This is a genomic window from Collinsella sp. AF11-11 (assembly GCF_003465485.1).
Taxonomy (GTDB): Bacteria; Actinomycetota; Coriobacteriia; order Coriobacteriales; family Coriobacteriaceae; genus Collinsella.
In genome coordinates, this window is the sequence record NZ_QSAS01000004.1 from 57672 (window position 1) to 115342 (window position 57671).

Sequence of the window (57671 nt, forward strand, 5' to 3'; positions counted from 1 at the left end):
AACTTGAATGCCTGACCAAGCATCAAATAATTCATAAGAATCCATACCGGCGTATTGTCGTGATTATTCTCATAATGCCGAATGTAGTCCCTTTTATAATCGCTTTTCCATTTTTGAGACCTACACAGCACCTTCTCGAAATCACCAATAAGCATGTCGATCTTTTTTCGATAACCAGCATCGGCACGGTAGGATCTTCTATCCAGGTATGCCTCCGGGCTATCTTTATGGGCCATTGCGAAACGATAAGAACAGACGGTTTTAAGCACTGCTTCCGCCTTGTTAAAGTATTCAAACATGAGCAGACGCAATGAACGGTCAAATTCGAATAAACGATATATATCAGAAAACTTCGTACCTTTTACGAATAGCTCGTGGCAAGAATCTCCGCGCTGGTCAAGAAACAAATCCTTGTAGCCGTTAACAACCGGATAGTATCCCTCGCGTTCCAACACTAAACGAGTATTGTTATCGCATTCGAGTCCACGGCTTTCAAGAATAGCAATCTGCTCATCAATAGATTTAAATGGTTTATCCATTAGGACCCCTTAAACGCGAAAACCGCCTTTCGGCGGTTCCCACGGACCAAGCCGGACGTACCGTCGCAAGGCCTCATCACAACGATTACTTTAAGGGAGAACTCGGGGTCCGTCAATCCAATACCACGAATCCCCCAAATCAACCCTTTGAAGAGACCAAACAACCAATTCAGGTAAAATAGCCCCAAGCTCGTATTTCGCCACAATGAAGAAGTCATTTAGCGACAACGGACGCGATATAACGGGCCGTTGTCGGCATGGAGCCGACCCCTTATCCCCTCGGTGGGAAGGGGTCGTGGCCATGGGAATCCCTTGCGCGGATTCTGCCGTCACGACGATGGATGATCAACTCCGACTCTTGATTGGAGCAGATGCGTCGACCGAGCTTTATTGCCTCGCTCTGCGTTGTCGTAACGAAAGAAGCGCGACATGCCCCTTCGCCCTTAACCTGCCAATTGCCATCCGAACGCTTCGTAATGTGCTGATTTCTACCTTTCATAATCACCTCGCCTTCAACTCTGAACTTGCCGATGTGTCTACAGCATGAGATATGTGACAGAAGCCCTCGTGCCGTTTTTTCAAAAGTGTAAGCACTGGCGCGGACAAAAAACGAAGCGCACACAGCAGGACCGTTGACCCACCATGATCTACCCGGCGAGCAGGGTGATTCATTGGAAGCGTCTTTAGCGTACGGGACGGGTATCTACGCCAGCTGGCTCTTGCCGTTTTCCGCATGTTCACGGTGCGAGAGAGCGACATCGTTGACAGCACATAACATTCCCCGCACGGTAACGTCTTTTACGGTGCCTCAAATCTAAGCTCAACCGCCGAGGCATTCCAGGGCATCCCGCGTAACCCTATTAACAAAACGCCTAAATACACATCATTACACTCATGAAAAAAGGGCAACACTCTCTTGTCGAAAGCGTCACCCTTAAAGCTCCCGTAGAGCTTTTGTATCACAGGACAATATCCTACACCATCTCAATGAGATGAAAGGACACATCTAGGCCTGTCGGGTAAAAGCGTGGGCAGGCCACGAATGAACGAGACGACAGCAGGACTAACGGTCACCGCAATCAAAAGAGCCCAAATAATGCAGCGCACCCTTCACTCGCGGAGCATTAGGGTCTTCACCCAAGAAATTGACGCTGTAAGAAGGAGATCCAACGTAAACGTGAGTCTTACCGGCCTCGCAACAGAACAAAATATCGCCAGCGCTGTTCTGTGTCAAAGTGTTGCAATTCGAGTAATAATCAAGCTCGTCTGACGGGGCTTCTCCTACAACAATCAACCGAGGCTCCAACTTATCCAGCCATGTCTTAGGGACGCGACCGGACTTCCGTCCATGATGCGGCGCAAAAAGAATGTCCACAGGCGAAAGCGCAATGTCATCTTCGATCGCCTCCATGTAGTCATTCTCCATGTCACCAAGCCAAAGCGCACGGATCCCTTCATCAAGAGAGTAGACAATCGCAGGACTAATATTATTGGGTTTATCAGAGCTTTCGGCATCCCGCAAAGCATCCCGAAAGGTCTCATTATTCACATCGGGCCAGAGGACGCTAATCCCAGCAGAACCGCGCTCACCATCAGAAACGTTCATCCATTTGCGCTTACACCCCTTGTATATTTTGTAAGCGCACGACGACTCCTTCAGATCTTTATACTTTTTGAAACTCTCAGTCTCCGTGGACTTGGAGACATTATTGTCAACGTAATAGAAATTCTTAATAAGCCCGAGCTCATCAAGATACTCAATACCCTGAATATGATCTTGGTCCGGATGCGTACTGATAAAACGAACGACGCCCTTTTTCCCTGCAAGGTTTTTGACCTCATCAAGGATTTCCGACTTACGCTCATCGGTAATATTACAGTCAATCATGCTGAAGTTATCAGTATTGTGATTGATATAAAACATGTCGCCGTTATCAACGGATAGAGACTTAATCTCGCTCATGGTTATCACACTCCTCAAGATTGAAGTTGATTCGTTTTTCTACATACCGTTCCTGCTTGATCCAGGAGGCAACAAATAAGGCGATAAAAGAGCACAGCGCCGCTGGAAGCCGATGAGATTCCGGCAACAATGATGCAAGCAGAATAATTACGAGCAGGACACCGGCCCCCGCCAGGCTGCGATACATATTTGAAATCATTAAGAGCTGCTCGACCTTTGGATCGCGTTTCTGAGCATATGCAAAGGCAGAATAGTCCCGCTTTCCGGTCGGTTGTAGTTTGCGGACCAAAGGTTCAATGCAAAGAGAGCCAATCCGCGACGCAATAAGACCGAGAACATAACTCATCACAAATAGTGCCAGCCAGTTAGAGCAGTCGATACAACTGCCCAACGGCATCTGACTGACGGAATATGTTACGAGTGCACCCGGTAAGAGCACATTGAACAGATCGTAAGCAGAGATTTTTCCAAGCAAATCATCTAGATAGTTATTGGCCAATAATTACGCACCTCCAAGAATCCAAAAGCCATCCTTCGCATTTTTTACAAACTAACCAACCCCGCCACGCAAGTGTCAGGTTCTTGAAGAAGAGCTATTTGGAAATGATTTGAACAAACGGGGGCGCATACTGCTGTTGACCAATAAGCGCACACGCCCCTAAAAAAATTTAATGGACCATCAATATGGCCTCGATTTTGACAACTATTCCATCCGACTCCTTCCGAACAATTAGGTTGTAATGGGGAAACGACGCTTCTCGTTGTTTCAATTGTAGCCCTTCGCCAGTTCCATATCCTGTTTTCTTTTTTGATGATGAGCACAAGATGTTGTGTTTTAACAGGTAAACGCAGCTAAAATAATGCGGAACTTATTCACGCGAAATTACGAGTCAGCTCATCCCCTTGTAGACAGCGCCCTTGACCTGCATGAAAACATAATTAGACTCAATCGCTTTCGCCCGGTACAAAGTCATCCACATCGAATACCTGTTCGAAATTAACAAAAGATTTTGCTTGACCAACATGTTGAGACGCCCGCTTATTGCCCGGTCGTAAGCCGCAATAAACTAGGCAGCAGCCTCGCTGACTTTTCCTGAAAGGCCTCAGTGGCGAGTCTCGAAGAAGCGGAAGACGGCCTCATGTTGAAGCTCCCGCATCGCGTATAGTCAACCCAGTACAGGTCAGAGCGCCGCCGGGGACCAAAGCGGGACCGCTCCCCCTCCCCAACATCCCCCAGAAAGTTCGCTGATGTTGACTGGGGTTCCCGTAAAATAATCCCCAACTAAATATGTGCGGAGTGCTGGCCTGGAGCTGCCTTCGGACCCTATTGGCTGCTCACCGAGAGGCTCCGCTATGAAACGACCCCTTTACTACCTGCTCTGCGCGATCGCGTGCACGTCCATGGTCGGCGCGACGATGCCTATGGCAGCCATCGCGGAGGCCATACAGCCTCGGGCAACAGCCGAGCAGCAGGCGCAAGCCGACGCCACGAGCAGCGACACAGGCAAGGCCGAATACGTCACCAACACAAGCGCGACAGCAGATACCGCAGAAGACAGCACCGCAACATCCACCGGCACCAGCGCAGCCAACACGGAAAGCGCCGACGCCACAGACACCGCCACGCCCGGCACCGCCGCCGCAACCGACACGGCCACCACAACCCCCGCCCCATCCCTCCGCACCCAAGCCACCCCCACGCCCGCCGCAATCTCCGCCACGTCGCAAACCACCTACGCCCACTCCGCCACCGCAACCCAAAACGGCGTCACCTTCACCGTCTCCTGGAACGACGCCCCCGCGGGCACCGCGACGACCTTCCACGTAACCCAGGCCAACGGCTCGTCCCAGGCCAAGGCGCGCATGGACGTGCCCACCTATTGGGACGGCGGCAGCCAGGAAAGCGTCTGCGACCCGTCGCGCCCGGCATGGGCCAGCTACTACAGCCTGGGCACCGCGGGCCACGACTTTACCTTTGACTTCACGGCGTCGGGCACGTACCGCATCTACTTCTACTTTATGGACAACGACAGAAACGACCCCCAAAACGACAAGGGGATCTACTACCTGCGCACCACGGCGGAGGTGACCGTAAACGACGCCGCCCGCCCGAGCGTCACGAAGATCGTCAACGACGCCGTGGACCTGTGCAGGCAACAGACAAACGGCTCGGAATACGACATGGCGCTGTGGCTCCACGACTGGACGCTCGACCAGCTGGAGTACGACCACAGCCTCAACTGGTGCTCGGCCGAAAGCGGCCTCACGCGCCACCAGGGCACCTGCGAGAGCTACCAGTGCATCTACTCCAAGCTCCTTGACGCCGCGGGCATCGCCAACGGCCGCATCACCGGCAACGGCCACACCTGAAACGCCGTAAAGATCGACGGCAAATGGTGCCAGATGGACCTAACCTGGGACGACACCAGCGACAACTGGTACGGGGACCTGGACCAGCGCCATCTGTACTTTGGCCTGACCGACGAGCTCATGGCAATCGCCCACTCCGACCACACGGCAAACTACCAAAAGGGCGACTACGCCTACCGCTCAACCGACCTATCCAACAATTACTTTGTGCGAAACGGCAAGGCCGATGAATAGGCCGAGAAGTATGCCGACCGCATTCAGCAGCAACTGGATACCAGGGAAGAAAGATTTTCCATTGATGCCGATAATCAGTCTTTCCCGCCGAGCATCTCGGGAATTCAGAATGGGATTGTTGCGTATGCGATGAATCAAATAGACCGGAAGACCGCTGGAAACAAAGACTATCTATCTGCCGAGTCGAAGGTCGAGATGACGTCGAGCAGCAGCTGAACCGCGGCAGGGGCTCGACACCTGCTCGGTGGATGCCGTCCCCCATGCGGTGAAGGTGAGGGGGATCCAGCCCGAGGGGATGTAGGAATGCGATAGGAAAGTCATAGATGCGGGCGTGCTGGCTAAAATGGGTCGGCCGGGATTGGTCAATCTCGGCCGACTATATTTGGCTAAATTATTCCATCGCTAACACAGAAAGCTCGCTGATGTTTACTGGTGTTTCCGAAAACCCCAACAAAATATGCGCGGCATGCTAGCCCGGTGCTTCTTTTGGACCCTATCGCCTGCTCCCAGAGAGGCTCCGCTACGCCCCCCATCGCCCACCATGTGCAATCGCGCGCATGTCCATGGCAAGCGCACCAATACCCATGGCGGTCATCGCAGAAGCCATGCGGCCTCAAGCAACAGCCGCGCAACAGGCACAAACTAAGACAGCAATAAGCGATACTGACAAGGCCGAAGGGACCACAAGCTCAAACACCACCGACTCAAGTGATTCCGCAGTAGATGTCAAAAGAGACAACAACGCCGCCCCCGTCAGCGCGACCAGCGCAACCGACAGCACCATCCCCCATTAGCTTCCTCATCGAGCAGCGCGCTGGGCGCCTCCTCGATGGTCTTCCTCGGAGGAGTCTTCATTTCCTTGCACAGCAGTTCCTCGTCGACCGTTACGATGTTCGCAAATTCGGCACGTATCCCATTCGTCTGTGATTCGCTGCTTAGCCGCCAGAGACCACATGACAGAGCGCGGACCGTGCTCCGTCATGTGGTTGTCAATTTCCAAAAAACTTGACGTTACCAGTGATGCGGTTTCAAACCGGTTAAAAAGGGGTATCGACCCAAGCCGATACCCCTAATGCAAGCACGCTTTAATCCAATTAAGCCATTATCAATACTGCTTTATCGGATCAGCGTACATCGTGAATTGAAAGCCAATCCAGCAACCTATCGAAGCTCTCTGTAAACTAGATCCCGTTTTTCGTGAAATAGCATATTCGCGGGTACATCTTTAGAAACAACGCTATTCGCAGCGATGACCGCATTATCGCCAATGGCTACACCTTTAAGCACCACGACATTCGCGCCAAGCCAGACGTTGTCGCCAATATGCACGGGCGCTGTCGTAGTCGGCTGGTCCCGATACATGATCCCATCCTGCGACATACCGTGGTCGAAGTCATACACATGGACGTTTGGACCAAATAGGCAGCCTCTACCAATCTCAATTCGTTCATGAGCAATCAGGACGCAACCGTAATTGAAAGACGTTCGTTCACCGACGCTAATAACGCCTTTATCCGATACGCGACAATAAAACGGTCGCCTGAAAGCCTTCGTCATGGTTATCTGGCCAGGGAATCTCCCTGCAAGAAACGCCAACTTACCCCGGACATAAATCCAGGTCGCCACATGCTCAACAAAGTCCATTAAATTCAAGAGAAACGCCCCTAGTAACTATTTCCTTTTAATAAGCTGTTTCACAAGAGTCTTGAGAGATTTCACGAAGCCGTAGGCGCCAACAAACCGAGCAGTGCCCTCGAACCCCTTATGCTCATAAGCCTTCCAGAAACCATCAACGTTACCCTGCGGAGAGGACGACCTCTCCAGCATCGGATTACCGGGCAGCACCTCTTCAAGAGATATATCTGTTACGCCGGGCTCAAATACACCAGATGCGACAATACGCTCGGCTAGCTCACTATTAACCATAACAACAGAAAGTCCCTTATGATCATTAAAACCTTTGCGAACTCGATCGACGCCAAGAAAATCAGCAAGAGTAAAGTCGGAAACCCTGTTGACGTCGGTATAGGCGCAGTTATAACAGCTGGAATTTAAAGCGTTATTGCTATAGAACACATCTCGCCAAGTATTAGATTCAATCGTGTCATAGAGAGCAGTGCCGTCGTCCAAGAGAGCCTTCTCGACATGGACTCCCCAACCTCTGTCCTTGGGGCGATGAAAATATTTGATGACCTTCTTTCCGGACTTTTTTTCCAAAAAGGAAATGTATTCGCGGAACATACGATTACTAGGTGTGCCATGGCAGATTAAATCGCAGGTAACCAACTGTCCGGAATAGTTTTTCTTAGATAGAAAACTCCTAAGACCCGCAATTTGGCATGGGGTTCCGCTGTAGAGCACGTCAAGACCTTGTTTCAAGTCGTTATATGCTTCGACATATGAAGAGCCAACGAAGCCCTGTGAGTATTTTGAGCCTCGACAAGATTGCGCGTCGTCAACAGAGGCACAACGCCGCTGAACAACGCGGAAATCTTCATCGAAGCAAGCGCCGTAAACGACGCCGCCATTATTTAGGACGTAAGTAGCCAAGGTCCAAAACGCGGCACCCGAGGAACTTTTTGCGCGTTCGGCGTCGTCAGCCTGATAAGCCAATACCCGACGAGAGTTCATCTTCAGATCGTCGCTCGTCAAACCATTAGCCGGACATACCCTCTGGCACAAACCGCACTCAACACATTTTGATTCGTCAATCTTCGGACGGTAAAACCCATGAGAGTCTTCTACAATCTGAATCGCCGATCGAGGACACACAGACAGACACGCAGAGCACCCGGTACAGCGTTGACTATCTTTGCAGATATCCATGGAATCCCTCCCTATCGTTAAGAATCATCTTGTCTGAGCCGCAAATAGCAAACGCCGCCACACATGAAATGAAATACGGTATGTAGCACTGCGGATCGTATAAAGGGTTGCCTGAAAAGCAATAAATTAGAAAGAAAATCTGAACACCCAAACAGGCCCACAAGCAAAAGGAGTCCCCATAAGGACCTTCCTCTAAAAGAGATTCAGATCGATGCATGGCTGCAAGGATGGAGAGAAACGCGGGCACAACAAAAGCCGCAAGGCCAATCACACCCGTCTCGGCAAGCAACTGAAGGTATACGTTGTGAGCACTCATCGACGAAAAGCCAAGATTGCTGTACATTGCACCAAGGGAGGTAGTGGCAACATACTTGGAATAAGTCCCCCAACCACAACCAAGTAAGGGTTTTGCATAAAACATACTCCAAGCGCAATCGTACAAATAGCTTCTGCCATTGCCCGTTTCATCATCTGAAAGCTCAATAAACCTCTCAAGAGTCGCCTGAACAGCGGGAACAAACGTAGCAAGAACGCCGACAGCTATTACAGCGATTGCAGCAACAACCAAGGTCTTGAGCATCGTCCCGGTAAGCTTCTTTCTATTTACGAACAGATACGAGATGACGATAGCAGCAACGGATGCAACCAAAGGACCCCGCTTAGTAGTCAGAAAAAGCGCAAGCAAGAGCATCAGGCTCAGCATCAAATCTTTAATCCGAACCTTTTCCCTGCCACCAGCAAGACCACAGGCCCAAGAGACGAGACCCAAACTCAAATAAATCGAATTAGTGCTGTAGTGCGCCGTGAAGCCAGAGCGATAGTCCCTAGCCATATAGCTACCTGAAAAGAAGGCAGATTTAACTGGCAGATAAAGTGCGGGGACTAGCCAGAAGACGATGGTGCAGAACGCATGAAATGCTGCAAAGGCGACAAGAACCCTAAGGCATGAAGTGACCCAGGATCGCTCGCCTGCCGCAACATACATGCACAGAAATAGAAGCGTATAAACTACGAGCAGGGTTAAATTAGCCACACCGTATATCAAACTATGAATAAAGAACAGCACAAAGAAAGGTGCCCAAGCCAGCTCAAGGCCAAATCTTTTGCAAGCAAATCTTCTGTTAGTCACAAAATGCAGGAGAAACGCCGTAGCAGATAGCAGGAGGCAGACATCGAGTGCAAGCGCAGAAGCAGCGAGCGATTGGCAGAAAAAGGCGTAAAAGAGCAGTGGAATGAACACCATGGACCCATCATTTAGGGAAAAGCGTCGCTCTAACTCAGAGCAAGACTCAACACCGGCCCTAGACGCGCTGAAATAATTCATCCTATTTAATCCTCATAAAACGACCAATAATCGAACTATAGCTAGGCCTGTCGAAGAAATAGAGCGTCGCGCATGCGGCGACTGCGCCCCAAATGACAAGACCGATGGCGACCGCAATCCATCCTGTCCAACTTCCAGCGAAGCAAGACAGTAAATAGCCAGGCATGGCCACGAGAACGGTCTGTAATACATACACGCCAAACGACCAAAACGAACTCGAAAGAGAGTCCTTCGAGATTTTACGAGGCTCGTAGAGCAAAAGGTCAATCACGCGGTATAGATTGGATACGCAGGACGCAGCAATTGTGCCGACGACCCCAAAACGCATTGTGAGTGGGATACCCAAGACGATAATGATTGCAGCCTGCAAGCAGGTCTGCGCCCTAGTCTCACGGTACATGCCAGCAGCAATTACAAGTAGGCCCTGGGACGACTTGCCATGATAGAGAAAAACATTTAGGACGACGAGGAAACCGAGCAGGACATTGTGGTAATTTGCATCGTGAAACCCGCCTGCATACAAATCAACAAACGGCATAATCAATGAAAAAGCACATCCGCATGCCACAGCGGAGACTGCGTACACAAGCGCTCGATATGGCTTATAGGAAGACCGAAGACCCTCGTAGTCTCCCTCAGCAATCTGTCGACCAAAGAGCGCCTGAAGCCCTGTACCAAGGACATTCGGAATCATCTGTAGCCCCGTAGATACGAGCATGTAAACAGCAAGAACGCTAACTTCACTCATGCTCCCACAGAGGAAGGTCGCCAAAATAACGGGCGCGCCCGACTGAACGGCTCCCAAGATTTGGAGAAACAACGCATCCCATCTCTGGGGTAGCTGATAGTCACCGTAATCAACCTTGCAATTGAGCTTCGGATAATGGCGGCGTGTATACAGAGCGAGAATCAGGCTGCGCGCAAAAACCGCAGAGAGAGCCAACGCATAGACAGCGACAACAGGAGCATGGAGATAGGCAAACAAGAAAATGACGGCCGTGTTAACCAGCGTGAAGACCGTCGATGCGAGTTGAATGAGCCAGTTCTTTTGATCGGCGGTAAGGAAAACTTGGTACTTGGCGAGGGAAAAGAAATCCACGACGATCTTGGCACCCAACAGGAAGGTAAGCACCATGATCTCCCAAGGCGCAAGCGAACCTACCGAGACAAATATGGGATAAACGACCGAAAGGCCAACCAGCAAGACAAGAAACAACATGCCCGACTTCTGATAAAAGACCTTCGAGGCCGAAGCCACGACGTTAATCCCATCCCAGTCGCCCTTAGCAATAGGCTTATATAGAGCGAAGGTCGCCGCACCAGAAATACCAGCTTCGACAAGTGCGAAATAACCAATAAACTGAGTTAGAGAGGTCACCAGACCGTTAACCTCGGATCCATATACGCCAATAATCGCCCTTGGGACGAGGAAGCCGGCAACGATAGCGGTCAACTGGTAGACCAAGTTCCAAAAAGTATTCTTTGCAAACATAAGCCAGAAACGACACCTACAATCCAATGCAGCGAGCGATAAAGGCACGCGCTGTATCACGGTCATGTGAGAGGGTCTGGTTTGCATGACCATAGTCAACAGCCGAAGTAACGACCTCGTCTCGATACAGACAACCCTCAATTCCATAACGTGCGAGCAGGTCTGTAATCCTGACGTTACTCTGAACGGCGGAGTCCGACGTTTTAACGACAAACGACTTATTGAAATTCATGGAGAAGCAGGCGCCGTGGAAGGAGTCCGTGCAAACAAACGACGCCTCACTAACAAGCTTCAAGAAAGCAGCCGGACCGATACCCCTCACGTTAATCATGCCGGGGAATTTCTTCGTGTTGTAATGAATGCAGACGACAGGAACGCCGAGCTCGCTGGCGATCTTCCTAGCTCGATCCACGAGTTTTTGCTCAGAGTTAAGCGTATAAAGCAGAACATAGGATTGAGGTATCGTATCCAAGCCGTCATCTGAGGCTAACGCCGACCAGTCATCGCCCGTAAGAAGCAGGGTCGGATCAGGCATAAATACAGATTCGAGCCCCATCTCGCTAAGGACCTCCATAGAGCTCGGTTCCCTAACGGAAAGACCAGTGAACTTTGCCAGCCTGTCGGCCGCGCCTTCATCGCATGCCAAAATGGATTCCGCCGTCGCATCTCCCAGACTGGCAGCATAAGACGCGACCTTTGTAACTTCAGCGATGCCTTCACCCAAGAAGACTGGGTCATGCCCATTAACCCGAGGATTGAAAACCTGATCGCTGCCAATGAGGACGCAGTCGAGGCTCTTGGCTCTATCAATAAGAGCTTGCTTATCCAGCTTTCCCGTAGGGCTTAGATTGCGCTTAGCAAATCGACTGAACGAATTAAGTCTCTGGCGCTCAAAACCCCTGCGAAGGAAATAGCGAACGGCATCCGAAGGATTGAACGAGAAGCACGTACCCAACTCTCGATCATCGAGTTCCTTATTGCTGTAATTGAGCACTTCGCAGTCGCAGCCCAACGACATCACGGTCCTGCGCAGAGCACATGCTTGTAGCGAAGCACCATAATTTACGGTATTCGAAAATGTGAGGATGCCTATGCGTTTCAATATCTTACTGCCTAACTATTCGCAAGCTCGTTAAACCAAATTGATGATGTAACCTTCAGTAGCGTTATCGGTTTCGATAATCTTGCACGGGTTGCCAATGACTATCGAATGATCGGGAATATCCTGGTTAACAAAGGTATTGGAGGCAATAAAGACATCGTTTCCAATGGTCACATTACCTGCAACCGTCGAGTTAATACCGAGATATACGCGGTCACCAATCGTAGGGACGCCCTTTCTATGGCCACGGTTTTCTTGGCCGATGGTGCATCCCTTATGGATGTTCACGTTACGGCCGAACTTCGCGCCGGCGTTTACAGTAATGCCGTAAGGGTGACCAATGTAGAAGCCTTCACCAATTTGAGTTGATGGCGAAATCTCGAGTCCACACTTCCTGGAAAGATGTTTCCTCGGAAGCGTGAAGAGGAGTTTTCGCAAACCCCCTGCCTGACACATCCTTAGATAGAAAACATAGCGGTAGCCAAAATCACCTAATAACCGGCCGAGCTTTACGCCTTGCGTACCGAAATAGTGATAAGTATCTTTAGCGAATACGTCCACTCTAACTTCTCTCTCCTCTAGCAATCTTTTCGCGAACAACGCCAAAGATTCTCTTAGTTCCTACAACCAAGCCACCGTCACTAAGCTCCATGAGAATTCGACCCAAAATCTGCGAAAGCCTTCGCCCAATGAAAGGGGAACACTTACGCACAACCTTCCGCTTGATGCGATATTTGGGCTCAACCCAGCTTCCCGAAGAGCGATGGATGCTGTAGGTTTCACGCTTGATGTGATAACCGCCGAAACCGTAAACGGGGTTGAACGCTTTGGAATCCAAGGCAAGCCAGCCACCGAAATGCTGCTCTTTATTCACGCGTTCAAAACCGATTTTTTGAAGCTCAGCAGTGAATACCTCATTCACCGTGATCTTGTCGAGAAAATCAGGATCACAGGAGAACTCCATCGACTCATATCGTTCCACGCATGCGCGAATTACAGGGTCATGAGGCTCAACAGCAACAATCAAGCCGGTGGTGGCAGTCAACGAGGATTCTTCGATTGCAGTGAAAGGAATGGTTTCCATGAGAGGCGATATGTCTCGTATGAGCTCGCTGCCGATATCCATATAGATGCCGCCGTACTCATACAAGACCTTAAAGCGAGCGTAGTCCGACACAAATGCCCAGAGGCCCGCCGCATACGCGCCCCTTGACCAAGAGCATGATGCGAAGTCGAAGTTATCCTCATTCCACTGCTTGACCTCAAACCCAGGCGCAAACTTCTCCCACGAAGCCAAGGACCTCACAGCAGTCTCAGAGAGCGGATTGCCTCCGAACCAGCAGTAATGAATAGTCTTATCCATCGTCACGCTCCTAAATGTGCAACTTGGAAATAAGAAACGGAGTCTGACGGGTCTCCAATATCGTCCAAGAAAGCGAGTCTCACCGGCAAATATCTTCGTAAACCATGCCAAGCCGGTTCATAAACGCCGTAAGGGAAAAGGCATCTTTTATGCGAGCTCGTCCCTGAATTCCAATCATTTCCTTGTAAGAGATATCGCTCATGAGATTCTCGAGCTTAGTGGCCAACGCATCAACATCATCAACTGGAAACATAATTCCGTCTACGCCGTCGGTAATGACTTGTGGAATACCCCCGACAGGAGTCGCAATGGTAGCAAGTCCGTACGACATTGCCTCAAGCACACTCATAGGCATGCCCTCATTCTTCGAAGGAAGGCAGAACATGCTACTGTTGCGAAAGGCTTCGTCTTTTTTTTCACCTTTAGCCCAGCCTATAAAGCTGCACCTGTCACCAATTCCAAGTTCATCCGCCAGTTGTTCATATGCTGGCACATCCCCGTCTCCGCCAAAGACAAAACGCGCATCGGGATGAGTCTTAAGAACGCGCTTAGCAGCGCGCAAAAGTAAATCCGGACTCTTGCGCGCATCAAGACGCCCCATGAACAAAACCGTATTGCACGAATAATCAATAGCGTTAACCTCAGGAACGTCAACGGCGTTATGCACCACCACGATACGATCCAAGGAACAGATGTGCCTTTTTAGAAGGAATTCCTTCCACTCCTCCGACAGAACGACCACCTTTGAGCAACATTCAAAGGAATGCGAGATATCGCGTCTCTCAGCCTCGCTACATTCTTCGTCAAACCAAACACCGAACTCGCTACCATGCAGATGGAGAAGAACGGGTTTGTTTCGAAAGAAGGCCGCCCTCATGAAGATCTTTTTTCGGCGATAGCTGCCACGAGACGCCATATGCACATGTACGAGATCGCACGCGTTGAGCCTACTGAGATATTTCATATAAGCCACAAGGGCAATGGAGAGCTTCTTGAACTTCCCGCCCTCAGCAGTTGTCGAAATGAATTCTATTGAACCTTCGTTACGATTCGACCACTTCATAATGTTGTTTTCAACCGTGGAGATGCCACCCATAGCATCAAGACTCGGGCCAATCATCAACACTTTAGGCATTATCAGCGCCTAAAGATCTTTTAGAAGAAGGGCAAGACCAATCGCAGTACTTTTCTAAATGGGAAACAGTTGGCAAAACAAACAAATCGCCAAGCTCTCGGTCAAGTCTATCGGGCTGCTCCTCTAGTGCATAGAAGGGATCGTATCCGCCTCCGGTATAGAAAGTCATCTCGCCAAAGTAAGGTTTACCGCTAATGTTGTACCAGTCAACCCGCACGTGAGGGAAACCATCAGAGAGTTTCTCGGAAAGCTCAAGCATAAGTTCGTAGTTCTCGGGCTTTACAGTAGGCTCATGCTCAGATACCTCATGGTCGATATCGCCACGCTGCTCCCATTCAGTAGAAAAGTACTGCATTTCATGATTAGTGAAACGATCGGCGTCCGTCTGAACAAGAGCTGCCTTACCGTCAAAACAATAGAATTTGTAATCAGTCGGAGTCGCTCTTCCAGGTTCATCAAGAAATGCTTCCGCCACAATGCGAGGCGTGATACCGAGATAAGCCCACTCCCTGCCCTGCCAATACCAGTTTCTATGCAAGGCAACATTCAGACGTTTCTTGGCCTCAACAAAATCAAAATTCGACTTATCCGTGCAAACAAATGTGCTCTGCGAGTCGTGAGTACATTTAAGCACAAACTTTTCCGGCAATTTATCGAGATCGATCTCTTCAGCTGCATTGAAAACACCGAAAAGTGGCACAAGATACTCGGACCCAATACGTTGTTCGACGAAAGAGCGCACGCCATATTTATCTGCGAGCTGAGTCAAAACTGGATTATGGTAGTTAAGCTTGTACCACTGCAGCTTCTCATTGAATGTCTTAGGACACTCGAAATCAGGCTCGTAATGAAGTTTGGCTTTGAAGTAGAGACGCATATATGCCTCGTCAGGAATGAAGCGCAGGTTGTTTTTAAGAGAAAGAGTAAACCTCTTTTTTAGCTTCACTATTTACCTCCAATAACGTCCGCAATTCGCTCACTCGCATGTCCGTCACCGTAAGGATTCGACGCATGACTCATGACCTCGTACTCGGCCTGATCGCTGAGCAGGCGGCTGAACTCGCGGTAGATCACGTCCTCCTCGGTGCCGACGAGCTTCAGCGTGCCGGCCGCCACGCCCTCGGGGCGCTCCGTGGTGTCGCGCATGACGAGCACCGGCTTGCCCAGACTCGGGGCCTCCTCCTGGATACCGCCGGAATCGGTGAGGATGAGGTGGCTCGCGGCCATGAAGTTGTGGAAATCGAGCACCTCGAGCGGGTCGATGATGTGCAGGCGGTCGAAGCCGTCGAGCTCCTCGTGTGCCGCCTTGCGGACGAGCGGGTTCATGTGGATGGGGTAGATCGCCTTTGTGTCCGGATGCTCCTCCATCACGCGGCGGATGGCGCGGAACATGCGGTGCATGGGCTCACCCAAGTTCTCGCGGCGATGCGCCGTGATGAGGATGAGGCGGGAGCCCTCGGCCCAATTGAGCTCAGGGTGGGAGTAGCCCTCGCGAACGGTGGTGCGAAGGGCGTCGATTCCCGTGTTGCCGGTGACCCAGATCTTCGAATCCGGCTTGCCCTCGTCCAGAAGGTTCTTCTTGCTCGCCTCCGTGGGTGCGAAGTAGTACTCGCTCACGATATCGACCGCCTGGCGGTTGAACTCCTCGGGCCAGGGGCTGTAGATGTCGTGCGTGCGCAGGCCGGCCTCCACATGCCCAACGGGGATCTGCAGGTAGAAGCTCGCGAGCGCCGCGGCGAAGCTGGTCGTGGTGTCGCCGTGGACCAGGACCACGTCGGGCGTCTCGTCCTCGAGGACGGCCTTGAGCTTGAGCAGCACGTCGCACGTCACGTCGAACAGCGTCTGGCCCGGCTTCATGATCGCCAGGTCGTGGTCGGGAGTCACATCGAAGACGCGCAGAACCTGGTCCAGCATCTCGCGGTGCTGGCCGGTCACGGTCACGACGGTCTCGAACTCATCCGCACGCGCCTTGAGCTCGTTGGCGAGCGGGCACATCTTGATTGCCTCCGGGCGGGTGCCGAAGACGAGCATTACCTTCTTCAAAACGATTTCTCCTGAAGAGTCACATGGTCTTACAGCTTGTAGACGTTCTCTCCGTCGCCGCAGACGTTGCGCGGGTCGATGAGGACGCGCTCGCCGAAGATGCCGGGGTTGTCCGTGACCTGGGAGTGGCCGACCATCACGATCACCATCTCCAGTCCGTCCAGGAACTCATCCATAGAGTGGACCTGGCCGGGAACCTCGTCGCGCTCGACCCACGGATCGTAGACCTTGACGGAGCCGGCGCAGAGGTGCTCGGACATGGACTCGAGCATCTGCAGCGTCGGGGACTCGCGGACGTCGTCGACGTTCTCCTTGTAGGTGAGGCCGTAGATGCCGACCTTCGAGGCGTCCGTGATGCCGCGCTCGACCATGACCTCGTGGGCCCGGTGCATGACGTACTCGGGCATGGAGGCGTTTGTCTGCAGGGCGAGGCGGATGAAGTTGGCCGTCTCGGGGTAGTCGCCGACCAGGAACCACGGGTCGACCGGGATGCAGTGGCCGCCGACGCCCGGGCCGGGGTTGAGGATGTTCACGCGCGGGTGCTTGTTGGCGATGCGGATGACCTCGGCGACGTCCATGCCGCCGATGCGGCAGATCTTGGCGAGCTCGTTGGAGAAGGCGATGTTCACCGCGCGGAAGGTGTTCTCGACGACCTTGGTCATCTCGGCGGTGCGGATGTCGGTGACGGAGATCTCGCCCTGGCAGAAGCTGGCGTAGACCTTCGCCACGGCCTCGCCCACCTCGGGGTCGTCGGCGCCGATGGTGCGGTTGTTGTGCAGCAGCTCGTAGACCATGTTGCCCGGGATGATGCGCTCGGGGGCGTGGACGAGCCTGACGTCCTCGCGGCCGGCCTCTATGAGTAGCGGGCGAACGAAGCGGTCGATGGTGTTGGGCGAGACGGTGGACTCGACTACGAGCACGGCGCCCTCGGGCGCGACCTCGAGGACGGTCTTGCAGGCCGCCACGACGTAGCACGGGTCGATCTTCTTGTCTAGCTTGTCGTAGGGCGTGGGGACCGAGACGATGTAGGTGTCGCAGACCTGGTAGTCGGTGGAGAACTTGATTCCGGACTTCAGGGCGTCGGCGAACAGCTCGTCCAGGCCCTCCTCCTTGAAGGTGGTCTTGCCGGCGTTGAGCGTGGCGACGAGCTCCTCGTTGTAGTCCGTGCCCACGACCTCCACGCCGTGGGATGCCATCATGAGGGCGGTGGGCAGGCCGATGTAGCCGAGACCGATAACGTTAACCATTGCTATTCACCTTTCTTAGCGAACTTGTATTTATACGTGAGGGCGACGAATTTTAGGTTGCCGATGATGTAGCGTTTCCACAGCCTTCCGGGCTCCTGGATGAAGCGGTAGAACCACTCCAGGCCGTGCTTCTGCATCCACGTCGGAGCTCGGTCGGTTACGCCGGCAACAACATCGAAGCTGCCGCCGACGCCCATGACGAAGGGGATTCCGATCTGGTCGATGTACTTATGGACCCAGTACTCTTTCTTGGGAGAGGAGAAAGCGACGAACATCATGTCGGCTCCCGAGGCGGCCATATCGGATACGATCTGGGGCTCGTCCGCCTCGGTGAAGTAGCCGTTGCGATACCCTGCGATCTGGATGCCCGGGTACCTGTCCTCGAAAATCGCTTTGACCTTGGTGACCACCTCTTCCTTCGCCCCGAAGAGGTAGATGCGGTAGCCCTTCTCGGACGCCAGCCCGACAAGCCTCTGGAACAGGTCGATGCCCGTGACGCGTTCCCCGAGAGGAACCCCCAGCTTTTTCGCCGCCCAGACGATCGAGGCGCCGTCGGCGTTGATCAGGGGGCATTCGTTGACGATTGACGCGAGCTCGGGATCCGCCTCCATCAGGTTGACCTTGGAGGCGTTGATTACGACATGCTGGGTCGGTACGCCCCTCGCGATGATCTTCTCGATTTCATCCACCGTCTCGTCAAGCGAGATGGCGTTTACATACGTGTTCAGAATTGGATAACGATTGCCGGCTGACACTAGCACGCCCCGCTTCCCGTAATTACCTCGACGACAGTGAGTAGAACGATCTTGAGATCCGTGATGACGCCGCGCTTGGCTATGTACTCAAGGTCGCGCTGGACCATTCCGTCGAAACCCGTTGAATTGCGGTCCGTCACCTGCCACCAGCCGGTTATCCCGGGCTTCACGGCCAGGCGCTGCAGGTCGTACTCGGTGTACTCCGCAACCTCATTAGGCAGCGGCGGGCGCGGACCCACGACGGACATCTGGCCCAGGAATACGTTAATGAACTGCGGGAACTCGTCGATGGAGTGCTTGCGGATGAACTTCCCGATCTTGGTGACGCGGGGGTCCTCCCTCATCTTGAACATGGCGCCGGCGATCTCGTTTTGCTCCTTGAGCTCGGCGAGGCGCTCGTCGGCGTCCTTGTACATGGAGCGGAACTTCCACATGCGGAAGGTTGACAGGCTGCCGTCGGGGCGGGTCTGACCAACGCGGATCTGGCTGTAAAACGGGTTGCCCTCGCTCTCCAGGCGGATGGCCGCGGCCAGCACCAGGCTGGGTATGGCGATGACGGCCAGCACGCAGCCGCTGAACACGATGTCGAACGCGCGCTTGACGGCACGGTAGGCCAGGCGCGAGTTGTCCCAGTCCATGATGGATTGCATGGCCTTATATCGACCGGTGCCTTCACGCCGGTCCATGGCCTGAGCAATCAGCGCCGCCCCTACGGGCGCATTGCTCTCTGTCACTTCTTCATTAGCAGTCACGATAAAACTTACGTCCCTGTCCCCAGGACCCCCCCCCGTCCATGAATTCAAAAAACGAATGATTTGCCGGTGCAACGTCTCCCTTACGTTTTGCTGGGCACGTCGAGCGGAAGTAACTCCCTAAATGCGGAGTCGCCTTCGCCCACGTCCACCAGGCACCAGCGTTTATGACGGTCGATCTTCTTTACACGGGCCTCTTGCCCAACCAAGGGCCCCTGCTTTATATGCAGCACGCCGTCTTCAATACGCGCAATGCTGTTACGCACCACGCCGTCGTCATCGAGCACGCTGCGGTACCAATCCTGTGCATCGTCGGGCATGGGCATGTACGCCCGCTCCCTGCTACCGGCGATGCGGCAGCCAAAGCTCAGCTGGGCCAAGGCCCTATCGAGCGCAGCGGCATCGTGCGTGGCGACGAAGAAATATTCCTTATACATGGGTTTGGTTTGGAGCGACCAGGCGCCGTCCCGCTTAAACCAGAACTCCTTTTGCATCACAAAAGCGTCCTGCATCAGCTCGTGCGGGATAATGCGGCGGACCTTTTCGCAGGTCTCGCGCTCTTTTCCATTGGGGGTGTGGACCAGATACCAGCGGACGCGGCCGTGCTGGCTGCTGATGGTGGCGCCGTTAAAAGCGCCTGGCAGCTGCTCTTGGCGCCGTGCCGTCTGTTCCATGTTCTCGCCCCCCCCCTTTGGCTTTGCGATGCACGCAAATGCAGGGGCGTTTAGAACAGGCTTCTCGCTCGCAGCTAGGCGCAGTCGCAAAAGTACAGGTTTTTGTAGAGGGGTATGGAGATGTATCTACCGGCAGGACATTTTGCGTAATCTGGGCAATCGCTGATTAATTGCTCGTATAATTGTCTATGTCGAAAGATACAAAAACCTGTACCTTTTTGTGCAACAAAAAAGCCGCTCAACCAGCGGCTTTTCTAATTTTGGTAGGAAAAAAGGCGACCGCCCTGTGTGGACGGTCGCCTTTGTTAATTGTTGTGAAGCTTGCCTTAGGCGCGAGTCTTAATCTCCTCGGTCACCTTCGCAACAAACTCATCGACACCCATCTGAACGGTCTCGTTGGAGCGATCGCGGACGGAGATGTTGCCGGCCTCGACCTCCTTCTCGCCCAGGATGAGCATGTAGGGCACGCGGTCGATGCTGCGGGCCTCGCGGATCTTGTAGCCGATCTTCTCGTCGCGGTCATCGCAGACCACGCGAATGCCGGCCTCCTCCAGCTTGGCGCACACCTCGTGGGCGTAGTCGCGGCTCTTCTCAGAGACGGGAAGCGCCTTGACCTGCACGGGGGCCAGCCAGGTGGGGAACTTGCCCGCAAAGTGCTCAATCAGAATACCGATAAAGCGCTCGATGGAGCCAAAGCACACGCGATGCAGCATGATGGGGCGCTTCTTGGTGCCATCGGCGTCCACGTACTCCAAGTCAAAGTTGAGCGGCATCTGGAAGTCGAGCTGCACGGTACCGCACTGCCAGGTACGGCCGAGCGAGTCCTCCAGGTGGAAGTCGATCTTGGGGCCGTAGAAGGCGCCGTCGCCCTCATTGACCTCGTAGTCCATGCCCAGCTTCTCCAGAGCGGTGCGCAGGCCCTCCTCGGCGCGAGCCCAGTCCTCGTCAGAACCCATGGAGTCCTCGGGGCGGGTGGAAAGCTCAACGTGGTACTTAAAGCCAAACTTCTGGTACACGGAGTCGATGAGGTTGACCACGCCCACGATCTCGTCGGTCAGCTGGTCGGGACGCACAAACAGGTGGGCGTCGTCCTGGTTAAAGCAGCGCACGCGGAACAGGCCGTGCAGGGCGCCGCGCAGCTCGTGACGGTGCACCAGGCCAATCTCGCCGGCGCGAATGGGCAGCTCGCGGTAGGAGTGCGGCTTGGAGGCGTACACCAGCACGCCGCCCGGGCAGTTCATGGGCTTAATGCAGTACTCTTCGTCGTCAATAACGGTGGAGTACATGTTGTCCTTGTAGTGGTCCCAGTGACCCGAGGTCTTCCACAGCTGCTTGTTCATGATGAGCGGCGTGGAGATCTCCACGTAGCCGGCCTTGTGGTGAATCTCGCGCCAGTAGTCCAGCAGCGTGTTCTTAAGGATCATGCCGTTGGGCAGGAAGAACGGGAAGCCGGGGGCCTCGTCGCGCATCATAAAGAGGTCCATCTCGCGGCCGATCTTGCGGTGATCGCGCTTCTTGGCCTCCTCCAGCATGTGCATGTGCTCGTCGAGCTCTTCCTTGGTGGCAAAGGCGACGCCGTTGATGCGGGTGAGCATCTTGTTGTCCTTGTCGCCCTTCCAGTAGGCGCCCGAGACGCCGGTGAGCTTAAAGGCCTTGAGCGCCTTGGTGTAGCAGATGTGGGGGCCGACGCACATGTCGATGTAGTCGCCCTGCTGGTAGAAGGTGATGCGGGCGTCGTCGTCCAGGTCGCCGATGTGCTCGACCTTGTACTTCTCGCCGCGCTCCTCCATAAGGGCGATGGCCTCGGCGCGGGGCTTCTCGTACACGGAGAACTTGAGGTTCTCCTTGACGATCTTCTTCATCTCGGCCTCGATCGCGGGGAAGTCGTCCTCGCTGATCTTGACGCCCTCGGGCAGGTCGACGTCGTAGTAGAAGCCGTTGTCGGTCGCAGGGCCGTAGGCAAAGTCGGCCTGGGGGTACAAGCGCTTGATGGCCTGCGCCATGATGTGTGCGGCGGAGTGGCGGATGACGTGCGTGACCTCGTCCTGCGGGAGCTCGGCCACCGAACCGTCATTGTAGAGTGCCTTCATGGGTATGTTTTCTCCTCTCGGATGCCTGGTGCAAGTGCGTGCGATGCGCTCGGCATTTTTGACTTGCATCATTATAGGCAGGTTGCCTTGGTATACAAGCGCCCGCCGCACCTTAATGGCACGGCGGGCGATTTTCTACGCATGCTTCATCGTGTGGGGCGGGGCTGCGGGGCGCGCGTCTGCCTTTCGCATGGCGCGCGGTGCCCGTGGCTTGCGGCCGGCCCGGCGATGGATGCGTTACTGGATGCGAGTTCGGCAGTAGGGGCAGACCTTCCAGTGCGCATCGAGCGGGCGATGGCAGCTGGGGCACACGTTGCGAACCTGGGTGTCGCACACCGGGCACACGACAAAGTCCTTCTCGATGGGCGCGCCGCACTGCGGGCAGGTGCCGTACTGGGCAAGCTGGCGCTCGCGCAGGGCCATGTCCAGCTCCTGCTCCTCACGGTCGGCCGCGTAGGAGTGCGGGCGAAGGACCAGATAAGCAATGAGACCCACAAACGGGATGAGGGCGATGATGCCCCATGCCACGTAGGCGCTGGCGCCGCGGCGGCGAGCGTCGATGAACACATAGACGACCGACAGCACATACAAGGCGATGATAAAGCCAACGAAGGCATAGACGACGCCCATAAGCTGCGGCGACATGAGCTCGGAGATGTACTTGGACATTACGGGTACCTTTCGGGATATTAACAGTCCGGTCAAGTTTACCACGGGGTTTGTTTATATGGGACCACGGCTAGGGGCGGGGCCGGCGCGGACACAAACACCTCAATCTGTAACAGGTGGGAGCGGAATCCGGGCCTAGATGTTACAGATTGAGACACAGGGGTCCCTCCCCGACTTCAATCTCGATCTGTAACAGTTACTCGACAAAATCGGGTCCAAATGTTACAGATCGAGACATTCAAAATCCGTCGGAAGGTTTGTCTCGATCTGTAACATCTAGAACCCAAATCCTCAGCTAACTGTTACAGATCGAGACAAAGAGAACCGTCCACACCGAATGTCTCAATCTGTAACAGCTACTCGGCAAATACAGTCCCAGATGTTACAGATTTAGACAAACCATTCTCTCCCCGACTTAAATCTCGAACTGTAACATCTGGAACCCAAAAACAGTTCTTACTGTTACAGATCGAGAAGATCGTGCGCCTGTGGACTCAACATCTCAATCTGTAACAGGTAACGGCGCAGACCGCGAGGTTGGGCGGGAAGATCTCGCGTTCTAACGTGGCCGGCATCCGTGCTGAGCCGGCCCACGCCTGCCGTTGGCGGATGCAGTGGGGCTGTTCGCCGCATTGCCGCTGCACTGGGGGTCTGCAGACCGTAGGATAGTCTTATTGACAGCCTGTCAACTTGTCTGGGAGGCACTGTGACAGAAACGTTTGATATCGCGGTTGTGGGCGCGGGCATCACCGGGTGTGCCATTGCGCGGCAACTCGCGCGCTATGACCTGACCATTTGCGTGGTCGAGGCGGCCAACGATGTCGCCCTAGGCGCATCGAAGGCCAACGGCGGCCTGGTACACGCCGGCTACGATCCGGCGCCGGGCACCGTAAAGGCGCAGGTCAACGCCCGCGGCTGCGAGCTATATGGCACGTGGGCCCAGGAGCTCGGCTTTTTGTTTTGCCGCACCGGTTCGATGGTGCTGGGGTTTAACGACGAAGACCGCGCACACCTGGAGAAGCTGCGCCAGAATGGCGTGGCCAACGGCGTGCCCGAACTGTCGATTATCGGCCCCGAGCGCATCCGCGAGCTGGAACCACGCGCGAGTGCCGAGGCGACGTGCGCGCTGTGGTGTCCCTCCACTGGCTTTGTGGATCCGTTTGAGGTCGCCATCGCTGCGCTGGAGAACGCCGTGGCCAACGGCGTGACGTTTATTCGGTCGGCTCCGGTGGAAGCAATTGAGGTTGCCGGCGGCGAGGCTACCGACGGGGCTGCGCGCTTTACGCTGGTGACGCCTGTCGGCGATGTGCGCTGCCGCTATCTGATCAACGCCGCGGGCAACGGTGCAGCGGACATCTCGCATATGGCGGGCGCCGAGGAGTTCCAGATGGTCTGGCGCCAGGGCAACATCGTGGTGCTGGACAAGGAGCCGCGCGCGCTCATGCCGCTCTACCCCGTGCCCACGCCAGTGTCCAAGGGCGTAATCGTCACGGGCACGGTCCACGGCAACACCGTGATCACCGCGACGGCTGCCGTGCGCGAGCCGGGCGACACGCAGACCTACGCAAGCGATGTGAACGCGCTGCTGACGGGAGCACGCAAGCTGGTGCCCGATCTGGACACGCGCCGCGTGGTGCGCGCGTTTGCCGGCGGTCGACCGGTCATTCGGGGAACGAACGACTTCTTTATTGGGCAGTCGGCCGTGGTGCCGGGGCTGTTCCAGGCGGCAGGTATTCAGTCGCCGGGCGTGGCGAGCGCGCCGGCCATTGCCGAGCGCATGGAGCGCGTGATGCGCGAGGCGGGCGTTGCTTTGCGCGAAAGGGCCGATTGGGACCCGATTCGCCGCGCGCCGGACGACTTTGACCGCGTGCCGCTTGCGCGCAAGGAAGAGCTCATTGAATCCGACCCCGCCTGGGGGCAAATCGTCTGCCGCTGCGAAACGGTGCCCGAGGCCGAGATTGTTGCCGCGATCCGACGCCACCCGAGCGCGGTTTCGGTCGAGGGCGTCAAGCGCCGCTGCCGCGCCGGCATGGGTCGGTGCCAGAGCGGCTTTTGCCAGAGCCGCGTGGTAGCGATCCTGGCGCGCGAACTGGGCTGCGACCCCAGCGAGGTGTTGTTGGAGGATGCCGGATCTTGGCTGGTCCAGGGACCGCTGAAGGGGGTACGCTAGGATGGCGACGTTTGATATGCGCGACGAACGCGCGGAGGCTCGAACCGCAGAGGTCGAAGCCTCAGCGCCCGTGCAAACGCAGGCCTTCGACGCGGTCGTTATCGGAGGCGGACCTGCCGGCATGGCGGCCGCGCTTGCCGCACACAAGGCCGGCGCACGCGTGGCCATCGTGGAGCGCGAGCAGCATCTGGGCGGCATCCTCCGCCAGTGCATCCACCCCGGCTTTGGCCTGTCGCACTTTAAACAGGAGCTCACCGGTCCCGAGTACGCGCAGCGCTTTATCGACCAGGTGCACGCAACCGACATTGCGCTGTTCCTGAACAGCATGGTGCTTGGGATTGATTCAGGCGAGCCTGCGGAAGGCACCGCGGTCCATACCGTCACGCTCATGAGCCGCGCCGGCATGCTGCAGCTCACCGGGCACGCCGTCGTTCTTGCCATGGGATGTCGCGAGCGCACGCGCAGCGAGATCAAGATCTCTGGCAGCCGTCCCGCCGGCGTGTTTACGGCCGGCCTGGCGCAGCGATACATCAATATCGAAAACCTCAAGCCCGGCTCGCGCACCGTCATTTTGGGCTCGGGAGACATCGGGCTTATCATGGCGCGCCGCTGCACGCTTGAGGGGATTTCCGTCGAGGGCGTGTACGAGCTCATGCCGTACGCCAACGGACTGCGCCGCAATGTGAAGAATTGCCTGGACGATTTTGGTATTCCGCTGCACCTGTCCACCACCGTCACGCGCGTGATCGGGCACGACCGTGTGGAGGCCGTCGAGGTAAGCCAGGTCGACGAGCACCTGGCACCCATTCCGGGGACCGAGCGCATTGTTCCGTGCGACACGCTGCTGCTTTCGGTGGGGCTGATTCCCGAGAACGAGCTTTCGGTTGCCGCAGGCGTGGAGCTGGACCCACGTACGCGCGGCGCCGTGGTGGACCAGAGCTTGCAGACGGGCGTGCCGGGCATCTTTGCCTGCGGCAACGTGCTGCACGTGCACGACCTGGCCGACAACGTAACGTGTGAGTCCGAGAGAGCTGGCGCAGCTGCGGCGGCGTACGCGCTGGGAACCGGCGCGGGCGCCGTTCCGGACTGCGAGCTCACCGTCTCCCCTGCTGGCATTGCGGGATACGCACTGCCGGGACGCATTACGGCTGCGGCGCTCACCAAGCTGAACTTCCGCGTGCGCCGACCGGTCGACGCCGCCCGCGTGCGTATTCTGGCAGGCGACGAGGAACTGCTTGCAGGCAAGGTCCGCGCGTTTATGCCGAGCGTTATGGAAAGCTTCCCGCTGCCGGCAAAGGTCATCAAACAAGCGCTCGACCTGGGTGCCAGCGAGATTGTCCTATCCGTCGATCCCGTCGAGGAGGCATAGACTATGAGCACGAATGCAATCGAGACGCTGCAGTTCAACTGCACCACTTGCCCATCCGAGTGCCTCCTGACCGTGGAGGTCGAGCGCAGCGCAGACGGCGCCGTGGTAGAGGTACGCTCCGTAACCGGCAACAGCTGCCCGCGCGGTGATAAGTTTGCACATCAGGAGCTCACCTGTCCCATGCGCGTGCTTACCACGACCGTGGCCGTATCCGGCGGCGACGAGGCGCTGCTGCCCGTGCGCACGGCCGAAACCATCCCGCTCGAACTCCACGCCCAGGCGATGGACCTCATCCGCGGCCTAGAGGTCAAAGCCCCCATCCGCATGAGCGATGTAGTCCTCCCCAACCTCCTAGACACCGGTACCGACCTCATCGCCAGCATGGACATCGACCCTGCCTAAGCAGTTAATTTGGGACGGGGCTCTTTTAGCTACCCCGCCATCCACCCCGCCCCTCCTCAATTGCGGTGAAATAGTTCCTGATTTCCGCCAAAACCCCGGCATCCAGGAACTATTCCACCGCAACTTGCCTTGGGATCGATATTTAGATTGTGCCTACTTTAGTGCCATTTCAAAACTATGCCGGATTACGGGGCTGATTCGGAGACCCCCATCCATACCGGCATTTTTCGATTTTTGATAAGCCGTCTACCTGCGGTTTTAATTTCGCAATTTTTCCAATGGTCAAGTAATACAGGTCCAGCCCCGTAATCCGCCATAGTTTTGAAAGCAGCTAATTCGGGACGACCCTCTTATGACTACTTTTACCTATCATTCCGCATGTTTGACACAGCTAAAATAGCCCCGTCCCAAATTGACTACCCTGGCGTTGGGGATACCATGGTGACACCCTAGCGAAAGGATGTTTCATGGCACATGTCGATGACCAGCGTGTGGCGCGCGTGCTCGATGCGCTCGAGGCTCAGCACCCCGGCGCGCAGCTGCTTGTGAACGACCCGTGGTCGATCTACTATCTGACCGGCTTTTATGCCGATATGTTCGAGCGTTTTTGCGGCGTGCTGCTCGCACGCGATGCCGAGCCGGTAATCTTGATTAACGCCCTGCATCAGCTGCCCGAGTACGACAATGCCCGCGTGGCCTACCACAACGACACCGACGTCGTGACCGACGCCATCGCTCGCGAGGTCAATCCATCCAAGCCCCTCGGCATCGATACCGTCATGCGCTCCGGCTTTTTGCTGCCCCTTATGGATCGTCACGCCGCGAGCGAGTTCTTCCTGGGCGACTTTGCCGTCACCGCAGCACGCGCCCACAAGGATGCCGCCGAGCAGGAGCTCATGCGCATGTCCTCGGCCGCTAACGACGCTGTAATGGCCGACGCCATCAAGCTCGTCAACGAAGGCGTAACGGAGCACGAAATTGCCGACCAGATGCTCGGCCTGTATCGCAAGCACGACTGCGAAGGCTTTAGCTTTCCGCCCATCGTGAGCTTTGGTGCCAACGCCGGCGACCCGCATCACGAGCCCGACGGCACCGTACTCAAGCGCGGCGATGTGGTGCTGTTCGACATTGGCGGACGTCGCCGCAACTACTGCTCGGACATGACGCGCACGTTCTTTTGGGGCGAGCCGGACAAGGAGACGGCACACATCTACGACATCGTGCGCCGCGCCAACGAGGCCGCCGAGGCGCTCATCGCACCGGGCGTGCGCATGTGCGACCTGGACCGTGCCGCGCGCGACGTGATTGAGGACGCTGGCTACGGCAAGTACTTCACGCATCGCCTGGGCCACTCGATCGGCCTGCAGGACCACGAGCCGGGCGACGTTTCGCTCGTCAACGAGCAGGTCGTAGAGCCGGGCATGACGTTCTCCATCGAACCGGGCATCTACCTCCCCGGCCGCACCGGCGTCCGCATCGAGGACCTAGCCCTGGTGACCGAGTCCGGCGTCGAGATTCTCAACGCCTACCCCCACGACCTAGTCCGCCTAGACTAGCCCCTTCCCAATAGCCCCTCAATAAGTTGCGGTGGAATAGTTCCCAGATGGGCCCACGTAGGCAAAATCCAGGAACTATTTCACCGCAACTGCCAAGGGGCCAAGTCGATCAATTTGAAAGACTAGAGCTGCGCCACGAAAGCGGGCCATCTACTACGTTTAACCCGCATGGGTCGACCATGCGGGTCTTTTTTGAAAATCTGCAAGCCTTCTACCTGCGGTTTTAATTTCACAAGTCTCGGCGTGGTCGGGGGTATCCGGTCAAACGTAGTAGATAGGCCCATTTCGTGGCAAGCATGTCAATTCGGGGCCCCGTCCCAAATTGGCTACCCGGCAAATGGGGCTAGCGCAGCAGCCCCGCTACTTCGCCGGCTAGGGTGATGGTGCCGGCGGCTACGAAGGGCTCGCCCACGGCATCGAAGGCGGCGAGAGCCTCGGATACACTAGGGTACACACCTGCGAGCTTATCGGCGTCCACCAGGGCAGCGAGTTCCTCTGCCGGCAGGGCGCGATCGGAATCGGTCTGAGTCACAACCACGCGCGGGAAAGCCGGGATCAGCACATCGACAATGCCCGCCACGTCCTTATCGGCCAGCGCGGCACACAGCAGCGTGGGGCGGTTCTCCACGCACGGATCGATCTCGTCCAGTGCGCTCACAAAGTTCTCGCAGCTCTGGGGGTTATGGCAGGCGTCAATCAGCTTGAGCGGATCGGTCCCCAGCACATCAAAGCGACCCGGTGTGGGGCAACCCATAAGCGACGCATCAAGCGCATCGTGGTCAAGCTCGCGACCCAGATACCCCTCGCACAGCATAATCGCGCACGCGGCATTCTGCGGCTGATACGCCGGCTTGACCATGCTCGACGTATAGATCGCACGCGGCGTGGTACAGCTAAACTCAACCGTGTCGCCCACATGTGCCGGCACCTTGGTCGTGGCATGGTTCACCACCAGCGGCACAATGCCGCACTCGCGACAACGCGCATCCATCACGCGCTGAACGCTCGGCTCATGCGTGCCCTCGCCCAGAACAACCAGGCGTCCGGGCTTGATGACCGCGGCCTTCTCCCCCGCAATGGCCTCGAGCGTGTCGCCCAGAATGCGCGTGTGATCGAGCCCGATGCCCGTAATGGCAACGGCAACGGGATCTGTCGCACTCGTGGCGTCCCAACGTCCGCCCATACCAACCTCGAGCACGGCAACATCCACCGCGGCCTCGGCAAACACGACAAGTGCGGCAGCCGTCAGCAGGTCAAACGGCGTGATGGCATAGGCACGCTCCCCCGCCGCAATACGACACGCATTCACACGACGACCTGCCTCGACGGCGGCAGAAACGCCACGGGCAAAGGCCTCGTCGCTCACAACGCGCCCGTCAACCTCCATGCGCTCGGGGTAACGCACAAGCTGCGGCGACGTATACAGCGCCGTCTTAAGCCCCTCACCACGCAAGATGGCAGCCGAAAAACGCGTGGTCGAAGTCTTGCCATTGGTACCGGCAACCTGGATGCAATCGAAATACTCATCCGGACGCCCCAGCTCATCGAGCATATCGACAACCGTCTCGAGCAGAGGACCAGCATCCCCAGAAATCCGCCCCGTATCAGCAGCCAGCCCAACAGCCTCATCAAATGAAAGCAAATCAAACTCAAAAGGAACGGTATACAAGCCAGAACGCTTAGGCATTTTTAAAACCGCCATTCATAGAAAAATAAAACAGTATAGGTTGAGGATAGTCAGCGAAAACGCCTCTGATGAGCCAAGGTGCCGTGAAACAAGGGCGCATAGGGCTTATGCCCATGCGCCCGAAGTTGAACGGCAGATTGGCCATCAGAGGCGTCTGCAGCGTCGAGTCAGCCGCCGTTCGTTAGAACGGCGGAATAGGTGTCCGCAGCGGAGAGCAAAGCATCGGGACGCGTCCCCCAGTAACACCTACGAGAAGTCAGCAACCTGAGCAGTCAGCGCCACCAGGATCTCCTTGAGCTCAGCTGCACGGTCCCTCTTCTTCTGGACCACCGCAGGCGCGGCCTTGGCAACAAAGCCCTCGTTAGCAAGGGTCTTCTCGCAGCCGGCGAGCTCCTTCTGCGCAGCGGCGATCTCCTTCTCCAGGCGCGCCTTCTCGGCCGAAAGATCAACCTTGCCCTCGAGCACCACAAAGACCTCGACACCGCTGTCGACCACGGCGATGCTCGCAGCCGGCTTCTCGACGTCGGTACCCATGACCAGCGAAGCGGTGTTCGCCAGCGGCTCGATGGTCGAACGCAGGCTCTCGAGCTTCTCGATGTCCTCGGCACCGGCGCGCACGACCACGTCGAGCTCGGCCTTGGGGCTCAAGCGATAACGCGAACGCGTGGCGCGGGCGGCAGACACGACGGTACGGCACAGCTCAAACGCGCGCTCGGCGTCCTCGTCAACATACTTGGCGTAGTCGGCGGGCTCGGGCCACTTGGCGATCATGAGCGCCTCGGCGCGGTCCACGTTGCCCTCGGCGTCCAGATCGAGCACGCTCGCCGGCATGTTGTCCCAGATCTCCTCGGTCACGAACGGCATGAGCGGGTGCATCAGGCGAATGGACGTGTCAAGCACAAAGATCAGGTTGCGCTGCGCCTGCAGACGGCCCTCGCCCTTCAGGCGAGCCTTGGTGACCTCGACGTACCAGTCACAGACCTCGTTCCAGAAGAACTGCTGCACGCCGCGCGCCATGTCGCCAAAGGTGTACTGCTCGATACCCTCGGTGACCATCTTCACGGCCTTGGCCAGGCGGCTGAACATCCAGGCGTCGGCCGGCGTCTCAACGACGGGCTCGCCGGGCGTGTAGCCCTCCATGTTCATAAGCAGGAAGCGGCTGGCGTTCCAGATCTTGGTCACAAAGCTCTTGGCCTGCTCGGTGCGCGGGCTGTCGATGAGCTTCTTGGTCTTCTTATCGATGTTCGCGTCGAACTTGACGTCCTGGTTGTTAGTGCACAGCGTGAGCAGGTTGTAACGCATGGCGTCAGCACCGTACATACCGATGAGGTCCATGGGGTCAACGCCGTTGCCCTTGGACTTGGACATGCGGCTGCCGTCCTTGGCAAGGATCGTCGGGTAGATGACGACGTCCTTAAACGGCACCTCGTCCAGGAAGTACAGCGAGCTCATGACCATGCGGGCGACCCACAGCGCGATGATGTCGCGCGCGGTGACCAGCGCCGTCGTGGGGTGATGCCCCTCGAGCAGCTCCGGCTTTTGCGGCCAGCCCTGCGTGGCGAAGGTCCACAGCTGCGAGCTGAACCAGGTGTCCAGCACGTTCTCGTCCTGATGCACGTGATGACCGCCGCACTTGGGGCACACGTCGGTGTCCTCGGTGAGGGCGTCCTCCCAGCCGCAGTCCTCGCAGTAGAACACGGGGATGCGGTGGCCCCACCACAGCTGGCGGCTGATGCACCAGTCCTTGAGGTTCTCCATCCAGGTGGTGTAGGTCTGCGTCCAGCGCGCGGGGTGGAAGGTGACCTTGCCGGAGTTGACGGCGTCGAGCGCCGGCCCCTTGAGCTTATCGACGGCCACGAACCACTGCTCGGACAGCCACGGCTCCAGTGCGGAGTCGCAACGGTAGCAGTGCATGACGGAGTGATCGAGCTCTTCGACGTGGTCGAGCAGGCCGTGCTCGTCGAACCACTTGATGACGGCCTCGCGGCACTCGTCGCGGTTCATGCCGGTGAACTCGCCGTAGCCCTCAACAACTACCGCGTGCTCATCGAAAATGTTAATCTGCGGCAGGTCGTGGGCCTGACCCATGGCGTAGTCGTTGGGGTCGTGGGCCGGGGTGACCTTGACGAAGCCGGAGCCAAAGTTGGCGTCGACATGCCAATCCTCAAAGATGGGAATCTCGCGGTTGACGATCGGCAGCATGACGGTCTTGCCCACAAAGGCGGCCTTCTCGGGGTCCTTCGGGGAGACGGCAACGCCCGTGTCGCCGAGCATGGTCTCGGGGCGCGTGGTGGCGACGACGATGTAGTCCTGGCCATTGACCGGCTCGGTCAGCGGGTAGCGCAGGTGCCACAGGTGGCCCTTCTCGTCCTTATACTCGGCCTCGTCGTCCGAGATGGCGGTGGTGCAGTTGGGGCACCAGTTGACGATGCGCTTGCCACGGTAGATCAGGCCGTCATGGTACCAGTCGCAGAAGACCTTACGCACAGCCTGGGCGTAATCCTCGTCCATGGTGAAGCGCTCGTTGTCGAAGTCGACGGAGCAGCCCATGCGCTTGATCTGCTCGACGATGATGCCGCCGTACTCGTGGGTCCAATCCCAGCAAGCGTCGACAAACTTGTCGCGACCGATCTCCAGGCGGCTGATACCCTCGCTCTTGAGCTTCTTGTCGACCTTGGTCTGCGTAGCGATACCGGCGTGGTCGGTGCCGAGCACCCAGCGCGTGGACTTGCCGCGCATGCGGGCCATACGGATGATGGCGTCCTGGATGGAGTCGTCGGTGGCGTGACCCATGTGGAGCTTGCCGGTCACGTTGGGAGGCGGAATGGTGACGGTGCAGTCGCCCACGCCCTCGCGGCGCTTGTAGTAGCCGCCGTCGAGCCACTTCTGCAGGATCGCCGGCTCGTTGGTCGACGGATCGTAGTTCTTGGGCATCTCTTCCATATATCTCTCCCTGTCCCGCCGGCGTGTCCGCCTGCTTGGTTTTCGCTCGGTCAGGTCCTGGCTCGCACGAAGAGCACATTAAGTGCTCTTCGGCTCGTGCGGAATCTACGAAAACCAAGCAGGCGGACGCGCCTTAGGTATCGATTACTTCAGTCTGAATTGACTTCGCTTTGGCTTAAACAAACACACAGAATAACACAGGTAGTTGGGGTTATTGCGTATATATAAAATAGCCTCCGACCGCGGGTGGTCGGAGGCTATTTGCAAGCACGTTTTTGGCTGGTTTAGCCGTAGATGCGTTGGGGCTGTTCTTCGCCCTTTACGGAGGCTTCGGTTACGACGACCTTGGCGACGCCCTCCTCGCTGGGAAGGTCGAACATCGTCTGCTGCAGCACATCTTCGCAGATGGCGCGCAGGCCGCGGGCGCCGGTCTTGCGGGCAAGCGCCATGCGGGCAATCTCGTGCAGGGCGGCGTCCTCAAACTCAAGATCGACATCCTCGAGCTGGAACATCTTGCGGTACTGACGCACCACGGCGTTCTTGGGCTCGGTCAGGATCGACACCAAATCGTCCTCGTCGAGCGCCTGCGTCTGGGTGACGACGGGCGTACGGCCCACGAACTCGGGAATCATGCCAAAGGCATTAAGATCCTGCGGGAGCACCTGGCGCAGCAGGTCGTTCTCGTCGACCGAGGTGGGGCCGGCGATCTCGGAGTTAAAACCAACGCCCTTGTTGCCCACGCGGTCAGCGATGATCTTGTCCAGACCCACAAAGGCACCGCCGCAGATGAACAGGATGTTGGTCGTGTCGATCTGCAGCAGCTCCTGCTGGGGATGCTTGCGGCCGCCGGTGGGCGGAACGCTGGCCACCGTGCCCTCAAGAATCTTAAGCAGCGCCTGCTGAACACCCTCGCCCGAAACATCGCGGGTAATGGAGAGGTTCTCGGCCTTGCGGGCAATCTTGTCGATCTCGTCAACGTAGATGATGCCAACCTGTGCGCGCTCAATATCGCCATCGGCGGCGTTGATGAGCTTGAGCAGGATGTTCTCCACATCCTCGCCAACGTAACCAGCCTCGGTGAGCGCGGTGGCATCGGCGATGGCAAACGGCACCTCGAGGATGCGCGCGAGCGTCTGGGCCAGCAGCGTCTTGCCGGTACCGGTGGGACCGAGCAGCAGGATGTTGGACTTGGCGAGCTCTACCTCGTCCATATCGTCATCGAACTGCGAGCCCATGTCGTCATCAAAGGCAGACACCGCAGCGCCGCCCTCAATCACGCGGCGATAGTGGTTGTACACGGCCACCGACATGGCGCGCTTGGCGTCCTCCTGACCCATAACATAGGCCGAAAGCTCGTCATAGATCTCGTGCGGCGTCGGCACGTGCGTGATGACCTGGCGATCGTCCTCGAGCTCAAAACCCTCGGTCTCGGGGTCCGCGGCGGGCTGGGATGCAGCCTGGCCGTGGTCGTTGAGGAAGCCCGGCAGCTTGCCGTTGCGGGCAGCGTCCATAAAGTCCGAAGCCAGCGACTCCTCAAGGATCTCGGAGCAGGCGGCAACGCACTCGTCGCAGATAAAGATGTTGGTCGGACCCTTTACAAGGCGGCGAACCTGCCCCTGCTCTTTTCCGCAGAAGGAGCAGCGGATGGGGTTGCCATTCTCGTCAAAGTTGTCCTGCATGTTTCCTGCCATCCTAGGCGTCCTTCGCGGCGAGATCGCGCGAGGTGACGATACGGTCGATCAGGCCGTAGTCGAGGGCCTCGGCAGCGGTCAGGTAGTTGTCGCGCTCGGTGTCGGCCTGGACCTTCTCGAGCGGCTGGCCCGAGGCATCGGACAGGATCTGGTTGAGCTCGCGGCGGGTCTTCTTGATCTCCTCGGCCACGATCTCGATCTCGGTCTGCTGACCCTGGGCACCGCCGCTGGGCTGGTGAATCATGACCTTGGAGTGCGGCAGGCAGAAGCGCTTGCCCTTGGCGCCGGCCGAAAGCAGCACGGCAGCCATAGACGCGGCCATACCGACGCAGATGGTGGAGACCTGCGGCTTGATGAAGTTCATGGTGTCAAGAATCGCCAGGCCAGAGTAAACCTCGCCACCGGGCGAATTGATGTAGAGCGAGATATCCTTCTCGGCATCCTGGCTCTCAAGATGCAGCAGCTGGGCAACGACCAGGTTGGCGCTGACGGAGTTGATCTCCTCGCCCAAGAAGATGATGCGGTCGTTGAGCAGGCGCGAATAGATATCGTAGCTGCGCTCGCCGCGCGGCGTCTGCTCGATAACGTATGGCACGAGGGCGGAATCGAACTTAGCGATCATACGCATCTCCATTTCTCTTACGGACCAATAGTGGCTCTAGACAAACGTACGGTGCCCGCATGCTATGCATTGGCTGGCACCGTACGAAGCAACCGGATAACCGGCTTATAACTTTACCCCATCACGGGCACATACATGCGCTCGCGTGCAAGGTGGCGAGAATTACTCGGCGTCCTTGGCGGTCTCGTCGACCTCAGTCACCTTGGCGTTCTCGACCAGGTGATCGACGGCCTTGGAGCGACGGATGGACTCGCGGACGGCAGGCATGCGGCCGTCGGCGATGAACTCGGCCTTGGAAGCCTCGACGTCCTTGACGCCGGCCTTCTCGAACTCGGCGTTAATGTCGTCCTCGGTGACCTCGATCTTGAGCTCGCGGGCGAGGGCGTCGAGGGCCAGGGACTCACGGGCAACGTCGTTGGCCTGCTTGTGCAGGTCGCCGATGAACTGCTCCATGGTCAGGCCGGAAGCGGGCAGCCAGGTGTCCAGCGTCATGCCGCGGGCAGCGAGGTTGGACAGGAAGTTCTGGCCAAGCTCCTCAAAGACGGACTGCTCGTAGTCGGCGTCCATCTCCTCGAGCTGCAGGCGCTCGGCGAGAGCGGAGACGCAACGGTTCTCCTTCTCGGCCGGGAGGCGGGAAGCCTTGTCCTGCTCGATCTCGAGCTTGATGGCGTCGCGCATAGCGTCGATGCTGTCGAAGCCAAAGTCAGACTTGACGAGCTCGTCGGTGAGCTCGGGGGTGTTGCGGACCTTGATGCCCTTGACGGTGACCTCGACGGTGTGGGTCTCGGCCTCCTCGCCCTCCTCGGCCTCGTCGGTCCAGGTGACGGACTTGACGTCGTCAACGTTGGCGCCGATCAGAGCCTCGTTGAACTCGGCGGGGTTGCTGTCGCTACCGGCGATGAGCATACGGCCCTCGGCAGCAAAGTTGTCGGCGTTCTCGACGGCCTTGAGGTCGACGGTAACGTAGTCCTCGGACTCGACAGCGCGGCCCTCGACGTCCTCGAAGGTGGCACGGTAGTTGAGGAGCATCTCGACCTGGTTGTTGATCTCGGACTCGGTGACCTCCGCAGGGGGCATCTCGATCTCGACAGCGTCGAAGGAGGAGAGCTCAGCGGCGGGACGCAGGGAGAACTCGACGGTGTAGGTGTAGTCCTCGTGATCCTTGGCGAGGTCGAGCTCCTTGTAGTCACCGCTCTTGGTGGGGACGATGTCCAGCTCGTTGAGGACGGCGGGCTCGTTGGCGGCGATCAGGTCGTTGGTGGCCTGAGCGAGGGTAGCCTCGGCGCCAAGAGCGGAATCGATGACCGGACGGGGAGCCTTGCCGGCACGGAAGCCCGGGAAGCGGTACTTCTTGGCGGTGTCCTTGTAGGCCTTCTTGATCGCGGCGTCGACGTCGGCGGCCGGGATGGTGACCGTAGCGGTGAGCTTGGCGTCCTTGACGTCAGAAGCGGTGATGTTCAACACGTTCCTCCTCATACTGCCCAGCTTATCTGAGGTGCTGGTACCTTTATGCAACAAAGAGTCGCGACGGCCGAAGCCGACGCAGATGCGTTGGTGCGGGCGAAAGGACTCGAACCTTCACGGGAATCCCACCAGAACCTAAATCTGGCGCGTCTACCAATTCCGCCACGCCCGCATGAGCGCACAGACTAGGAATGATAGCAGATACGAACGACAAGCGCACGCACACGTTTTACAGGCTCACGACCTCACCACGAGTGCGAAAGGCGGGGCGAGTTGCCCCGCCCCGCCCATTACGACTTGTTCGCCGACCCGCTACTCCCCCAGCAGGGCCTTCTCGGGCGTGATCGGCAGCGAGCGCACCTGGTGGCCGGTGGCGTGTGCCACGGCCGAGGCCACGGCGGCGAGCGGCGTGTTAATGACGACCTCGCCGATCGACTTAGCGCCAAACGGGCCCGTCGGCTCGTAGCTCGGCTCAAAGGCCACGCGAATACTGCCGATGTCCAGGCGCGTGGGCAGCTTGTAGCTCATAAAGTTGCCGGTGCGCAGGCGGCCGCGGTCGTCGTGCTCGACGATCTCGTAGAGCGCGTGGCCGATGCCCTGGGCAATGCCGCCCTCGGCCTGGACGCGCGCGAGTGCCTCGTTGATCACGGTGCCGCAGTCCACAGCCGCCGCGTAGTCCACCACAGTCACCTTGCCGGTGGCCTTGTCGACCTCGACCTCGGCAATGCCGGCCATAAACGGCGGAGGCGAAACGGGCAGGCAGGCAGAGGCATGCGAGGTGAGCGCGTCGCCGCCCGCGATGTTCTTGACGCACAGGTTGGCAAAGTCGCGCAGCGTGAGGTAGCGGTTCTGCTCGCGCGCGGCGCGCTCGTCGGACAGGCGCACGTACTGGCCATCAAAGACCACATCGGCGGCGTCCACGTCCCACATCTGGGCGGCCTTGGCGCAGATCTTCTCGCGCAGCTCGGTCGCGGCGTTCTTGGCTGCCAGGCCCGTCACGTACGTGCCCGAGCTCGCGTACGAGCCGGCGTCGAACGGCGACACGTCGGTGTCCACGCCGCGCACCACGATCAGCGAGCTCTCAACGCCCAGCTCCTCGGCGGCAATCTGCGCCAGAATCGTATCGACGCCCATGCCGTTATCGGTGGCGCCGGTCGAAAGCGTAATAAAGCCGTCCTCTTCCAGGCGCATGTCGATGCCGGCGATGTCCACGTTGGAGATGCCCGAGCCCTGCATGGTGAGCGCGCAGCCCAGGGCGCGCACGCGGTCGCCCAGGTCCACGGCCAGCGGCTTGTCGCGCCAGCCGATCATGTCCATCGCACGCAGCAGGCAGCGGTCGAGCGCGCAGGCGTTGAGCTTCTCGTTGTAGTACTGCGGCATGACCTCGCCCTCGCGCACGATGTTCTTAAGGCGCAGGTCGGCAGGGTCCATGTGCAGCATGTCGGCGAGCTCGTTGACGGCGCTCTCCACGGCAAACTGGCCCTGGGTAGCACCGTAGCCGCGATACGCGCCGCCGCGGTTGGTGTTGGTGTAGACGGCGTCCCACCTAAAGCGGCTCGCCTTCACATGGTTGTAGATGGGCAGGCTCTTGTGGCCCGAAAGGCCGATGGTCGTGGTGGCGTGCTCGCCGTACGCGCCGGCGTTGGACAGCGTATGCAGGTCGATGGCCGTGATGGTGCCGTCGTTCATGGCGCCCAGCTTAACGGTCATCTGCATCTGATGGCGCGAGTTGCCCGCGGTGATGGTCTCCTCGCGGGTGTAGCAGCAGTAGCTCGGACGACCGGTCTGCTGTGTCACGAACGCCACGAAGATCTCACAGCAGCCCGTCTGCTTGGAGCCAAAGCCGCCGCCGATGCGCGGCTTGATAACCTGCACCTGCGACTGCGGAATGTCGAGCGACTGCGCGACCATGCGGCGCACGTGGAAGGGCACCTGCGTGGAGGAGGTCACCGAGATGCGGCCGAACGCGTCGGTCGTCGCGAAGGCGCGGAAGGTCTCCATGGGCGCGGTCTGCGTGGCCTGGCTGGTGTAGGTGCGCTCAAAGACGATGTCGCTCTGGGCAAAGGCCTCGTCCAGGTCGCCAAAGTCGCTGGTACCGCTGCACACCAGGTTACGGGGAACGTCGCCGCCCTGCGGGAACATGAAGGTCACGTCGCCCTCGGGGTGGACCACGATGTCGTTATCGAGCGCCTGGGTAAAGTCGAGCAGGGGCTCGAGCACCTCGTAGTCGACCTTGATGAGCTTGAGCGCCTTATCGGCGGCCTCCTCGGTCTCGGCGGCGACGATCGCCACCTCTTCGTTTTGGTAGCGCACGAGGTTCTCGAGGATCAGACGGTCGTAGGGACTCGGCTGCGGATAGCTCTGACCGGCGATGGTAAAGCGACGCTTGGGCACGTCCTCGTAGGTATAGACGCCCACCACGCCGGGCACCTTCAGGGCGCGCGACGTGTCGATGGAGCGGATCTTGGCGCGGGCATACGGGCTGCGCTTGAGCTTGACGATCAGGGCGCCGGCGGGCACCAGGTCGCCCGTGTAGACCGGACGGCCCTCGAGCAGGGCCTTCGAGTCCTTCTTGGGCTGTTTGTGGGTGATTTGCTTGTAGGAGACGCCGTCGCAGCTGGTGTCGTTGACCGGCAGCTCGGGCATCTCAAAGCCCACCTGCACGCCGGACTCGTTGAGAAAGCGCACGATGGCGCGCAGCTGGCTCTCGTAGCCGCTGCAGCGGCAAAGATTGCCGGCGAGCTGGCGCGAGAGCTCCTCGCGCGTGGCGACGAGCGTCGGGTCCTCCTTGGCGGCGCGGGCGAGCGCCAGCACGTTCATGATGAGGCCGGGGGCGCAAAAACCGCACTGCTCGGCGCCTTCGGCAGCCATCGCGCGGGCGAGCGCCTCGGACTCGGCCTTGAGGCCCTCGAGCGTGGTGACGGAGCGGCCCTCGACGCGCGCGGCGGGAACCGAGCAGCTCAGCACCGGGTCGCCGTCGAGCCACACCGTGCACAGGCCGCAGTTGGTGGTCTCGCAGGCGCAGCGCACCGACGCGCAACCCTGCTCGCGCAGCAGCGCAAAGAGCATGGTATCGGGGGCAATCTGAACCTTGACCTTGCGGCCGTTGAGCGTAAAGGAAAGATCGATGAGTTTGGCAGCCATTAGCGCACCTCGCTAGAATCGACGCCGGGCACGCGGCGGCAAGAGTACTCGTCCGTGGCGTGCTTGGGAATCTGCACGCCCTCGAGCTCGCGGGCGAGCGCGGCCGAAAGCTCGATGCCGGCGGCGCGGCGCACGGCCTGAATCGCCAGCGGGGCCGAGATGCGGCGTCGGTACTCGGCCGAGCCCCACATGTTGGTGCCATAGCTCAGCGCGCGCACGGACGCGGCCAGGGCGCGCAGCTCGTCCTCGGAAGGCTGTTCGCTCTCGAGGCCGCATGCCTCGCCCTGCAGCAGGGTCGCACGCAGCGGGCGGGCACCCACGGTGACATGCCAGCTGTTATCCCACCAGGCGGCGGTAACGTTTAGGGAGGGGAAGTCGGTCGCGGCCTTGCGCACGGCCTCGTAGCTCGCGCGGTAATCGTGCTTAACGACCACGACGCGCTCGATCACGTCGCGCACATAGCCCATGTTCACAAACTCGGCGAGCGGCACGCGGCCGGCGCCCGTCAGCTCAACATAGGAATCGAGAGCGAGGAAGGCGGAGAGCACGTCCGAAAAACCAAAGCGGCCGTAGATGCTGCCACCCACCGTGGCGGTATTGCGAAGCTGCACGCCCACGATGTCGTGAACGGCGAACTCAAATACGTTGTTGACGAGCGCGTTGAGCTCGGCATGGCGCTCGAGCTGGCGCAGGGTGCACATGGCACCGATGCGAAACTCGGTCTCGGTCTCCTCGATCTGATCGAGTCCGCAGGCCGAAAGGTCAATCGCCGTCGCGACGCGACGCGAACCCAGGCGCATCCAAATGCCACCGCCCACAATCTTGTTATTGCGGTTCTTCTGTAAGAGCTCATAGGCTTCGGCCGCGTTTCCAACACGGACGTAGGTACCGAACTTGAGCACGTTCTCCCCCATCTCTTCACTTGTCCAGTACTTTTAAGTGTACCAAACGAGGGGCCGCACACCGTTTTAGGACAAAATCCACCCACCCATCCATAACTTGCGGTGATATACGGACTGATTAGCCGTTCTGGAACGCAAAACAATCCGTATTCCACCGCAAGTTATGAGGAGTCCTCCGGGATAGAGAAGGCTCCCAGCCAAGATGGCTGGGAGCCTTCTACGACGCTATGTCGAGCGAAGATTTAGCAGACGCCCTGGGCGAGCATGGCGTCGGCGACCTTCAGGAAGCCGGCGATGTTGGCGCCCATGACAAAGTTGCCCTCCTGGCCATACTCCTTGGCGGTGTCGTCCACGTTGTGGAACATGCCGCGCATGAGCTGCTCGAGCTTGCCGTCGACCTCCTCGAAGGTCCAGGACAGGTGCTCGGCATTCTGGCTCATCTCCAGCCCGGACACGAGCACGCCACCGGCGTTGGCAGCCTTACCGGGCATAAAGGCGACGCCGTTCTCCTGGAAGTAGGTCGTGGCCTCGATGGTCGTGGGCATGTTCGCGCCCTCGCCGACCACCTTGCAGCCGTTGGCGACGAGCGCCTGGGCATCCTCGAGCAGCAGCGTGTTCTCGCGAGCGCAGGGCAGCGCGATGTCGCAGGGCAGCTGCCACACGCCACGGCCGTCGCCCTCGTGCCACGTGGCATTGGGCTTCTCGTCGACGTACATAGCGAGCGTGACGCCCTTGTCGTGGCCAGAGCGCTTCTTGTTATAGACATGCTCGAGCACGGTGTAGTCGATGCCGTCGGGGTCCTCGACCCAGCCGTGGGTGTCGGAGCAGGCCAGCACCTTGCCGCCGAGCTGGGCGACCTTCTGGACCGCGTAGATGGCGACGTTACCGGAGCCGTGAACGACGACGTTCTTGCCCTCGAAGGACTCGCCGCGGCTCTTGAGGTACTCGTCCACAAAGTAGACCAGACCGTAGCCGGTGGCCTCGGTACGGGCGAGCGAGCCGCCAAAGGAGAGGCCCTTGCCGGTAAGGACGCCGGTCCACTCGTTGGTCAGGCGCTTGTACTGACCGAACATGTAGGCAACCTCGCGGCCGCCAACGCCCAGGTCGCCGGCGGGAACGTCGGTATTGGGGCCAATATGGCGATAGAGCTCGGTCATGAAGGACTGGCAGAAGTGCATGATCTCGTTGTTGGACTTGCCCTTGGGGTCAAAGTCAGAGCCGCCCTTGCCGCCGCCCATGGGAAGGGTGGTCAGGCTGTTCTTGAGGATCTGCTCCAAGCCCAGGAACTTGAGCATACCCAGGGTGACCGTCGGGTTAAAGCGCAGACCGCCCTTGTAGGGTCCAATGGCAGAGTTGAACTCGACACGATAGCCGCGGTTGACCTGGACCTTGCCCTGGTCATCGACCCAGGGGACACGGAACATAACGATGCGCTCGGGCTCGACGAGGCGCTCAAGCAGGGCGGCCTCCTCGTACTCGGGATGGGCGTCGAGCGCCGGCTGGATGGTGCCGAGGATCTCGGTCGCGGCCTGGATGAACTCAGGCTGCTCGGGATAGCGGGCCTTGAGCTCGTCGAGAACTTTCTGCGTGTAGCTCATGCTTCCTCCAATTGATGGAAAAGAAAGGTGTCGTTCGCGGCGCCCCATGCGCCGTGAGCTTTATCGAGTATGGATAATATCGCACTGTTGCGGCAAAGTTACGAATAAGACCGCGGGCGGATGTTTCATTTTGATTACGATGCAGGTAGAAGCGTTTTTGAACAGCTGACGTACAAATTGCGTGTTTCGAAGCTGTTTCGTCCACGTGGTCCATACCACCACAAAGAGGACAGGCACCTTTGTGGCGGTTGGCAGGATGCGTTGGCGGGAACGTATGTGAATCGAACACATCCAAGACGTTTTGCACGCCTCACAACGGTTTTGAGGACCGCGGGGCCCACCGGAGCCCATCCGTTCCCAAACGTGGCGGTATTTTACCAAACGCGCAGTGTCGCGCCACGAAAACGGCCCATCTACTACGTTTAACCAGCAAGGGTAAACCATACCCACTTTTTCGTAACATCGGCAAGTCATCTACCTGCGGTTTTGTTTTTGCGGTTTTTGAAATGGTCGAGGGTAGTCACTTAAACGTAGTAGATAGGCCGGTTTTGTGGCGAGCGGCGATTCGGAGCCCTAGCGCAGGGATCTGAGACCGCCGGCCTCCTTGTTGAGCGTCGTAAAACGCACCGCATCCAGGTGCTCCAAGATGCTAATGGCTCGTTTGCGCGACACGCCTAAGGCCTCGCGCAGCACACTCGTCGTGGCAACGCCGCCAGCAGCCTCGATAGCCGCGGCGACGACCTCACGTGCATGGGCCTCGGCGGCGGCAGACAAGGCAACGTCGCGTTCGATCTTAACGATCGCGCGGTTGAGCGAAAGCTCGCGCAGGGCACGCGTCATGGTGTCGCGATCGAGCTGCAGACGCTCACCCACCTCGGGCAGTGTCGCCGCACCGAGACCCGCCTCGTCGAGGGCGGCCACGATGCGCTGGCTCGCCTCGCGCACCACACGTATCGCCGCAGCGGCAGAGTGCGGGTCGAACACCTCGGCACCGTCGACGGTGCACACGCCGCGCGCACAGCCCTCGAGAACGAGCGCGGACGCAATGTCTTCGCCCGCTGTCGGCCAGGCGGCATGCGCGACCTCGCCCGGCGTGAAACCCGTCTGCTTGGGCGCGGCCCCGTGCATGGCGGCCAACGTGACGGAGAGCGTGGCGAGGGCGGCATCGAGCACAGCGGGGGCGGCATAGAGCTCCTCGGTCGAGCGCTCGGCATGAAGCGCCACGGCGTCACCCGAGGAAACCGCCCCGTGCAGGAGCGCAGCCGCCTCGGCACCCGAAAGATCGAGAGCACGGGCTGCGGCCGCGGCAGGCACAGGCAGGCGCTGCAGCCCCAACCATGCGGCAACGGCGGCGGCGCGGTCGTCGGCATCCAGGGCCCCGAGCAGCGCGCACTCGCCCGCGGAGAGGACGCGCGAGCGGCGGCACCGCGAAAGAAGAACACGACCGCCGCCGATAAGCACCACCGGCGAGAACGCGAGCACAATGAGGCCGTCGCCTGATCGCACGGGAAGGCGCTCCTCCAGACGGACCTGCACGATGCGGGTCTCGCCAGCCTCAATGGGTCCCTCACCCTCCATGAGCATGACACGGCCAAGGACCTCCGCCGTACCCGCCATCACATGAACGCGCGTACCGGACTCGAAGGGCGCGGGCTTGGTGCCCTCGCGCCCCAGATACGTGAAGCGGGCGATGAGTCTGAGCGTCAAGCCCTCGGCACCAGACCCGCAGAGGACCTCGCCACGCGGAAGGTCGCCCGCACCGTCGCCCACGATGTTGAGCGCCGCGCGCTGTCCGGGCAACGCCCGAGGAGTATCACCATGCACCTGAATCGCGCGCACGCGGCAGCGCACGCCCGCGGGACATGAGACGAGCTCGTCGCCCACCGCTACGGGGGCATCGTGAAGCGTGCCCGTGACGACCGTCCCGGATCCCTTGATGGTGAAGCAGCGGTCGATGGGCAGGCGCGGGGCCAGACCGGGGCGCACCGGGCGGGATGCGGTATCGGCCAGGAAAGAGTCGATGGCGGCATCGAGGGCAAGGCGAACGTCCTCGATGCCCACGCCCGTGCGCGAGGAAACAGGCACCACGGGCGCATCGGCAAAGACGGTATCGCTGAGGAAGTCCATCACGTCGAGCTCGGCGAGCTCCGCCGTCTCGTCATCGGCCAGATCGCGCATCGTGAGCGCCACCACGAGGTGCCTCACACCCAACAGCTCCAGAATCCGAACGTGCTCGCGGGTCTGCGGCATCACGCCCTCAACGGCCGAAACCGCCAGCAACGCAACGTCCACGCCGGTGGCGCCCTGCACCATGGCGCGCAGATAGTGCGCATGCCCGGGTACGTCGACCAAGCCGACAAGCTTGCCGCTGGGAAGCTCGAGCTCGCCAAAGCCGAGCTCAGTGGTCATGCCTCGGCGCCGTTCGACCTCCAGACGGTCGGGATTTTTGCCGGTCAGCGCCTCGATAAGGGCCGACTTTCCGTGGTCGACGTGTCCTGCTGTTCCAACGACAACGGGACATTCGACAAGCTCGCGCGCGGTCATCGACGCAAACCTGCCCGCACGGCATCCGCCAACGCAGACGCACACAGGTCAAGGTCGGTGTCGCGCAAAAGCGTGCGAACGTCAAAAAGCACCTGGTCGTGCCGCACGCGCGTCACAACCGGCGTATCGGGCTCCTGTACCATAGCGCGCTTTAGGCCATCGGCGGATAGGCGCCCATCGACGGGACAGACGGCAACGCAAAAAGTTGGGAGCTCGACGGTCGGCAGCGAACCGCCGCCCGGAGCAGACACGCCCTCGACAACCTGCAGCTCCACCGCCTCCTCACACTGAGACTCGCGAAGCTTGCGCAGCATGCGGTCATGCAGGCGCTTGGCCTGACGCTCGAGCGGAGCCGGCGCGCCGGAAAGCATGTTGAGCACCGGGATCTCCCGATGCGCTGTATCGGATCCGGTCACATACAGGCGCAAAGTGGCCTCGAGCGCCGCGAGCGTGAGCTTGCCGGGGCGAAGCGCGCGCATAAGCGGATGCGAGGCACAGGCGGCGATTACCTGGGCGCTACCGAGAATAATGCCCGCTTGCGAGGCGCCGAGCAGCTTGTCGCCCGAGCACGAGACGAAGTCAACGCCGGCGCAAAGCGAGGCGGACGTGGGCTTCTCCCCAGCATCGACGAGCACCTCATCTGTAAGCAAAGCGCCCGAGCCCTGGTCCTCGTACAGTAACAGCCCGTGCTCATGCGCCAGCGCGGAAAGCTCCGCCGCGGAAACCTCCTCGTGGAAACCCTCGATACGGTAGTTAGAAGGATGAACTTTCAAGATCATCGCCGTATTGGGCGTAATGGCGCTTCGGTAATCATCCAGATGCGTGCGGTTGGTGGAGCCCACCTCGACAAGCTTGGCACCCGAAGCCGCCATGATATCGGGAATGCGGAAGCTGCCGCCCACCTCGACCAGCTCGCCGCGACTCACGATGACCTCTTTGCCGCACGCATGCGCGGCAAGCACCAGCAGCACCGCCGCGGCGTTATTGTTGACGACCAGGGCGTCCTGCGCCCCCGTGAGCGTGCGCAGCAGACGCGCGGCATGCTCTTTGCGGCCCCCGCGAGCGCAGGTTGAGACGTCATACTCAAGCGTGCTGTAGCCGCGAGCGACATCGGTCACCGCCCGCACCGCCGCGGGCGCGAGCGGAGCGCGGCCCAGGTTGGTGTGAATCACAACGCCCGTCGCGTTAACGGCAGGGCGCAGGGTCGGCAGCGACAGGCGGTGGCACCGCCGCTCGATAGCCAAGGCGAGCTCGCGCTTATTCCTAGCGGGGGCGCCAGAGCGAATCGCCGCGCGCTCGGCATCGAGCTCGGCGTCAATCGCCTCGCGCACCAACGTGTCGCCCGCATCGCCGGCAGCCTTCATGACCGGCCACTCGGCCAGCAGCTCGTGCACGGCGGGAATGGAGCGCAGGCGGTCGCGCACCTCGGCAGGCATGGATTCGCAGTCGCTCATGGAAAGCCCTTCGACATAATCAATAAAAAGCAGGCCCCCCTTGGTCGTCATCGGCCAAAATGTGACGACGCGAATACAAAAGGGACAGGTCCATTATGGCAGCTCGCGACAAGACGGCGAAGCGCCTCGTCCAAAACCTGCCAAAATAAACCTGTCCCTTTTTGGTCGGTTATGGGTTGGGTCCTTTAGGACTCTTTGTTGGCGTAGATAAACCAGTAGCCCAGCGCCACGATCAGGGCGCCACCTACGATATTGCCCAGCGTGGCGACCGAAAGGTTGAGCGCCAACCCGGCGGCGTTGAGGGCATCGGCGCCGGCGACATCGGCTCCATAGCCGCACGCGTGCATCACGGCACCCATGGGCAAAAAGTACATGTTGGCAACGCAGTGCTCAAAACCGCATGACACAAAGGCGGCGATAGGCAGCAGAATACCCACGACTTTATCGACCACGGTCTTGCCGGCGGTACCGATCCATACAGCCAGGCACACAAAGATGTTGCACAGAATGCCGCGGAAGAAGATGGTGACGGCGTCAATCGAAACCTTACCGGCGGCGACACTCACCATGGTGTTGGCAACGGCCTCGCCGTTGAGCTTATAAATAGCTGCCATGTAAACCAAAAAGACAACGAACAGCGCGCCGGCAAAGTTGCCGATCCACACAACGACCCAAGCCTTGAGCATCTGGACGAGCGTGATCTTTTTGCTCTTGAGCGCGCAGACCATAAGCGAGTTGCCGGTAAACAGTTCCGCGCCGCAAATGAGCACGAGCACCAGTCCCAGGCAAAAGCACAGGCCGCCCACAAAGCGCTGAGCGCCCCAGCCAAGGGACGCATCGCTCAGAAAGACCGTGAAGAACAGACCGCCGAAGGCGATGAACGCGCCGGCGAACATGGCGAGCAAAAATGCCTTCGAGGCAGGCAGACTGGCCTTGGTAACGCCGGCGGCCTCGGTCTTGGTCTCGATTGCGGCAGGCGCCAGGCAGTCGGGGATGGGGTATTCTGCCTTGAAATCTGCCATGTCAGTCACTTCTTTCCTAATCAGCAGGGACGAGCATTGCCAATGCAAAGGCCCCGCGTCGGACGGTCAAAACAAAACAGGTCAGAAGTAAACGTACCTCTGACCTGCAAATTACTTGGAGCGGGCGACGGGAATCGAACCCGCGTCATCAGCTTGGAAGGCTGGGGTTCTACCATTGAACTACGCCCGCAAGATATGGTCGGGACGACAGGATTTGAACCTGCGACATCCTGCTCCCAAAGCAGGCGCGCTACCAAACTGCGCCACGTCCCGAAGGTGTTGAGCAGCTAAGGTCTAAACCTTGCGTGTCCCAAAGCGAAGGAAATTATAGGGGAGACTCCCCGCCTGTGCAAGCGCAGAAACCCTAGCTCCTCGAATGTGCGACAAACTTGCTGTGGAGCAGACCGATCACAAAGGCAACTACGGCGACCGGCGCCCACGCGGCACCGATGTCTGCCAGCGGCAGCACATCAAACGGCAGCCACGCGCCCGCAAAGAACGCGTCGCGAACCGAGGTGATCACACTCTGCACCGCAACAACGCCGCCGACCCAGACCCACACCTGCGGATGAGCGTCGCAAAAGCCGTGCACCAGGCCCATCAGTACCAGCACGATGGCAACGGGATACAAGGCGTTGAGCATGGGCACCGAGAACATAAGAATCACGTCGAGGCCCACGTTGGAGAGCACGCACGAAAACGCAGCGAACACAAAGGCGAGAACCGCAAAGGGACGGCGCATGGCCTCCTCAGAGGCCTCCGCTCCCCCTTCGACCACATACGTCTCGCAGAAGTAACGCGAGCAGCAGCTGATGAGGCCGATACACACGTTCATGCAGGCGAGGAAGAAGATGGCGAAGACCACGACCGTGCCGGCAAGCCCAAAATGCATGGAGGCCGAACGGGCGAGGATGGCGGCGCCGTTGGTAGCGTCGGGCATCACGGTGCCGAGCTGCATACCGGCAAGACCCAAGCCGCAGTAGATGATAGCCATGAGCACGCCGGCGATCACACCGGAACGCGAAATCTCAAAGGCCACGCGCTTGTCATCGGTAACACCCAACTCGTGGATGGTCTCGGCGATGATGATGCCGAAGGCGAGCGACGCGAGCAGGTCCATGGTCTGATAGCCAGTCAGAAAGCCCTGCACGGCAGCACCGGCATTGTAGGGGGCCTGCGGCGCGGCAGCCGGTCCCAGCGGCGAGATCACGGCAGCACCCACGACCAGCACGATGAGCGCAATGAGCGCGGGGCCCGTAATGCGGCCGAGCACGCGCGTGATGACGCCTGGACGCAACGTGAGCGCAAACGCGACGATAAAGAAGCCAATGGCAAACACCAGACGTGCCGTGCCGAGCGAAACGCCCTCGGGTAGCAGCGGCACCAGCATTTCGAACGCCGTAGAGCTTGTGCGCGGAATGGCCAGGCACGGACCGATGGCCAGGTAGACCGCCGCAACGAAGAATTCGCCAAACTTAGGATGCACACGCCCGGCCAGCTCGCGGGCCGTGCCGGCGAGCGCGACGGCGATAAAGCCCATAACGGGCAAACCGATAGCGGCAATCAAAAAGCCGATCATGGCAACTGGCGTGGCAGAACCTGCCTGCAGTGCCAGCAACGGCGGAATGATGAGGTTACCGGCACCAAAGAGCATCGAGAACAGCGCAATGCCGACGGTGACGACATGGTCGGAGCGCAGACCACGCGGGGCGGATGAGGCCATAGGCATACCTTTCGAGTCGAAACAAAAACGGGACGGGCAAAAACACCCGTCCCGCAAGTATAAACGGTCTAGCAGCTTTAGCAGGCTAAATCGCGCAGAGCATCGATAGCCGTGTCGACTTCTTCGGTCGTGTTGAAATACCCAAACGAGAAGCGGACGACACCCTGGCGCTCGGTACCTAACGCGCGGTGCATGAGCGGAGCGCAATGGGCACCGGGGCGCGTCGTAATCCCCCACCCTTGCATGAGCTCGTCCGAGATCTCGGCAGAGTCGATATCGCCCACGTTGAGCGACACGATCGCCGAGCGCGCAGGTTGGTCAAACGCACCGTAAAGTACAATGCCGGGGATTTCGCGAGCGCCGGAGAGGAAACGTTCGGCGAGCGCGCGTTCGTGAGCTGCAATCGTCTCCACCCCGCCCTGTGCCTCGATAAAATCAAGGCCTGCGGAAAGGCCCGCTATGCCGTGACCGTTGAGCGTGCCCGCCTCGAGCCGCGTGGGCCACTCCATGGGCTGCAACGCATCGAAACTGTGCACGCCCGTACCGCCCATGGCCCAAGGGGCCACGTCAATGCCCTCCGCCACGGCCAGGCCGCCGGTCCCCTGCGGACCCATGAGCCCCTTGTGGCCAGTAAAGCACACCACGTCGAGCCCCATGGCCTGCATATCGATATGCGCCGTGCCGGCAGACTGCGAGGCATCGACGATCACGAGCGCACCAGCCGCATGGGCCACAGCCGCCACACGTGCAACGTCAACGGCGTTGCCGGTCACATTGGAGGCGTGCGTCACCACGACGGCGCGCGTGCCCGGCGTGACCAGCTGCTCGAGCTCGTCATAGTCGAGCACGCCGTTCGCGTCACAGCCCGCGTGCTCAACGGTCACACCCCGCTCCGCTGCCAGGCGGTTGAGCGGACGCAGCACGGAGTTGTGCTCGAGCACCGTCGTGACCACGCGGTCGCCGGGGCGCACCACGCCACAGATGGCGGTGTTGAGCGCCGCCGTAGAGTTGGGCGTAAAGCACACATGGTCCGCCCTCGGGCAACCTAAAAGGCGCGCGATCTTGGCACGGCAACCGTGAATCGTACGAGCGGCATCGAGGGCACTCGACGTGGCGCCGCGCCCGGCATTGCCGAGCGAGCACATCGCCTGCGTCACGGCATCGATGACCGTCTGCGGCTTGTGCATGGTCGTCGCCGCGTTATCCAGGTAGATCATCGCACGACCTCCCACATATCAATCACGGTATAGCCCTCGGTAGGAACGCCCGCCGCGGTAAGCTCGCTGCGCAGCAGCTCCTCATCGGCAGGCAACGCTTTCCACGCCAGACCACAGCCGGCAGCGACCTCCCCGGGCACGGGAATCGTTCGCCCGGGAAGGCCACGCTCAACGCACAGGGACTCGCAGCCCATGGCGGCCGCCGTGGTGGGAAACGTGATGACAAGCGCCGGGCGCTTCTCCCTCATGGCAACTCCAACCAATACGCTACGGGCGCACGACGCGCACGGCCTGCTCCATCTTCTCCACGATCACATACATGTTCGTGACCTCGCCCACGGCAAGCTGGTCCTTAATGCCATAGTGGTCGAGGCAGGTGCCACAGGTGAGGATCTCAACGCCCTGCTCGGCCAGGCCCTTCAGGTCATCGAGTACCGGCGAGCCCTCGACGGTGAGCTTGGCTCCGCCGTTGTAGAACAGCATGGTCGCGGGCAGCTCCTCCTGCTGCGTCACGGCAAAGATGAAGGCCTTCATGAGCTTGTGGCCCAGCTCGTCGTCGCCGCGGCCCATGCAGTCGGTGTAGACGGAAATGACGAGCTCGCCCTTGCCGGTGCTGGCACCACAGAAGGCAGCGCCATCCTGCTCGGGATCGGCCACGGCAATGGCACCAGAGGTCGCCACGGTCACGTGCCACTCAGCGTCAGAAACCTTCTCGACCGAGGCCGTGCAGCCCTTCTCCTGCGCCATCTTGGAGATGTTCTTGACGGCGGTCTCGTTATCGACCGAGGTCACCACGGCACCCTCGCCGTCAAACTGTTTGAGCGCCTTAAGCGTCTTGACGACGGGCAGCGGGCAGGCATCGCCCATGGCATTGACTTCAATTTTGGTAGACATAGCTACATCCTTTCAAAAGGGACCGCCCAGAACAGCAGGCGGTCGCATAAACGGTTTTCCTTAATGCACAACGCGAACAGCAGGACCGCCCGGCACCGGCTCGCACGCGCGACCGATTGTGGCGGCAACGCGCCCCTCGGCATGTAAACGACGCGCAAGCTCATCCACATCCGCCACGGGCGCCGCGATAAGCAGGCCACCAGACGTCTGCGGATCGTACAGCGCGTCGAGCATGCCCGGCTCCAGGTCCCCGTCGGCAGCCACACGCGGGCCAAAAAAGTCCTGGTTGCGGTAGGAGCCCGCGGGGATAATGCCCAGACGCGCCATGTCGAGCACCTGGTCAAAGAGCGGCACCGCCCCCGACACAAGCTCAATCTGCACGCCCGAGCCCTCGGCCATCTCGCACGCGTGCCCGATCAGGCCAAAGCCCGTGACATCGGTGCAGCCGTGAAGCTCGAGGCCCTCGGCCAGACGAATCGGGGCCTCGTTGAGGGTGCGCATCGAGTCGAACATGGCTGCGGCCTCGTCCTGCTCGATGAGCTCGCCCTTAATGGCCGTGGTGATGATGCCAGAGCCGATCGCCTTGGTCAGCAGCAGGACATCGCCAGCGCGCGCGCCGCTGTTGGCGAGCATGCGGTCGAGCGCGACAAAGCCGCTCACAGACAAGCCGTACTTGGGCTCGTCGTCGTTGATGGTATGACCGCCCGCGATAGAGCAGCCCGCCTCGACGCACTTGTCGGCGCCGCCCGCCAGAATCTGGCCGGCAACCTCAACACCCAGGCAACTGGGTATGCAGAGCAGGTTCATGGCATGGCTCGGCCGCCCGCCCATGGCGTAGATGTCCGACAGCGAGTTTGCCGCGGCAATCTGGCCGAACAGAAACGGGTCGTCGACCATCGGCGGGAAGAAGTCGATGGACTGCACGAGACCCAGGTTATCGCCAACGCGGAAGACGCTCGCATCGTCGGAGGTATCGAACCCCACGAGTAGGTTGTCGTTATGCACATTGGGCAAGTCGCCCAGGACCTGGGCGAGGGCTCCAGGAGCCAACTTAGCGGCTCAACCGCTCGCGGCCGTCATAGACGTGAGCTTAATCTGATCGTCAGGCATCGATACCTCCTCTCATCGGTCAATCATTTTCTCTCAGTATACGCATGAATGCGAGCCCAAGGCGGATGCATTAATTGAGCGCCTGTGCGCGAATCGCCGCGCCGATGGCACCGGCAAAGCGAGCCTGGGGCGAGGTTGTCACCGGCGACCCCAGTAGCTCGCCCAACCGCTCCACCACGAAGGCGTTCTCGCACAGGCCACCGGTCAGGTAGTACGGGGCGCCCGCGGCCTGCCCGGCCATGGTCGCCATGCGCGAGACCACGCTGTCGATCACGCCACGTGCGATGTTCTCGCGCGGCTCACCGCGACCGATCAGGCTGATAACCTCACTTTCGGCAAACACCGTGCACATGCTGCTGATCTTGGTGGGCTCGCCGGAACGCGCCAGGTCGGCCATCTGCTGCTGGGAAATGCCTAGGCGGTCGGCCATGATCTCCAAAAAGCGCCCCGTGCCGGCGGCGCACTTGTCGTTCATGGCAAACTTGGCCACGCGGCCGCCTTTAAGCTGGATGACCTTGGTGTCCTGGCCCCCCACGTCAATCACCGTGCCGTGATCGCCAAACAGACGCACGGCACCGGTACCGTGGCAGGTGATCTCGGTCACGACCTTGTGCGCATAGGGCACGGCAACACGGCCGTAGCCAGTCGCGATCACGCGCACGTCGTCGGCAGCCACGTCATAGCCAGCTGCGGCAAGCTCGCCGCGCAGACGCTCGGCCGCATCAACCGAGGAGAACCCGGTTGGCTGCACGCACGTCCACGCCACCGAACCCTCCCCGTCGACCACAGCGGCCTTAGCCGCCGTAGACCCGATATCGATCCCGATCCCCATCATGGCTCTCTCCTAATCAGCAAGAAAATCAAACGATCAGACACTGCTGCAACAACGGCCCTCTGGCGTCTGAGGTGCCCGAGATTCCGAGCGACAAGCCCGACGAAGCGTACTCAAGGTACGCGAGGAGGGTTGGAGCCGGAAGGTCGGGTGCCTCAGACGTCAGAGGGTTTCGATAAAGGCGGCGATGCGCGTCTCAATCTGGCCCATGTCTCCGTTGCTGTAGTCGGTCTCAATCTTCATATACGGAATACCCGCACCCTCGACAGCCTCCTGCATGCGCGCACTCTCCACGTTAAAGGTGTGGCACGCCTGGAGCACATTCTCCACTACGCCATCGACGTGATGCTTCTCGCACATGGCCAGCGTGTTTTCCATACGGTCGTCGTTGGGCGTCATGACCGAGCAGTTGATATCCAGGTAGCGGTCGGCGATGGCGCGAAGGATGTCGGGAGCCTCCGGGTCGATCATCATGGCCGCCGTGCGCTCGCCCGAGCAGTCGTCCATGCACACGACCACACCGCCGTTGGACTCGATGGCGCGACCGATCTTGTTGATCACGCCGCCCACCGGGCAGCCGGTGATCAGAATGCGCTTGGCATCCGCCGCGACCGAGCGCTTGCCCGCGTCGTAGGCCTCGCGCAGCTTGGCGACCTTTTGCTCCAGCTGCTGCGTATAGGCCTCGATATCAAAGCTGAACGTACCGGCAAACATGGTGCTCATCAGGTCGACGCCGCTCATGGCCGCCGGCTGGTTGGCCTGCAGTGCAAACATCTCGAGCTGGGCCGCACGCAAGCGGTTGCGACGACGGACGGCAGCGCGCAGGTCATCGTCGGTAATCGTGATGCCGTAGAAGCCCTCGAGCTCCTCCTTGAGCAGGCGGCACTCCTCGTACCAGCCTTCACGCTCGTAGGCACGATCGCGACCCTGCGGAAGATGCAGAATGTGCGTGCGCTTGAGCTCGTTGAGTAGCTCGTACATCTTCTTCTTGCCGTCGCAGGTGGTCTCGCCGATGATCATGTCGCTAAAGTACGTAAACGGGCACTTTTGCGAGTAGGCAAAACCGTAGGTCGACTTGATGAGCGGGCACAGGTTTGCCGGCAGCACCTTCTCGGCCTCGGGAATCACCTCATCGGACGTACCGCACAGAGCCACGCTCGCAGCCCCCGCGGCATCGATAATCTCGAGCGGCGTATAGCTGCACAGATACCCGATCAGGCGATTACCGGCCTGCTTGTAATCCTTAACGCGAATAAACGCGGCCTTACGCTGCTCGTTGAACTCCTCAAACGTGCTGGGCAACGGCTGCTCAATATTTTCCGACATATAACTCCTAAACCTTTTAACCAACCAAGGAAACGGCTTTCCCAGGCGCCCGAGGTTGCCGTGAAAGAGCAGCTCCGCGCACTTTGGTACGCAAGCGACGGTTTGAACGGCAAGATCGGGTACCTGGGGAAGCCGCCGGAACGTATAGCCCTAAATGGTTTCCAAGAAAGCTTCGATGCGCGTCTGCAATTGGCCTGCGTCCTCGCCGACGTAGTCGGTCGTGATGTGCATGAACGGAATGCCCGCCTCCTCGGCGGCCTTCTCCACGGCGAAGGACTCCATCTCATAGAGCGTGCAGAACTGCAGGGCCACGTCGACGATGCCGTCGGCATGCAGGTCCTTGGCCATCTGGACAATGTCCTTCATACGCTGGTCGTTGGGCGTAAAGACGGCGCAGTTGATCTTAAAGTAGCGCTCGGCGATGGCATCGAGCATCTCGTCGACCGTCTCACCGGACTCGTCGACCAGGTCCTTGTAATAGCGCGAGCCCGTGCAGGACTCCTCGCCTACCACAATGCCACCGGCTTTCTCGATGAAGTTGAACAGCTTCCAGTTGGGCACGGCCATGGGCGTACCGGTGTACAGGATGCGCTTAGTCCCCTTGGGCGCCACGCCCTCGCCGACCTCGACACGCTGCTCACACTCGGCCGCCATATCGTTAATGGCTCCGGTCAGACGTGGCGTGTCGTCCATAAAGGCGGCCTGAACGGTCAGCAGGCTGTCAAGACCGCTGATGGGCGCAGGGTCGGCAGCGCGCGTGGCAGCGAGGCGCTGCAGGGCGCGACGCTTCTCATTGACGGCGTGGATGGCGGCCTTCAGACGCTCAGGCGTAATCGTGACGCCGCACTCTTCCTCGATCTTGGCGGCGAGCTTCTTGACCTCGGCCTTCCAGGTCACGAGCGTTGACTCGTCGTGTACGTTGGGAATATCCATGACGTACATGTTCTTTTGCGTGGCAAAAAACTCGTAGGCCTTCTTCTTGCCATCGCAGGTGTTCTCGCCTACCACCAAGTCACTCGACTCAATGTAGGGGCAGACCTCGCCCAGCTTAAAGCCGGCAAAGCTCTTGATAAGCGGGCAGGTGTTGCGCGGCAGATGCTCCTCGACCTTATCGGTTGCCCAATCGGCACCCGAGCACAGGCCCACGGGAATACCGTCGCAGGCGAGCACAATCTCCTCGGGCACGTACACGCAGAACGAACCGACGATCTTGGTGGCCTCGCCGGCCTCCTTCTTGTCGAGCATCTCCTTAATACGGCCGCTGTGGATGTTGGTGGCCACAAAGTCCAGGTAGGACGTGGACTTGGAGCGATTGTTCTGCGTCAAGAACATATCGCCGTACATCTGGCCCACGGCGCCCAGCAGCATGTCGTGGTCGGCAAGATTCATGCCGAGGCTCTCCCACATCGGATGGAAATCGAATTCTTCAGCCATGGCGGTTCCCCTCTCGAACCAAAAACGGATAACAGCGGTATCGATGCACGACGGGCGGCGATTGCCCTGCCGTGCTCAAACCCGGAATTTTGGGGAACCTGCTTTGCGGTTGACTATTTAATTGTGCGTCGTCTCTCCCGGAGCCGTGAACATACCTGCTCATATGCGGCTCCGAGCGATATATAGGGCACGCGCGGCAACGCGGCGAATGTATGTCGTCTGCGGCATGTGCGCACCCTCCTTAACCAGTTGAGGTCAACTATATCAACGGTCATCGACCATGCGAACACCGTTGACAATCGTACGACAGCTGCGGGATGCGAACACCTCGCTGTCTGATAAATAATTATCAGATTGATAAGATTTTGTCATATAGAAATCGGCGAGCGGTAAAGTGGAAACAAAGCGGTCGAGGACTACCTCCTCGCCCGCATCGCCCACCGCATCAACGACAAACCAAATGGATCCTGCTGGCATCAAAATGCATGCGCAGCGTCTCGCCTGCTTGCGGCAGCTCGTCGACAGGCATGCCCACTTTGTTGACCTTCCACTGCAGGCGCGTCGGCGCATCGGCACGCGGCACATCCAGCAGCACCAGGCGCTCAAAACGCGAATCGCTCACGCGGGCCACATGCAGATCGTAGCTGTTACGACCGCGCTCAGCGCGGTTGTCCACATGGAAATAGCTCGCACGAATACCCAGGTACGCCACATTATCGGGAACCTCACGGCCCACGTTGAAGGTCATGCCCCAGTCCAGGGCTTCAACTTCCTGAAGCTCGATCTTGCGCGCGCGGCTCGTATTCTTGCAGCCCGTCAGACGCAGCGCAGCCAAGGTTTGCGGCCGGCGGACCACGTCCTCGACGGAGCCGATCTCCTCCACATGCCCGTTATGCATCACGCAAATGCGCTCGCACAGGCGGCATGCCTCGTCAATATCGTGGCTCACGTAGAGCACGGTACGGTTACAGACGTCGAACAGGTCGAGCATGTTCTGCTCAAGCGCGCTCTTGAGATACGCGTCGAGCGCGCTCATGGGCTCGTCGAACATAAAAATGCCCGGGTGTGCCGCCACCATGCGAGCAAGCGCCACACGCTGCTGCTGGCCGCCCGAGAGGCGCGCGGGATAACGGTCGGCAAAGTCGGCCAGTCCAAAGATGCCCAGGTAGCGCTCGGCAAGTTGTCTACGCGCTGCGGCGTCACCTGCACCCTCAACGCCGGCGCACACGTTATCGGCCACCGTCATATTAGGGAACAGCTGATAGTTTTGAAACATCAGGGCGCATTTTCGCTCCTGGGGCGAAAGGTTGATGCCCGCCGCAGAGTCAAAGAAGGTCACGCCGTTGACGACGATCTTGCCCTCGTCGGGTGTCTCCACGCCGGCAATGCAGCGCAACGTGCAGCTCTTGCCGCAACCCGAGGCGCCCAGGAGCGCCACACGCTCCTCGCCGGCCTCAAGCTGCATGTCGAGCATAAACCCGGGATAGCGTTTTTTGATATCCAAAACGAGCGACATAGCTTATCGACCTCCCTGCGGTGCTGCGTCATCGCGCATGAGCTCGGCCAGCGCCTCGCGATCGATACGCAGCGCATCGCCGCCCACTGGGTCGAGCGAATCGATCTGGCTACCCAGCTGCTTGGCCTGCTTGCGCTCCGCGTGGGACAGGCCGCGCTCGCGGTACTTTTGCGAATGCGCCGTGTACATATTGATGAACAAAATGACCAGGAAACTAAACACGATCACGACGACGACCCAAAAGAGGGCCACCGAGGTGTTGCCGCCCATCCACTCAAAGTAGATGGCGATAGGGATGGTCTGAGTAATGCCGGCGTAGTTGCCCGCAAAGAACAGGGTGCAGCCAAACTCGCCCATGGCACGCGCGAAGGCAAGCACCGCGCCGGCGGCAATCGAGGGCCAGCCAAGCGGCATCATAAGCTTGGTAAAGATGCGATGCTCAGACCATCCCAGGGTTCGCGCGGCATCGAGCA

At 59.1% G+C, this 57671-nt stretch carries 46 protein-coding genes, 4 tRNA genes and 1 pseudogene (2 of these 51 cut by a window edge); 6 read left to right on the forward strand and 45 right to left on the reverse strand.

Annotated elements, in window-relative coordinates:
• The 4 genes from DWV58_RS04335 to DWV58_RS04350 form a co-directional block, all read right to left on the reverse strand.
• Positions 1 to 539: the 5' portion of an Abi family protein gene (locus DWV58_RS04335; RefSeq protein ID WP_117776307.1), read on the reverse strand. 394 nt of this gene lie to the left of the window's left edge; 539 of the gene's 933 nt are visible here — the first part of the coding sequence; the start codon lies at positions 537 to 539; its stop codon lies off the left edge, out of view.
• Positions 540 to 810: 271 nt separating this feature from the next.
• On the reverse strand, positions 811 to 1038 hold the full coding sequence (locus DWV58_RS10135) for a DUF2188 domain-containing protein (RefSeq protein ID WP_117776308.1): 228 nt from the start codon (positions 1036 to 1038) through the stop codon (positions 811 to 813).
• Positions 1039 to 1602: 564 nt separating this feature from the next.
• A complete protein-coding gene (locus tag DWV58_RS04345) occupies positions 1603 to 2502 on the reverse strand; it encodes a hypothetical protein (RefSeq protein WP_199585986.1) in 900 nt (299 codons plus the stop codon).
• A complete protein-coding gene (locus tag DWV58_RS04350; protein WP_117776309.1) occupies positions 2489 to 3001 on the reverse strand; it encodes a hypothetical protein in 513 nt (170 codons plus the stop codon). The genes DWV58_RS04345 and DWV58_RS04350 overlap by 14 nt, the downstream gene beginning before the upstream one ends.
• An 854-nt stretch (positions 3002 to 3855) precedes the next feature.
• Between DWV58_RS04350 and DWV58_RS04355 the strand changes: the two genes are divergently transcribed.
• Positions 3856 to 4872 (forward strand): hypothetical protein, encoded by a 1017-nt coding sequence (locus DWV58_RS04355; RefSeq protein WP_117776310.1) that lies wholly within the window; start codon positions 3856 to 3858, stop codon positions 4870 to 4872.
• A gap of 33 nt (positions 4873 to 4905) precedes the next feature.
• Complete coding sequence (locus DWV58_RS04360; RefSeq protein WP_117776311.1) at positions 4906 to 5106, forward strand: hypothetical protein; 201 nt, start codon at positions 4906 to 4908, stop codon at positions 5104 to 5106.
• A 1218-nt stretch (positions 5107 to 6324) separates the two neighbouring features.
• Here the strand turns inward: DWV58_RS04360 and DWV58_RS10140 are convergent.
• The 16 genes and pseudogenes from DWV58_RS10140 to DWV58_RS04440 all read right to left on the reverse strand — a co-directional run.
• Positions 6325 to 6429, reverse strand: a pseudogene (locus DWV58_RS10140) (DapH/DapD/GlmU-related protein); the annotation flags it as partial.
• A gap of 348 nt (positions 6430 to 6777) precedes the next feature.
• Positions 6778 to 7932: a Coenzyme F420 hydrogenase/dehydrogenase, beta subunit C-terminal domain gene (locus tag DWV58_RS04370; RefSeq protein ID WP_117639272.1), complete on the reverse strand. Its 1155-nt coding sequence runs from the start codon at positions 7930 to 7932 to the stop codon at positions 6778 to 6780.
• The gene (locus DWV58_RS04375) at positions 7913 to 9256 is read right to left on the reverse strand and encodes an O-antigen ligase (protein WP_117776312.1); all 1344 of its coding nucleotides are present in this window, start codon (positions 9254 to 9256) and stop codon (positions 7913 to 7915) included. Before DWV58_RS04375 ends, DWV58_RS04370 begins: the two co-directional genes overlap by 20 nt.
• Before the next feature lies 1 nt (position 9257).
• Complete coding sequence (locus DWV58_RS04380) at positions 9258 to 10748, reverse strand: lipopolysaccharide biosynthesis protein (protein ID WP_117639269.1); 1491 nt, start codon at positions 10746 to 10748, stop codon at positions 9258 to 9260.
• A 16-nt stretch (positions 10749 to 10764) separates the two neighbouring features.
• Positions 10765 to 11850 carry a polysaccharide pyruvyl transferase family protein gene (locus DWV58_RS04385; protein ID WP_158549245.1) on the reverse strand — a complete coding sequence of 362 codons (1086 nt, stop codon included), beginning with the start codon at positions 11848 to 11850 and terminating at the stop codon, positions 10765 to 10767.
• A 30-nt stretch (positions 11851 to 11880) separates the two neighbouring features.
• Positions 11881 to 12411 carry a serine O-acetyltransferase gene (locus tag DWV58_RS04390; RefSeq protein WP_197032159.1) on the reverse strand — a complete coding sequence of 177 codons (531 nt, stop codon included), beginning with the start codon at positions 12409 to 12411 and terminating at the stop codon, positions 11881 to 11883.
• Position 12412: 1 nt separating this feature from the next.
• The gene (locus DWV58_RS04395; protein WP_117776313.1) at positions 12413 to 13213 is read right to left on the reverse strand and encodes a glycosyltransferase family 32 protein; all 801 of its coding nucleotides are present in this window, start codon (positions 13211 to 13213) and stop codon (positions 12413 to 12415) included.
• A 79-nt stretch (positions 13214 to 13292) separates the two neighbouring features.
• The gene (locus DWV58_RS04400) at positions 13293 to 14348 is read right to left on the reverse strand and encodes a glycosyltransferase family 4 protein (protein WP_117776314.1); all 1056 of its coding nucleotides are present in this window, start codon (positions 14346 to 14348) and stop codon (positions 13293 to 13295) included.
• A complete protein-coding gene (locus DWV58_RS04405; protein WP_117773585.1) occupies positions 14341 to 15294 on the reverse strand; it encodes an ATP-grasp fold amidoligase family protein in 954 nt (317 codons plus the stop codon). Before DWV58_RS04405 ends, DWV58_RS04400 begins: the two co-directional genes overlap by 8 nt.
• On the reverse strand, positions 15294 to 16391 hold the full coding sequence (gene wecB, locus DWV58_RS04410; protein ID WP_117776315.1) for a non-hydrolyzing UDP-N-acetylglucosamine 2-epimerase: 1098 nt from the start codon (positions 16389 to 16391) through the stop codon (positions 15294 to 15296). Before wecB ends, DWV58_RS04405 begins: the two co-directional genes overlap by 1 nt.
• 29 nt (positions 16392 to 16420) lie before the next feature.
• On the reverse strand, positions 16421 to 17638 hold the full coding sequence (locus DWV58_RS04415) for a nucleotide sugar dehydrogenase (protein ID WP_117639257.1): 1218 nt from the start codon (positions 17636 to 17638) through the stop codon (positions 16421 to 16423).
• Between the two features lie 2 nt (positions 17639 to 17640).
• A complete protein-coding gene (locus DWV58_RS04420) occupies positions 17641 to 18399 on the reverse strand; it encodes a WecB/TagA/CpsF family glycosyltransferase (RefSeq protein WP_117639255.1) in 759 nt (252 codons plus the stop codon).
• On the reverse strand, positions 18393 to 19145 hold the full coding sequence (locus DWV58_RS04425; RefSeq protein ID WP_233540503.1) for a sugar transferase: 753 nt from the start codon (positions 19143 to 19145) through the stop codon (positions 18393 to 18395). Before DWV58_RS04425 ends, DWV58_RS04420 begins: the two co-directional genes overlap by 7 nt.
• 83 nt (positions 19146 to 19228) lie before the next feature.
• Complete coding sequence (locus DWV58_RS04430; RefSeq protein WP_117776317.1) at positions 19229 to 19819, reverse strand: hypothetical protein; 591 nt, start codon at positions 19817 to 19819, stop codon at positions 19229 to 19231.
• Positions 19820 to 20145: 326 nt separating this feature from the next.
• The gene (thrS, locus tag DWV58_RS04435) at positions 20146 to 21909 is read right to left on the reverse strand and encodes a threonine--tRNA ligase (protein WP_117776318.1); all 1764 of its coding nucleotides are present in this window, start codon (positions 21907 to 21909) and stop codon (positions 20146 to 20148) included.
• Positions 21910 to 22146: 237 nt separating this feature from the next.
• Positions 22147 to 22578, reverse strand: coding sequence for a zinc ribbon domain-containing protein (locus DWV58_RS04440; RefSeq protein ID WP_035138069.1), 432 nt, complete (start codon positions 22576 to 22578; stop codon positions 22147 to 22149).
• A gap of 706 nt (positions 22579 to 23284) precedes the next feature.
• Here DWV58_RS04440 and DWV58_RS04445 point away from each other — a divergent pair.
• From DWV58_RS04445 to DWV58_RS04460, 4 genes are all read left to right on the forward strand, one after another.
• Positions 23285 to 24748, forward strand: coding sequence for an NAD(P)/FAD-dependent oxidoreductase (locus tag DWV58_RS04445; RefSeq protein ID WP_117776319.1), 1464 nt, complete (start codon positions 23285 to 23287; stop codon positions 24746 to 24748).
• Positions 24749 to 24764: 16 nt separating this feature from the next.
• The gene (locus DWV58_RS04450; protein WP_117776356.1) at positions 24765 to 26117 is read left to right on the forward strand and encodes an NAD(P)/FAD-dependent oxidoreductase; all 1353 of its coding nucleotides are present in this window, start codon (positions 24765 to 24767) and stop codon (positions 26115 to 26117) included.
• Positions 26118 to 26120: 3 nt separating this feature from the next.
• Entirely contained in the window at positions 26121 to 26519 is a 399-nt protein-coding gene (locus tag DWV58_RS04455; RefSeq protein ID WP_089571652.1) for a DUF1667 domain-containing protein, read from the forward strand.
• Between the two features lie 467 nt (positions 26520 to 26986).
• Positions 26987 to 28075, forward strand: coding sequence for a Xaa-Pro peptidase family protein (locus DWV58_RS04460; protein WP_117655089.1), 1089 nt, complete (start codon positions 26987 to 26989; stop codon positions 28073 to 28075).
• Between the two features lie 343 nt (positions 28076 to 28418).
• Here DWV58_RS04460 and DWV58_RS04465 read toward each other — a convergent pair whose 3' ends face one another.
• From DWV58_RS04465 to modB, 25 genes are all read right to left on the reverse strand, one after another.
• Positions 28419 to 29762: a folylpolyglutamate synthase/dihydrofolate synthase family protein gene (locus tag DWV58_RS04465; RefSeq protein WP_117776320.1), complete on the reverse strand. Its 1344-nt coding sequence runs from the start codon at positions 29760 to 29762 to the stop codon at positions 28419 to 28421.
• Between the two features lie 246 nt (positions 29763 to 30008).
• The gene (locus DWV58_RS04470; protein WP_117776321.1) at positions 30009 to 32705 is read right to left on the reverse strand and encodes a valine--tRNA ligase; all 2697 of its coding nucleotides are present in this window, start codon (positions 32703 to 32705) and stop codon (positions 30009 to 30011) included.
• Between the two features lie 284 nt (positions 32706 to 32989).
• Positions 32990 to 34396: an ATP-dependent Clp protease ATP-binding subunit ClpX gene (clpX, locus tag DWV58_RS04475; RefSeq protein WP_117776322.1), complete on the reverse strand. Its 1407-nt coding sequence runs from the start codon at positions 34394 to 34396 to the stop codon at positions 32990 to 32992.
• Between the two features lies 1 nt (position 34397).
• Positions 34398 to 35018, reverse strand: coding sequence for an ATP-dependent Clp protease proteolytic subunit (locus tag DWV58_RS04480; protein ID WP_117776323.1), 621 nt, complete (start codon positions 35016 to 35018; stop codon positions 34398 to 34400).
• 162 nt (positions 35019 to 35180) lie between these two features.
• Positions 35181 to 36482, reverse strand: a complete 1302-nt coding sequence (gene tig, locus DWV58_RS04485) for a trigger factor (protein ID WP_233540505.1) — start codon at positions 36480 to 36482, stop codon at positions 35181 to 35183.
• 88 nt (positions 36483 to 36570) lie between these two features.
• Positions 36571 to 36654 (reverse strand) — tRNA-Leu (locus DWV58_RS04490).
• 140 nt (positions 36655 to 36794) lie between these two features.
• Complete coding sequence (locus DWV58_RS04495; RefSeq protein ID WP_117776325.1) at positions 36795 to 39626, reverse strand: molybdopterin cofactor-binding domain-containing protein; 2832 nt, start codon at positions 39624 to 39626, stop codon at positions 36795 to 36797.
• On the reverse strand, positions 39626 to 40528 hold the full coding sequence (locus DWV58_RS04500; RefSeq protein ID WP_199585988.1) for a xanthine dehydrogenase family protein subunit M: 903 nt from the start codon (positions 40526 to 40528) through the stop codon (positions 39626 to 39628). The genes DWV58_RS04495 and DWV58_RS04500 overlap by 1 nt, the downstream gene beginning before the upstream one ends.
• Before the next feature lie 242 nt (positions 40529 to 40770).
• Entirely contained in the window at positions 40771 to 42126 is a 1356-nt protein-coding gene (gdhA, locus tag DWV58_RS04505) for an NADP-specific glutamate dehydrogenase (RefSeq protein ID WP_117776327.1), read from the reverse strand.
• Between the two features lie 262 nt (positions 42127 to 42388).
• Positions 42389 to 42485, reverse strand: a tRNA-Sec gene (locus tag DWV58_RS09845).
• A gap of 214 nt (positions 42486 to 42699) precedes the next feature.
• Positions 42700 to 44670, reverse strand: a complete 1971-nt coding sequence (gene selB / locus DWV58_RS04510; protein WP_117776328.1) for a selenocysteine-specific translation elongation factor — start codon at positions 44668 to 44670, stop codon at positions 42700 to 42702.
• Positions 44667 to 46124 carry an L-seryl-tRNA(Sec) selenium transferase gene (gene selA / locus DWV58_RS04515; protein WP_158564518.1) on the reverse strand — a complete coding sequence of 486 codons (1458 nt, stop codon included), beginning with the start codon at positions 46122 to 46124 and terminating at the stop codon, positions 44667 to 44669. The genes selB and selA overlap by 4 nt, the downstream gene beginning before the upstream one ends.
• 185 nt (positions 46125 to 46309) lie before the next feature.
• Entirely contained in the window at positions 46310 to 47146 is an 837-nt protein-coding gene (locus tag DWV58_RS04520) for a formate/nitrite transporter family protein (protein WP_117639223.1), read from the reverse strand.
• Positions 47147 to 47262: 116 nt separating this feature from the next.
• A tRNA-Gly gene (locus DWV58_RS04525) sits at positions 47263 to 47336 on the reverse strand.
• A 6-nt stretch (positions 47337 to 47342) separates the two neighbouring features.
• Positions 47343 to 47419, reverse strand: a tRNA-Pro gene (locus tag DWV58_RS04530).
• Between the two features lie 91 nt (positions 47420 to 47510).
• The gene (brnQ, locus tag DWV58_RS04535) at positions 47511 to 48869 is read right to left on the reverse strand and encodes a branched-chain amino acid transport system II carrier protein (RefSeq protein ID WP_117776330.1); all 1359 of its coding nucleotides are present in this window, start codon (positions 48867 to 48869) and stop codon (positions 47511 to 47513) included.
• Between the two features lie 77 nt (positions 48870 to 48946).
• Positions 48947 to 50086 (reverse strand): aminotransferase class V-fold PLP-dependent enzyme, encoded by a 1140-nt coding sequence (locus DWV58_RS04540; RefSeq protein WP_117776331.1) that lies wholly within the window; start codon positions 50084 to 50086, stop codon positions 48947 to 48949.
• Complete coding sequence (locus DWV58_RS04545; protein ID WP_117773607.1) at positions 50083 to 50334, reverse strand: DUF3343 domain-containing protein; 252 nt, start codon at positions 50332 to 50334, stop codon at positions 50083 to 50085. Before DWV58_RS04545 ends, DWV58_RS04540 begins: the two co-directional genes overlap by 4 nt.
• Positions 50335 to 50353: 19 nt before the next feature.
• The gene (gene yedF / locus DWV58_RS04550) at positions 50354 to 50980 is read right to left on the reverse strand and encodes a sulfurtransferase-like selenium metabolism protein YedF (protein ID WP_117776332.1); all 627 of its coding nucleotides are present in this window, start codon (positions 50978 to 50980) and stop codon (positions 50354 to 50356) included.
• Between the two features lie 60 nt (positions 50981 to 51040).
• On the reverse strand, positions 51041 to 52090 hold the full coding sequence (selD, locus tag DWV58_RS04555) for a selenide, water dikinase SelD (RefSeq protein WP_369831636.1): 1050 nt from the start codon (positions 52088 to 52090) through the stop codon (positions 51041 to 51043).
• 70 nt (positions 52091 to 52160) lie between these two features.
• Entirely contained in the window at positions 52161 to 52925 is a 765-nt protein-coding gene (locus tag DWV58_RS04560) for an acyl-CoA dehydratase activase (RefSeq protein ID WP_117776334.1), read from the reverse strand.
• Between the two features lie 159 nt (positions 52926 to 53084).
• Entirely contained in the window at positions 53085 to 54248 is a 1164-nt protein-coding gene (locus tag DWV58_RS04565) for a double-cubane-cluster-containing anaerobic reductase (protein ID WP_117776335.1), read from the reverse strand.
• A gap of 150 nt (positions 54249 to 54398) precedes the next feature.
• Positions 54399 to 55682, reverse strand: a complete 1284-nt coding sequence (locus tag DWV58_RS04570; protein WP_117776336.1) for a double-cubane-cluster-containing anaerobic reductase — start codon at positions 55680 to 55682, stop codon at positions 54399 to 54401.
• A 445-nt stretch (positions 55683 to 56127) separates the two neighbouring features.
• A complete protein-coding gene (locus DWV58_RS04575) occupies positions 56128 to 57198 on the reverse strand; it encodes a sulfate/molybdate ABC transporter ATP-binding protein (protein ID WP_117639205.1) in 1071 nt (356 codons plus the stop codon).
• Between the two features lie 3 nt (positions 57199 to 57201).
• Positions 57202 to 57671, reverse strand: partial view of a molybdate ABC transporter permease subunit gene (modB, locus tag DWV58_RS04580; protein WP_233540506.1) — the final stretch only. Its footprint extends 796 nt past the window's final position; 470 of the gene's 1266 nt are visible here — the last part of the coding sequence; its start codon lies beyond the right edge, outside the window; its stop codon occupies positions 57202 to 57204.

Bases quoted from the DNA above. Each gene is read 5' to 3' on its own strand.
- DWV58_RS04370 (WP_117639272.1), bottom strand. From the start codon at position 7,932: ATGGATATCTGCAAAGATAGTCAACGCTGTACCGGGTGCTCTGCGTGT.
- DWV58_RS04495 (WP_117776325.1), bottom strand. From the start codon at position 39,626: ATGGCTGCCAAACTCATCGATCTTTCCTTTACGCTCAACGGCCGCAAG.
- DWV58_RS04395 (WP_117776313.1), bottom strand. From the start codon at position 13,213: ATGGATAAGACTATTCATTACTGCTGGTTCGGAGGCAATCCGCTCTCT.
- DWV58_RS04470 (WP_117776321.1), bottom strand. From the start codon at position 32,705: ATGGAAGAGATGCCCAAGAACTACGATCCGTCGACCAACGAGCCGGCG.
- DWV58_RS04355 (WP_117776310.1), top strand. From the start codon at position 3,856: ATGAAACGACCCCTTTACTACCTGCTCTGCGCGATCGCGTGCACGTCC.
- DWV58_RS04450 (WP_117776356.1), top strand. From the start codon at position 24,765: ATGCGCGACGAACGCGCGGAGGCTCGAACCGCAGAGGTCGAAGCCTCA.
- yedF (WP_117776332.1), bottom strand. From the start codon at position 50,980: ATGTCTACCAAAATTGAAGTCAATGCCATGGGCGATGCCTGCCCGCTG.
- DWV58_RS04375 (WP_117776312.1), bottom strand. From the start codon at position 9,256: ATGAATTATTTCAGCGCGTCTAGGGCCGGTGTTGAGTCTTGCTCTGAG.
- DWV58_RS04540 (WP_117776331.1), bottom strand. From the start codon at position 50,086: ATGATCTACCTGGATAACGCGGCGACGACCATGCACAAGCCGCAGACG.
- thrS (WP_117776318.1), bottom strand. From the start codon at position 21,909: ATGAAGGCACTCTACAATGACGGTTCGGTGGCCGAGCTCCCGCAGGAC.
- brnQ (WP_117776330.1), bottom strand. From the start codon at position 48,869: ATGGCCTCATCCGCCCCGCGTGGTCTGCGCTCCGACCATGTCGTCACC.
- DWV58_RS04520 (WP_117639223.1), bottom strand. From the start codon at position 47,146: ATGGCAGATTTCAAGGCAGAATACCCCATCCCCGACTGCCTGGCGCCT.
- DWV58_RS04465 (WP_117776320.1), bottom strand. From the start codon at position 29,762: ATGCCTAAGCGTTCTGGCTTGTATACCGTTCCTTTTGAGTTTGATTTG.
- DWV58_RS04560 (WP_117776334.1), bottom strand. From the start codon at position 52,925: ATGATGGGGATCGGGATCGATATCGGGTCTACGGCGGCTAAGGCCGCT.
- DWV58_RS04480 (WP_117776323.1), bottom strand. From the start codon at position 35,018: ATGATCGCTAAGTTCGATTCCGCCCTCGTGCCATACGTTATCGAGCAG.
- DWV58_RS04545 (WP_117773607.1), bottom strand. From the start codon at position 50,334: ATGAGGGAGAAGCGCCCGGCGCTTGTCATCACGTTTCCCACCACGGCG.
- DWV58_RS04415 (WP_117639257.1), bottom strand. From the start codon at position 17,638: ATGGTTAACGTTATCGGTCTCGGCTACATCGGCCTGCCCACCGCCCTC.
- DWV58_RS04380 (WP_117639269.1), bottom strand. From the start codon at position 10,748: ATGTTTGCAAAGAATACTTTTTGGAACTTGGTCTACCAGTTGACCGCT.
- selA (WP_158564518.1), bottom strand. From the start codon at position 46,124: ATGAGCGACTGCGAATCCATGCCTGCCGAGGTGCGCGACCGCCTGCGC.
- DWV58_RS04440 (WP_035138069.1), bottom strand. From the start codon at position 22,578: ATGTCCAAGTACATCTCCGAGCTCATGTCGCCGCAGCTTATGGGCGTC.
- DWV58_RS04345 (WP_199585986.1), bottom strand. From the start codon at position 2,502: ATGAGCGAGATTAAGTCTCTATCCGTTGATAACGGCGACATGTTTTAT.
- DWV58_RS04570 (WP_117776336.1), bottom strand. From the start codon at position 55,682: ATGGCTGAAGAATTCGATTTCCATCCGATGTGGGAGAGCCTCGGCATG.
- DWV58_RS04460 (WP_117655089.1), top strand. From the start codon at position 26,987: ATGGCACATGTCGATGACCAGCGTGTGGCGCGCGTGCTCGATGCGCTC.
- clpX (WP_117776322.1), bottom strand. From the start codon at position 34,396: ATGGCAGGAAACATGCAGGACAACTTTGACGAGAATGGCAACCCCATC.
- DWV58_RS10135 (WP_117776308.1), bottom strand. From the start codon at position 1,038: ATGAAAGGTAGAAATCAGCACATTACGAAGCGTTCGGATGGCAATTGG.
- gdhA (WP_117776327.1), bottom strand. From the start codon at position 42,126: ATGAGCTACACGCAGAAAGTTCTCGACGAGCTCAAGGCCCGCTATCCC.
- DWV58_RS04400 (WP_117776314.1), bottom strand. From the start codon at position 14,348: ATGCCTAAAGTGTTGATGATTGGCCCGAGTCTTGATGCTATGGGTGGC.
- selB (WP_117776328.1), bottom strand. From the start codon at position 44,670: ATGACCGCGCGCGAGCTTGTCGAATGTCCCGTTGTCGTTGGAACAGCA.
- DWV58_RS04455 (WP_089571652.1), top strand. From the start codon at position 26,121: ATGAGCACGAATGCAATCGAGACGCTGCAGTTCAACTGCACCACTTGC.
- DWV58_RS04360 (WP_117776311.1), top strand. From the start codon at position 4,906: ATGGACCTAACCTGGGACGACACCAGCGACAACTGGTACGGGGACCTG.
- DWV58_RS04575 (WP_117639205.1), bottom strand. From the start codon at position 57,198: ATGTCGCTCGTTTTGGATATCAAAAAACGCTATCCCGGGTTTATGCTC.
- DWV58_RS04430 (WP_117776317.1), bottom strand. From the start codon at position 19,819: ATGGAACAGACGGCACGGCGCCAAGAGCAGCTGCCAGGCGCTTTTAAC.
- DWV58_RS04565 (WP_117776335.1), bottom strand. From the start codon at position 54,248: ATGTCGGAAAATATTGAGCAGCCGTTGCCCAGCACGTTTGAGGAGTTC.